The organism is Neisseria sp. HMSC078H04, from assembly GCF_001838135.1.
In the GTDB taxonomy this organism is placed as follows: Bacteria; Pseudomonadota; Gammaproteobacteria; order Burkholderiales; family Neisseriaceae; genus Neisseria.
This window is the reverse complement of the sequence record NZ_KV835825.1, coordinates 290,792-347,124: the sequence shown is the minus strand read 5'-3', so window position 1 is coordinate 347,124 and position 56,333 is coordinate 290,792. Positions and strand designations below refer to the sequence as shown.

At 49.4% G+C, this 56,333-nt stretch carries 56 protein-coding genes and 2 tRNA genes (1 of these 58 cut by a window edge); 16 read left to right on the top strand and 42 right to left on the bottom strand.

What is annotated here, in order from left to right:
• From murG to mraZ, 20 genes are all read right to left on the bottom strand, one after another.
• Positions 1-917, bottom strand: partial view of an undecaprenyldiphospho-muramoylpentapeptide beta-N-acetylglucosaminyltransferase gene (gene murG, locus HMPREF2560_RS03620; protein ID WP_070734875.1) — the 5' portion only. 151 nt of this gene lie to the left of the window's left edge; the window shows 917 of its 1,068 coding nt (coding positions 1-917); its start codon is at positions 915-917; its stop codon lies off the left edge, out of view.
• Between the two features lie 4 nt (positions 918-921).
• Positions 922-2,184, bottom strand: coding sequence for an FtsW/RodA/SpoVE family cell cycle protein (locus HMPREF2560_RS03615; protein ID WP_070585182.1), 1,263 nt, complete (start codon positions 2,182-2,184; stop codon positions 922-924).
• Between the two features lie 271 nt (positions 2,185-2,455).
• Positions 2,456-3,952 (bottom strand): amidase, encoded by a 1,497-nt coding sequence (locus HMPREF2560_RS03610; protein WP_070734878.1) that lies wholly within the window; start codon positions 3,950-3,952, stop codon positions 2,456-2,458.
• A 202-nt stretch (positions 3,953-4,154) separates the two neighbouring features.
• A complete protein-coding gene (locus HMPREF2560_RS03605; protein WP_070606066.1) occupies positions 4,155-4,715 on the bottom strand; it encodes a L,D-transpeptidase family protein in 561 nt (186 codons plus the stop codon).
• 13 nt (positions 4,716-4,728) lie between these two features.
• The gene (gene murD / locus HMPREF2560_RS03600) at positions 4,729-6,066 is read right to left on the bottom strand and encodes a UDP-N-acetylmuramoyl-L-alanine--D-glutamate ligase (RefSeq protein WP_070606068.1); all 1,338 of its coding nucleotides are present in this window, start codon (positions 6,064-6,066) and stop codon (positions 4,729-4,731) included.
• Positions 6,067-6,110: 44 nt separating this feature from the next.
• Positions 6,111-6,722 (bottom strand): tetratricopeptide repeat protein, encoded by a 612-nt coding sequence (locus HMPREF2560_RS03595; RefSeq protein WP_070829928.1) that lies wholly within the window; start codon positions 6,720-6,722, stop codon positions 6,111-6,113.
• 73 nt (positions 6,723-6,795) lie between these two features.
• Positions 6,796-7,716, bottom strand: a complete 921-nt coding sequence (locus tag HMPREF2560_RS03590) for an SEL1-like repeat protein (RefSeq protein ID WP_070606645.1) — start codon at positions 7,714-7,716, stop codon at positions 6,796-6,798.
• Between the two features lie 71 nt (positions 7,717-7,787).
• Positions 7,788-8,603, bottom strand: a complete 816-nt coding sequence (locus HMPREF2560_RS03585; RefSeq protein ID WP_070734883.1) for an SEL1-like repeat protein — start codon at positions 8,601-8,603, stop codon at positions 7,788-7,790.
• Positions 8,604-8,670: 67 nt separating this feature from the next.
• The gene (locus HMPREF2560_RS03580) at positions 8,671-9,159 is read right to left on the bottom strand and encodes a group II truncated hemoglobin (protein WP_070606070.1); all 489 of its coding nucleotides are present in this window, start codon (positions 9,157-9,159) and stop codon (positions 8,671-8,673) included.
• A gap of 115 nt (positions 9,160-9,274) precedes the next feature.
• A complete protein-coding gene (gene mraY / locus HMPREF2560_RS03575; protein ID WP_070606071.1) occupies positions 9,275-10,357 on the bottom strand; it encodes a phospho-N-acetylmuramoyl-pentapeptide-transferase in 1,083 nt (360 codons plus the stop codon).
• A gap of 101 nt (positions 10,358-10,458) precedes the next feature.
• Positions 10,459-10,608 (bottom strand): hypothetical protein, encoded by a 150-nt coding sequence (locus HMPREF2560_RS11230; protein WP_003748282.1) that lies wholly within the window; start codon positions 10,606-10,608, stop codon positions 10,459-10,461.
• A gap of 429 nt (positions 10,609-11,037) precedes the next feature.
• Complete coding sequence (murF, locus tag HMPREF2560_RS03565) at positions 11,038-12,405, bottom strand: UDP-N-acetylmuramoyl-tripeptide--D-alanyl-D-alanine ligase (RefSeq protein ID WP_070606074.1); 1,368 nt, start codon at positions 12,403-12,405, stop codon at positions 11,038-11,040.
• Positions 12,402-12,905 carry a hypothetical protein gene (locus HMPREF2560_RS03560; protein WP_070606076.1) on the bottom strand — a complete coding sequence of 168 codons (504 nt, stop codon included), beginning with the start codon at positions 12,903-12,905 and terminating at the stop codon, positions 12,402-12,404. The genes murF and HMPREF2560_RS03560 overlap by 4 nt, the downstream gene beginning before the upstream one ends.
• A gap of 21 nt (positions 12,906-12,926) precedes the next feature.
• Positions 12,927-13,781: a peptidase gene (locus HMPREF2560_RS03555; protein ID WP_070606078.1), complete on the bottom strand. Its 855-nt coding sequence runs from the start codon at positions 13,779-13,781 to the stop codon at positions 12,927-12,929.
• A gap of 24 nt (positions 13,782-13,805) precedes the next feature.
• Positions 13,806-14,327, bottom strand: a complete 522-nt coding sequence (locus HMPREF2560_RS03550) for a M23 family metallopeptidase (RefSeq protein ID WP_070606080.1) — start codon at positions 14,325-14,327, stop codon at positions 13,806-13,808.
• A 180-nt stretch (positions 14,328-14,507) separates the two neighbouring features.
• A complete protein-coding gene (locus tag HMPREF2560_RS03545; RefSeq protein ID WP_070606082.1) occupies positions 14,508-15,986 on the bottom strand; it encodes a UDP-N-acetylmuramoyl-L-alanyl-D-glutamate--2,6-diaminopimelate ligase in 1,479 nt (492 codons plus the stop codon).
• 26 nt (positions 15,987-16,012) lie between these two features.
• Positions 16,013-17,761: a peptidoglycan D,D-transpeptidase PBP2 gene (locus tag HMPREF2560_RS03540; RefSeq protein WP_070606084.1), complete on the bottom strand. Its 1,749-nt coding sequence runs from the start codon at positions 17,759-17,761 to the stop codon at positions 16,013-16,015.
• Between the two features lie 74 nt (positions 17,762-17,835).
• Entirely contained in the window at positions 17,836-18,099 is a 264-nt protein-coding gene (ftsL, locus tag HMPREF2560_RS03535; protein WP_003681879.1) for a cell division protein FtsL, read from the bottom strand.
• Between the two features lie 61 nt (positions 18,100-18,160).
• Positions 18,161-19,123, bottom strand: coding sequence for a 16S rRNA (cytosine(1402)-N(4))-methyltransferase RsmH (rsmH, locus tag HMPREF2560_RS03530; protein ID WP_070606087.1), 963 nt, complete (start codon positions 19,121-19,123; stop codon positions 18,161-18,163).
• The gene (gene mraZ, locus HMPREF2560_RS03525) at positions 19,120-19,575 is read right to left on the bottom strand and encodes a division/cell wall cluster transcriptional repressor MraZ (RefSeq protein ID WP_070606089.1); all 456 of its coding nucleotides are present in this window, start codon (positions 19,573-19,575) and stop codon (positions 19,120-19,122) included. Before mraZ ends, rsmH begins: the two co-directional genes overlap by 4 nt.
• 401 nt (positions 19,576-19,976) lie before the next feature.
• Here mraZ and HMPREF2560_RS03520 point away from each other — a divergent pair, with 401 nt between their 5' ends.
• The 3 genes from HMPREF2560_RS03520 to HMPREF2560_RS03510 all read left to right on the top strand — a co-directional run bounded on the left by HMPREF2560_RS03520 (position 19,977) and on the right by HMPREF2560_RS03510 (position 21,393).
• Positions 19,977-21,128: a class I SAM-dependent methyltransferase gene (locus tag HMPREF2560_RS03520; RefSeq protein WP_070606091.1), complete on the top strand. Its 1,152-nt coding sequence runs from the start codon at positions 19,977-19,979 to the stop codon at positions 21,126-21,128.
• 106 nt (positions 21,129-21,234) lie between these two features.
• Positions 21,235-21,311 (top strand) — tRNA-Met (locus HMPREF2560_RS03515).
• Positions 21,312-21,317: 6 nt separating this feature from the next.
• A tRNA-Ala gene (locus HMPREF2560_RS03510) sits at positions 21,318-21,393 on the top strand.
• Positions 21,394-21,533: 140 nt separating this feature from the next.
• Here HMPREF2560_RS03510 and HMPREF2560_RS03505 read toward each other — a convergent pair.
• The 6 genes from HMPREF2560_RS03505 to HMPREF2560_RS03480 form a co-directional block, all read right to left on the bottom strand.
• A complete protein-coding gene (locus HMPREF2560_RS03505; protein WP_070606094.1) occupies positions 21,534-21,938 on the bottom strand; it encodes a ClpXP protease specificity-enhancing factor in 405 nt (134 codons plus the stop codon).
• A gap of 11 nt (positions 21,939-21,949) precedes the next feature.
• A complete protein-coding gene (locus HMPREF2560_RS03500; RefSeq protein ID WP_070873717.1) occupies positions 21,950-22,555 on the bottom strand; it encodes a glutathione S-transferase N-terminal domain-containing protein in 606 nt (201 codons plus the stop codon).
• Positions 22,556-22,769: 214 nt separating this feature from the next.
• Positions 22,770-23,558, bottom strand: coding sequence for a cytochrome c1 (locus HMPREF2560_RS03495; protein WP_210398628.1), 789 nt, complete (start codon positions 23,556-23,558; stop codon positions 22,770-22,772).
• A gap of 14 nt (positions 23,559-23,572) precedes the next feature.
• Positions 23,573-24,922, bottom strand: a complete 1,350-nt coding sequence (locus HMPREF2560_RS03490; protein WP_070734888.1) for a cytochrome b — start codon at positions 24,920-24,922, stop codon at positions 23,573-23,575.
• An 18-nt stretch (positions 24,923-24,940) separates the two neighbouring features.
• On the bottom strand, positions 24,941-25,522 hold the full coding sequence (gene petA / locus HMPREF2560_RS03485) for a ubiquinol-cytochrome c reductase iron-sulfur subunit (RefSeq protein WP_003681863.1): 582 nt from the start codon (positions 25,520-25,522) through the stop codon (positions 24,941-24,943).
• Positions 25,523-25,645: 123 nt separating this feature from the next.
• Positions 25,646-26,395 carry a Nif3-like dinuclear metal center hexameric protein gene (locus HMPREF2560_RS03480; RefSeq protein WP_070734890.1) on the bottom strand — a complete coding sequence of 250 codons (750 nt, stop codon included), beginning with the start codon at positions 26,393-26,395 and terminating at the stop codon, positions 25,646-25,648.
• Positions 26,396-26,570: 175 nt separating this feature from the next.
• On the opposite strand from HMPREF2560_RS03480, the gene HMPREF2560_RS03475 reads away from it, so the two are divergent.
• On the top strand, positions 26,571-27,497 hold the full coding sequence (locus HMPREF2560_RS03475) for a LysR family transcriptional regulator (protein WP_070504237.1): 927 nt from the start codon (positions 26,571-26,573) through the stop codon (positions 27,495-27,497).
• A 74-nt stretch (positions 27,498-27,571) separates the two neighbouring features.
• On the opposite strand, the gene HMPREF2560_RS03470 is transcribed toward HMPREF2560_RS03475, so the two are convergent.
• From HMPREF2560_RS03470 to dnaJ, 3 genes are all read right to left on the bottom strand, one after another.
• Positions 27,572-28,222 carry a TIGR01621 family pseudouridine synthase gene (locus tag HMPREF2560_RS03470; protein WP_070734892.1) on the bottom strand — a complete coding sequence of 217 codons (651 nt, stop codon included), beginning with the start codon at positions 28,220-28,222 and terminating at the stop codon, positions 27,572-27,574.
• Position 28,223: 1 nt separating this feature from the next.
• The gene (locus HMPREF2560_RS03465; RefSeq protein WP_070734894.1) at positions 28,224-28,802 is read right to left on the bottom strand and encodes a TMEM165/GDT1 family protein; all 579 of its coding nucleotides are present in this window, start codon (positions 28,800-28,802) and stop codon (positions 28,224-28,226) included.
• A 297-nt stretch (positions 28,803-29,099) separates the two neighbouring features.
• The gene (gene dnaJ, locus HMPREF2560_RS03460) at positions 29,100-30,269 is read right to left on the bottom strand and encodes a molecular chaperone DnaJ (protein ID WP_070873716.1); all 1,170 of its coding nucleotides are present in this window, start codon (positions 30,267-30,269) and stop codon (positions 29,100-29,102) included.
• 210 nt (positions 30,270-30,479) lie between these two features.
• Here dnaJ and leuS point away from each other — a divergent pair, with 210 nt between their 5' ends.
• A complete protein-coding gene (gene leuS, locus HMPREF2560_RS03455) occupies positions 30,480-33,110 on the top strand; it encodes a leucine--tRNA ligase (RefSeq protein ID WP_070873715.1) in 2,631 nt (876 codons plus the stop codon).
• A 147-nt stretch (positions 33,111-33,257) separates the two neighbouring features.
• Here leuS and merA read toward each other — a convergent pair whose 3' ends face one another.
• The 5 genes from merA to HMPREF2560_RS03430 form a co-directional block, all read right to left on the bottom strand.
• Positions 33,258-34,898 (bottom strand): mercury(II) reductase, encoded by a 1,641-nt coding sequence (merA, locus tag HMPREF2560_RS03450; protein WP_001031935.1) that lies wholly within the window; start codon positions 34,896-34,898, stop codon positions 33,258-33,260.
• Positions 34,899-34,926: 28 nt separating this feature from the next.
• Positions 34,927-35,319 carry an Hg(II)-responsive transcriptional regulator gene (gene merR, locus HMPREF2560_RS03445; protein WP_001863748.1) on the bottom strand — a complete coding sequence of 131 codons (393 nt, stop codon included), beginning with the start codon at positions 35,317-35,319 and terminating at the stop codon, positions 34,927-34,929.
• Between the two features lie 197 nt (positions 35,320-35,516).
• Entirely contained in the window at positions 35,517-35,798 is a 282-nt protein-coding gene (locus HMPREF2560_RS03440; RefSeq protein WP_070459603.1) for a helix-turn-helix domain-containing protein, read from the bottom strand.
• Positions 35,799-35,923: 125 nt separating this feature from the next.
• Positions 35,924-38,539: a bifunctional acetaldehyde-CoA/alcohol dehydrogenase gene (adhE, locus tag HMPREF2560_RS03435; RefSeq protein ID WP_070734898.1), complete on the bottom strand. Its 2,616-nt coding sequence runs from the start codon at positions 38,537-38,539 to the stop codon at positions 35,924-35,926.
• A 316-nt stretch (positions 38,540-38,855) separates the two neighbouring features.
• The gene (locus HMPREF2560_RS03430) at positions 38,856-40,175 is read right to left on the bottom strand and encodes an MFS transporter (RefSeq protein ID WP_070734900.1); all 1,320 of its coding nucleotides are present in this window, start codon (positions 40,173-40,175) and stop codon (positions 38,856-38,858) included.
• Positions 40,176-40,523: 348 nt separating this feature from the next.
• Here HMPREF2560_RS03430 and HMPREF2560_RS03425 point away from each other — a divergent pair, with 348 nt between their 5' ends.
• Positions 40,524-41,897 (top strand): Na+/H+ antiporter family protein, encoded by a 1,374-nt coding sequence (locus HMPREF2560_RS03425; RefSeq protein ID WP_070873714.1) that lies wholly within the window; start codon positions 40,524-40,526, stop codon positions 41,895-41,897.
• A 1-nt stretch (position 41,898) separates the two neighbouring features.
• Complete coding sequence (locus tag HMPREF2560_RS03420) at positions 41,899-42,126, top strand: SlyX family protein (RefSeq protein WP_004518924.1); 228 nt, start codon at positions 41,899-41,901, stop codon at positions 42,124-42,126.
• A gap of 102 nt (positions 42,127-42,228) precedes the next feature.
• On the opposite strand, the gene lysA is transcribed toward HMPREF2560_RS03420, so the two are convergent.
• Both lysA and HMPREF2560_RS03410 read right to left on the bottom strand, forming a co-directional pair.
• Entirely contained in the window at positions 42,229-43,449 is a 1,221-nt protein-coding gene (gene lysA, locus HMPREF2560_RS03415; RefSeq protein ID WP_070873713.1) for a diaminopimelate decarboxylase, read from the bottom strand.
• A 17-nt stretch (positions 43,450-43,466) separates the two neighbouring features.
• A complete protein-coding gene (locus HMPREF2560_RS03410) occupies positions 43,467-43,637 on the bottom strand; it encodes an LPS translocon maturation chaperone LptM (protein ID WP_070585219.1) in 171 nt (56 codons plus the stop codon).
• A gap of 71 nt (positions 43,638-43,708) precedes the next feature.
• Between HMPREF2560_RS03410 and cyaY the strand changes: the two genes are divergently transcribed.
• The 3 genes from cyaY (at position 43,709) to HMPREF2560_RS11100 (ending at position 46,382) form a co-directional block, all read left to right on the top strand.
• Positions 43,709-44,032 carry an iron donor protein CyaY gene (gene cyaY, locus HMPREF2560_RS03405; RefSeq protein ID WP_070585221.1) on the top strand — a complete coding sequence of 108 codons (324 nt, stop codon included), beginning with the start codon at positions 43,709-43,711 and terminating at the stop codon, positions 44,030-44,032.
• Between the two features lie 54 nt (positions 44,033-44,086).
• Complete coding sequence (gene luxS / locus HMPREF2560_RS03400; protein ID WP_004518928.1) at positions 44,087-44,593, top strand: S-ribosylhomocysteine lyase; 507 nt, start codon at positions 44,087-44,089, stop codon at positions 44,591-44,593.
• Positions 44,594-44,747: 154 nt separating this feature from the next.
• Positions 44,748-46,382, top strand: a complete 1,635-nt coding sequence (locus HMPREF2560_RS11100; protein WP_283132699.1) for a hypothetical protein — start codon at positions 44,748-44,750, stop codon at positions 46,380-46,382.
• 110 nt (positions 46,383-46,492) lie between these two features.
• Here the strand turns inward: HMPREF2560_RS11100 and HMPREF2560_RS03390 are convergent, their stop codons facing one another.
• From HMPREF2560_RS03390 to HMPREF2560_RS03375, 4 genes are all read right to left on the bottom strand, one after another.
• On the bottom strand, positions 46,493-47,182 hold the full coding sequence (locus HMPREF2560_RS03390; protein WP_070606129.1) for a hypothetical protein: 690 nt from the start codon (positions 47,180-47,182) through the stop codon (positions 46,493-46,495).
• The gene (locus tag HMPREF2560_RS03385; RefSeq protein WP_070606130.1) at positions 47,164-48,222 is read right to left on the bottom strand and encodes a beta-ketoacyl synthase N-terminal-like domain-containing protein; all 1,059 of its coding nucleotides are present in this window, start codon (positions 48,220-48,222) and stop codon (positions 47,164-47,166) included. The genes HMPREF2560_RS03390 and HMPREF2560_RS03385 overlap by 19 nt, the downstream gene beginning before the upstream one ends.
• A complete protein-coding gene (locus HMPREF2560_RS03380; protein WP_070606132.1) occupies positions 48,219-48,509 on the bottom strand; it encodes an acyl carrier protein in 291 nt (96 codons plus the stop codon). Before HMPREF2560_RS03380 ends, HMPREF2560_RS03385 begins: the two co-directional genes overlap by 4 nt.
• A gap of 82 nt (positions 48,510-48,591) precedes the next feature.
• Complete coding sequence (locus HMPREF2560_RS03375) at positions 48,592-49,317, bottom strand: 16S rRNA (uracil(1498)-N(3))-methyltransferase (RefSeq protein ID WP_070606134.1); 726 nt, start codon at positions 49,315-49,317, stop codon at positions 48,592-48,594.
• Between the two features lie 164 nt (positions 49,318-49,481).
• On the opposite strand from HMPREF2560_RS03375, the gene HMPREF2560_RS03370 reads away from it, so the two are divergent.
• Entirely contained in the window at positions 49,482-50,270 is a 789-nt protein-coding gene (locus HMPREF2560_RS03370) for an inositol monophosphatase family protein (RefSeq protein WP_070606136.1), read from the top strand.
• Positions 50,271-50,534: 264 nt separating this feature from the next.
• Here the strand turns inward: HMPREF2560_RS03370 and HMPREF2560_RS03365 are convergent, their stop codons facing one another.
• Positions 50,535-51,002 carry a YchJ family protein gene (locus tag HMPREF2560_RS03365; RefSeq protein WP_070606138.1) on the bottom strand — a complete coding sequence of 156 codons (468 nt, stop codon included), beginning with the start codon at positions 51,000-51,002 and terminating at the stop codon, positions 50,535-50,537.
• Between the two features lie 6 nt (positions 51,003-51,008).
• Complete coding sequence (locus tag HMPREF2560_RS03360; protein WP_070606657.1) at positions 51,009-51,188, bottom strand: hypothetical protein; 180 nt, start codon at positions 51,186-51,188, stop codon at positions 51,009-51,011.
• A gap of 1 nt (position 51,189) precedes the next feature.
• On the opposite strand from HMPREF2560_RS03360, the gene HMPREF2560_RS03355 reads away from it, so the two are divergent.
• From HMPREF2560_RS03355 to HMPREF2560_RS03335, 5 genes are all read left to right on the top strand, one after another.
• Positions 51,190-52,038, top strand: a complete 849-nt coding sequence (locus HMPREF2560_RS03355) for an RnfABCDGE type electron transport complex subunit B (protein WP_070606654.1) — start codon at positions 51,190-51,192, stop codon at positions 52,036-52,038.
• Positions 52,039-52,108: 70 nt separating this feature from the next.
• Complete coding sequence (locus tag HMPREF2560_RS03350; protein WP_070606141.1) at positions 52,109-53,107, top strand: BtrH-related acyltransferase DarH; 999 nt, start codon at positions 52,109-52,111, stop codon at positions 53,105-53,107.
• Positions 53,108-53,188: 81 nt separating this feature from the next.
• Positions 53,189-53,932, top strand: coding sequence for an SH3 domain-containing protein (locus HMPREF2560_RS03345; RefSeq protein WP_070606142.1), 744 nt, complete (start codon positions 53,189-53,191; stop codon positions 53,930-53,932).
• 27 nt (positions 53,933-53,959) lie between these two features.
• Positions 53,960-54,874, top strand: coding sequence for an ABC transporter ATP-binding protein (locus HMPREF2560_RS03340; RefSeq protein ID WP_070873712.1), 915 nt, complete (start codon positions 53,960-53,962; stop codon positions 54,872-54,874).
• Entirely contained in the window at positions 54,871-56,124 is a 1,254-nt protein-coding gene (locus HMPREF2560_RS03335; protein ID WP_070873711.1) for an ABC transporter permease, read from the top strand. The genes HMPREF2560_RS03340 and HMPREF2560_RS03335 overlap by 4 nt, the downstream gene beginning before the upstream one ends.
• Positions 56,125-56,333 lie beyond the last annotated feature (209 nt).

Below are 56,333 nucleotides of genomic sequence, written 5' to 3'. Positions count from 1 at the left end.
GGCAGCAGCAAACCAGCTTCGGCCTGCACCATAAAGCGCGCATTGGCTGTTTGATGATCGTCCACTGCGTGCGGATATGGCACCAGCAATGCACCCAAACCTGCAGCCGTCAACTCGGCAATCGTCAGCGCGCCGGCACGGCAAATCACCAAATCGGCATCGCGGTAGGCGGACACCATGTCGGTAATAAATTCGACGCACTCGGCTTGTACACCCAAAGCATCGTAATCTGCCTGCAGGTTGCCCAATTTATTGCGGCCGGACTGATGATACATTTGCGGACGAGCCTCCTCAGGCAATAATGCCAAAGCTTGCGGAACGGTTTTGTTCAATACATCCGCACCCAAACTGCCACCCACCACCAAAACTTTCAGACGGCCTTGACGGTTTTCAAAGCGTTCTTCGGGAACAGGCAATGCCGCAATATCAGCACGGACAGGGTTACCCACCAATCCGCCTTCATGTTGAAATGCTTTGGGGAAAGCGTACAGGACACGTTTTGCCCAACGCGACAGTTGGCGGTTGGACAAACCGGCTACGGCGTTTTGCTCGTGAATCACAATCGGCACACCGGAAATTTTTGCCGCCAAGCCACCAGGGAAAGTAACAAAACCGCCAAAACCGATAACGCACTCGACACGGTGTTTCTTAATAATCTGCTGCGCCGCACGGACAGTTTTATACAGCGTAAACGGCAACATCAGCTTGCGCTTAATACCGTTGCCGCGTATGCCTTTAATGGCCAGCGTTTCCAAACGTATGCCGTATTGCGGCACGATACGCTCTTCCATCGAATCCTGACTGCCCAGCCAAATCACATGATGGCCGCGCTTTTGCAGCGACTCGGCAACCGCCAATGCAGGGAAAATATGACCGCCCGTACCGCCGGCCATCAGCATAAAAGTTTTACCGCTCATGGTTTTACTCCACCGAATAACCGCGCATTTTTTGGCGGTTTTCATAATCAATGCGCAATAACAAAGTAATGCACACCAGCATGATAAAGACAGCCGAACCGCCGTAAGACATAAACGGCAAAGTCAGGCCTTTAGTGGGCAGGATACCGATGTTTACACCGATATTGAAGAAACTTTGAATACCAATCCAAATGCCGATGCCGTTGGCGATGTACGCGCTGAACATCAAGCCCGAATCACGCGCCTGTTTGCCGATGGAAAACGCGCGCCACACCAGCCAGCCGTAGCAGAACACCAAAACCAGCATCCCTAAAAAGCCGAATTCTTCGCCGATGACGGCAAAAATAAAGTCCGTGTGCGCTTCAGGCAGATAGAAACGTTTTTCCAAACTAGCACCCAAGCCCTCGCCAAACCAGCCGCCGCGCGCAATCGCCATCAAGGAATGCGTCAGCTGATAGCCTTTACCCAAAGGATCACTCCAAGGGTCCAAAAACGCCGCCACACGCGCCATACGGTAAGGTGCGGCCAAAATCAACAAGCCCATACCGCTCACAACGGTCGCCACCAATACGGCAAAATACTTCCACGGAAAACCTGCCAAAAACAGCATACCCATGGTAATCACGACAATCACGACAAACGAGCCAAAGTCCGGCTGACCCATAATCAAAACTAAACCGACCGCCACCAACATTATCGGCAGAATCAAGGTCTTAAACTTGCGGAAGCGTTCCTTTACCCTTACCCAAGCTTCACTTTTAAAAGGGCTGCACACCAAATCGCCAATACCGGTAAACAAAGACGACCAACCCAAAGAATCCAAATCGCGCAACATTTCTTCACGGCGCGTAAACAGGCTGGACAAGTACAAGACCGTCGCCAATTTGAAAAATTCAGTCGGTTGCAAGTTGAGCGGCCCGATATGAATCCAGCGCGTCGCGCCGTTAATCTCACGGCCGACAAACAATACCAACAACAACAGCAAACCCGAAACAGCAAAATAAAACGGAATAATCCGCCGCCAGAAGCTCATTTTCAGCAGGAAAAGCGGCAAGCATATGGCCACCGTAAACAGGATAAACATTGCCTGCTTAGACACAAAAGAAAACTGGCTGCCCCCTTCCGATGCCGCATACGCAATAGAAGCCGAATAAATCATAATCAGGCTGAAGACCGTCATTAAGACGACCATCCACAAGAGAGAAACATCAAACTTCCGACCATCGCGCGCAATCGGCCGGTCAAGCATTTTGGAAAGACTAATCATGAAAACATCCGTAACGGCTTGAATAAAATATTCAGACGGCCTGCAAATGGGCAAGAGGCCGTCTGAAAAAATGAATTAACGTTATTTTAAAGGTTTATTTCCAAACCAACAATTCAGAATCTTTAAAGATGTCGGATTCCGACGTTCTTTGCGCCCTCCCCTACCCTTTGATACCGGCAAAAGGCCGTCTGAAAACGCTTTTATATTTTCAGACGGCCTTGTATAAATCTTTTCTTCAGGAAAATAGGCTACTTTTTATCTAATGCAAACCCTAAGCCAACTGCGGTATTTCCGCCCACGGCTGTATCTGTTCCAACTGCGCGGCGAGGCGGAGCAGCGTGTCTTCGCGCCCGTGTGCGGCGGCGAACTGGGTACCGACGGGCAGCCCGTTATGCCGGTAAAGCGGCACACTCATGGCGGGGTTGCCGCTCATGTTCAGCGGCGACGTATAACCGACGTGTTGCAGCGCGGCAGCGGCTTCTTTTTCTAAAAACGGGTTGTTTTTCAACAGAAAACCCAAGCGCAGCGTGCCAAACAGCAGGCGCATGGCTTTTTGTGCGGCGGGCGGTGGCATCATCTCACCGATTTTCGGCGTGGTGCGCGGGCAGACGGGCGTCATCAACACGTCGTAGCGCGTGAAAAATGCTTTGGCGGCACGTTCCTGCGCCAGCATCACGTCGCGCGCCCATGCCATTTCGCCCGCACTGATTTGCCGACCCTGCACAATCATTGCCCACGTTGTCGGCTCAAGCAGGCGGTGCGGCAGTTTTTGTCCGGTTTCGTATTGATATTGGTAGAACAGTTTTGCCGTTTCGCCCATGACGATGATGCGGGCGGCTCGGTTGAGCTGTTCAGGCGGCGCAAAATCGGGCGTGGCTTCTTCCAATTCGTGTCCCGCGTCTTGCATCAGTTTCAAACTATGGGCGAACGCGGCTTCCGTGCCTTCGTCGTTGCCGCCGCCGAACCATGCCTGTTTCCAAAAAGCGATTTTCAGACGACCTGTTTCTTGTTTCAGGCTGCCTGCAAAACCGTTTTCGGACGGCGGCGGGCAGGCATACAGGGCGCGGGCTTGGGTTTGGGCGGCGATGTCCAGCAAAACCGCGCTGTCGCGTACACTGCGGGTCAACACATGGTCGCATACCAAGCCTTGCCACGCTTCCGATGCGTTCGGCGCGTAACTGCTGCGGCCGCGCGTAGGTTTCAGCCCGAACACGCCGCAGTTGTGCGCGGGTAAGCGGATGGAGCCGCCGCCGTCGCTGCCGTGCGCTGCGGGTACGACGCCCGAAGCCACTGCCGCCGCAGCACCTCCGCTGCTGCCGCCTGCGGTGTAATCCAAATGCCACGGATTGCGCGTGATGCCGTAAATTTCGGTTTCGGTAACGGCATATGCGCCCCATTCGGGCGTGGTGGTTTTGCCGAACACGCGCAGCCCCGCATCGAGATAGGCCTGGGTCAAATCGCTGTTTTGCTTGGCAATGTAATGCTGCATCATGCGCGAACCCGACCATGTCGGCGCGCCTTCCCAATCCGCCAGCAGATCTTTGAGCAAAAACGGCACGCCCGCCAGCGGCGTATCGGCATTTTCAGACGACCCCTGCCACGCCTCCGCGCGTTCGCGCAAATCGTGCGCCAACAGATTGAGCTTGGGATTGACTTCGTCCAAGCGGCTTAAAGCAGCCTGCAACACTTCATCGGCACACACTTCTTTTTTGCGGATCAGCTCTGCCAAACCGACGGCATCGTAACAGATGTAGTCTTGAAAATTCATGGGTTTTCCTTTCGGATTGATGAACACACGTTTTTTCGGTCAGGCATGGCTGCCCGCCTTTTCGCCGTTTGTCCGCATAGGCAATTTTTAAGAAACAGTAACACCGGATAAGGCAAAGAACAAGTTTGCCGCTGCTGCAAAAAGGTCGTCTGAAACCGCCTTGACGTTTTCAGACGACCTTTGAAGCAATGTCGCACATGGTTTACGGCAGAATCTCAATTTCCGCATTGTGTTTTACGCTGCGGTAGAGTTCGTCAACTTCTTCGTCCGTGACTGCGATGCAGCCATTGGTCCAGTCTTTTTGCAGGTGTTTTTTGCCGATAAAACCCCAGCCGTTTTTCATGCCGTGGATTTTAATCAGCCCGCCCGGGCTTTTGCCGTGTTGTTCGGCATAAGCTTTGTCAGTTTCGTTAGGATAGGAAACGCCGAGGTTTTTATGGTAGCCGCTATTGGGATTACGCTCATTGATGCGGTATTTTCCTTCGGGCGTTTTGTCGTCGCCTTCAAACTGTTTATGCCCGACCGGTTGCTTGCCCAACGAAATGGGATAGATTTTCAGTAATTTTCCTTGCGAGTACGCCGACATGGTGCGTTTGCTTTTATGCACAACCAATCTGTCGATAACTGCATCTTCAGGCAACGGCGTTTCACTCGGCGTGGCAATAGTGGTCGTAGTACGAATCGGCGCAGCAAACCAGAACACCGAAGCGGCGACAGCCAAAAGTACGACTGCCGCCAAACCGATTTTCAACCCGACTCTCATCCTTCAGACGGCCTTACAAAGCTTTGAATGCTTCGATAAACACTTCCGAACGGTGCGCATAGCCTTTAAACATATCAAAGCTTGCACAAGCCGGGCTGAGCAACACGATATCGCCCGCTTCGGCTTGGGCATATGCCGTCTGAACCGCTTCTTCCAAAGTGGCGCAGTCGGTCATATTCAAACCGCAGCCGTCCAAATCGCGGCGGATTTGCGGCGCATCGACGCCGATCAGGAACACGCCTTTTGCCTTGCCGGCAAGCGCGTCGCGCAGGGGCGTGAAGTCCTGCCCTTTGCCCATTCCACCTAAAATGACGAAGAGCGGATTTTGCAAACCGGCAATCGCAGCGGCGGTTGCACCAACATTCGTGCCTTTGCTGTCGTCGATAAACACCACGCCGTTTTTCTCACCGATTTTTTCCACGCGGTGCGGCAGGCCTTGGAAGGTTTTGACGTGTTCGAGCAACTCGTCTCGTGGCAAGCCAATGGCCTCACACAAAGCAACGACAGCCATGACGTTGGCAGCGTTGTGCAAGCCTTGCAGCGGAATGTCTTGCGTAGCAATCAAATCTTCATTACCTTGTTTCAGGCGGCCTGTCTCGCGCTCCAACCAAAAATCGGCTTTATGTTCCAACGAAAACCATTTCACATCGCGCCCGGCACGCTTCATCGCGCGGCAGAACGCATCGTCCGCATTCAAAACCTGCACGCCATCGCCACGGAAAATCTTGGCTTTGGTATGCGCGTAGTCGAGCAAGTCATCGTAGCGGTCGAGATGGTCTTCGGAAATGTTCAGCACCGTCGCCGCAGTCGGGCGCAGGCTTTCGGTGTTTTCCAGTTGGAAGCTGGAAAGCTCCAACACCCACACGTCCGCCTTTTTGCCTTCGCGCTGCAATTCCGCCTCCAAAACCGGCGTGCCGATATTGCCCGCGATAACGGTATCCAGCCCGCACTTGATGCAGAGATAGCCGACCAGGCTCGTTACCGTGGTTTTGCCGTTGCTGCCGGTAATCGCAATCACCTTGTCACCGCGACGGTTCACAATGTCTGCCAGTAATTCGATGTCGCCCAACACACGTCCGCCGTTTTGCTTGAAGGCCTCGATATCCGGCTGACGCTCGCTGATGCCGGGACTGAGCGCCAGAATATCGAAACCATTATCCAGCGCATCTTTCAGACGGCCTGTATAAAACACCAGTCCATCAAACATCTTACCGATTTGCGACACGCGCTCGGCTTTCAGCTCCGCATCATAAGCGGCAACCTCCGCACCGTTTTTGCGCAGATAAGCAATCATGGAAATACCGGTGCCGCCGAGTCCGGCGACGAGGATTTTTTTATTTTGAAAAGTCATTTTGGTTTTGTCCTAAGTTTTTCAGACGGCCTTTGAATAAGGATTCAATATCCTGCCTGATTCAATTTTCGATAAGCATCACAACCTTGTTGTAGTCCGTTATCACAGGCCTTATCAAACCACTCTTTGGCAGTTTTATAGTTCTGACGAACACCTTCTCCGTTGGCATACATCACACCAAAATTATATTGGGCTAGAGCATTTCCTTGTTCTTCTGCCTTACGAAACCATTTGATTGCTTCTGCATAATTTTGGCGGACTCCTTGTCCTTCCTTATACATCACACCCAAATTAGATTGGGCTAGACCATACCCTTGTTCTGCCGCCTTCCGATACCATTTGACCGCTTCAACATAGTCTTTGCGGACACCTTGTCCTTCACGATACATCTGACCAAGATTGTATTGGGCAACAGCATACCCTTGTTCTGCCGCCTTCCGATACCACTGCACTGCTTGTGCATAATCTTGACGGACTCCCTGTCCTTTGGCATACATCACACCTAAAAGATATTGGGCTAGAGCATTTCCTTGCTCCGCTTCTTGCTTCGCAACTTGAAACGTTTCCTTAAAATCCGGCACATTATCAGCCCAAACTGCCTGCACCAAGCCCAAAGATAACAGGGCTACCATCATTTTTTTTAATAATTTATTCATTTTAAAATCCATTACATTCAGATTATTGTTTCTGTTTTATCCTAGTTTTTTCAGACGGCATTTCATAAACCGCTCAATACCCCGATTCTAAACGACGGTAACCGTCACATCCTAGCTGATTACCGTTATTACATGCCATACCGAGCCACGCTTTGGCAACTCTTAGATTTTGGCGGACACCTTGTCCATTAGCATACATCGCACCCACATTGTATTGGGCTTTGACATGACCTTGCATTGCTGCCTTTTCAATCCACTTCACTGCCTGCACATAGTTTTGACGGACTCCTTGTCCATTGGCATACATCACACCTAAATTATATTGGGCTTTGACATCACCCTGCTTTGTAGCTTTACGATACCATTTAACCGCTTCGACATAGTCTTGGCGTACACCTTGTCCGTCGGTATACATCACACCTAAATTATATTGGGCTTGAGCATCACCCTGTTCTGCCGCTTTTCTATACCATTTTGCCGCTTCGACATAGTCTTGGATCATACCTTGCCCATTAGCATACATCACACCTAAATTAAGTTGGGCTTCAGCACTTCCTTGTTCCGCTGCCTTATGGAACCATTTCGCCGCTTCAGCATAGTCTTGATGTACGCCTTGTCCGTTGACATACATTACACCCAAATTGGATTGGGCAGCTGCATCCCCTTGTTCTGCTGCCTTGCGAAACCACCGCACTGCCTCTACATAATCCTGGCGCACACCTTTTCCGTTGACATACATCAACCCCAAATTAGATTGTGCTCGGGTATCTCCCTGTTTCGCTGCTTTACGATACCACTTGACCGCTTCAGCATAGTCTTGGCGCACGCCTTGTCCATCAGCATACATTACACCCAAAATATATTGAGCAGGAACATAACCTTGTTCCGCCACCCACAAAATTTTCTGAACTTCAGGAACCTCTTCCGCATACACTGTTTGTCCTATACCGAAAACCAGCAAGGCTACCATCATTTTTTTTAATAATTTATTCATTTTAAAATCCATTACATTCAAATTATTATTTCTGTTTTATCCTAGTTTTTCAGACTGCCTTTAGTAAAGATTCAATATCCTTCCTGATCCAATTGACGATAAACATCACAACTTTGCTTGTCTCCATTAGCACAAGCCTTCTTAAACCATTCTTTAGCAACTATTTTACTTTGACGTACACCTTGCCCTTTTAGATACATTACACCTAAATTGTATTGTGCAATGATATTTCCCTGAGCTGCCGCTTTGCGATACCATTTAAATGCCTGTGCATAATCTTGGTGAATACCTTGCCCATTAGCATACTTCGTACCTAAATTATTTTGAGCTTCGGCACCCCCCTGTTCCGCCGCCTTACGAAACCATTTGACCGCTTCAACATGGTCTTCCCGAACACCTTGCCCTTTTTCATACATCGAACCTAAATTGTTTTGTGATGAAGCATTTCCCTGTTCTGCCGCCTTACGAAACCATTTGACTGCTTCTGCATAGTTTTGGCGGACTCCTTGTCCTTCCTTATACTTCACACCCAAAATGTTTTGGGCTTCTACATAACCCTGTTCTGCTGCTTTGCGATACCATTTAACAGCCTCAACATAGTCTTGACGGACACCCAGTCCATAGGAATACATTCCGCCCAAATTGTGTTGTGCAGCGCCATACTTCTGTTCTGCTGCCTTGCGATACCATTTAACCGCTTCAGCATAGTCTTTACGGACACCTTGTCCGTTACGATACATCTGACCAAGATTGTATTGGGCAGCAACAACTCCTTGTTCTGCCGCCCGCAAGGTTTCCTGAAAATTAGGGACATTATCCGCCCACACTAGTTGGCTGAAACTCAAGGCAATCATGCCCAACATTATTCTTTTAAAGCACTTATTCATTTTAAAACCTATTACTTTTTACTTTTAAATTATTGTTCCTGTTTTATCCAAGAAGTTTCAGACGGACTTAACTAGTGAATTCCTTAAAAAAGCTATTCACACCATAGCTACTCAAAATCTGCTGCAATTCCGGTGCGCGCACCCAAGGATCGACCGCCATCGGCGGCATAGGTGGTTCGATACCGTCTTCGTTTTGGTTACGGCACCAATCTGCCATGGCAAAAACTTGGATTAAAACCGGCTCGGCAAGTGCTTTGTCGATGTCCAGTTCGCTCATGGCTTGGGCAAAGCAGGCTATCCATTCGTTGCGGACTTGTACGTTGACGGCAAAAGGCATATGGCGGGCGCGCAGTTGGGGATGGCCGTATTTTTCGACAAAGAGTTGCGGGCCACCGAGCCAGCCGCTGAAAAATTCGTAGAGCTTTTCGCGTATCAGGGTCATGTCTTCGCCGTGCATTTGGCGCAAGGCTTGGTATTTCGGCTCAAGTTCCATCAAGTCGTAGAAACGGTCGGTCAGGGTGCGGATGCCGGTTGCGCCGCCAAAAGATTGGTACATGTTTGGGGACTTTCTGTGTGGATTATTGCGGGATTTATTTTGAGACGTAGGATTCAGGCAAGCATGCTTACCTTACATAATGGCCGTCTGAAAGTTTCAGACGGCCTTTGGAGATTTAGCGAATTTTGAGGGTACTCAAACCAATCAGCACCAAGACGATGGTGATAATCCAGAAACGGACGACGACTTGGGTTTCTTTCCAGCCTTTTTGTTCGTAATGGTGATGAATCGGCGCCATCAGGAAGATGCGTTTTTTGGTGCGTTTGTACCACCCGACCTGCAACATAACGGAAATAGCTTCAACAACAAACAGGCCGCCCATGATGACGAGGACAAATTCTTGGCGGATGATGACGGCAACGGTACCGAGTGCCGCACCGAGCGCGAGCGCACCGACGTCGCCCATAAAGACTTGTGCCGGATAAGCGTTAAACCACAAAAAGCCGAGACATGCGCCACACATGGCGGTACAGAAAATCACCACTTCGTTTGCGCCGGTAACGTAAGGCAATTGCAGGTATTGGGCAAATTGGGAGTGGCCGCTGGCATAAGCAAAGATGGCAAGACCGGCTGCAACAAGTACAACTGGGAATGCAGCCAAGCCGTCCAAACCGTCGGTCAGGTTAACGGCATTGGATGTGCCGACGATGGTCAGGTAGGACAATACCAAGAAGCCGACTACGCCAAGCGGTAAGGCAACTTGTTTGAAGAAGGGAACAATCAGGATATTGTTAGCGGAATTTGTCGCTAGGTAGAACAACGCCAAACCGGCGATGATGGCAACGCTGGACTGCCACACCATTTTAAATTTGGCAGACACGCCGTTAGGGTCTTTATAAACCACTTTGCGCCAGTCGTCGTAAAAACCGAGTGCGCCGGTAGCAAGCAAGACGCCTAAGAGAATCCAGATATAAGGATTTGCCCAGTTGCCCCACAAGATTGTGGACACGGTAATGGCGGTCAAAATTAGCGAGCCGCCCATGGTTGGCGTACCGTTTTTGATCAGGTGGGTTTGAGGGCCGTCGGTACGGACGGCTTGGCCGACTTTAAGCGCAGTCAGCTTGCGGATGGTCCACGGACCAAGCAATAGGGAAAACGCCAAAGCAGTCAAAGCTGCCATGACGGCGCGGAATGTGGTGTATTGAAAAATATTCAGACCGGTTAACCAGTTGCTGAAATGTGCGAGCCATAAAAACATGGGGCTTCCTTTTTTGTTTTTGTTGTTACAGCGGGCTTATTGCCCAATTAAAAATAAATCGGTATGCCGTCTGAAATTACAGACGGCCTTGTTGAGTAAGATTATTTCTCTACCACGCAAATCGGATAGTTTCCAGGATTCTTTCCGCCGCCCAAATCCAAGCAGGTATCTTCATAGATAAATGCCTGTACTTTCATTCCGGCATAAAATGCGGCAATCAGCAATCCAGCCAATAGTAAAATCTTTTTCATATTTCAGACGGCCTTCTTAAGTTTTATTTTCTTGAGTCTGAAAATAATCCTTGGGATGTAAACAAAACAGGCTATAACAAATTGCAGCGCGAATAATGACATCCGGCCAACTCGCAGTTGAATAATTGACTGTAGTGTAAACGATATACAGAATGCAACTAATTAGCCACAACCTACGCGCCCAATCCTTACCTCTCCATAGACCAACAGCAGTAACCAGCATTAATATGACTTGCACAAGCAAATAAAAATTTCCTAACCAAAACCAAAGTAAACGCCCACTTGTGATTTCGTATGCTCCGCTTATTGTCTCAAATCCTACATTTTCGATGTAAAGCCACACTGTCGCAGGCCATAAAACTGCTGCTACTATTAGTATTAAAACGATAAACTGCAACAGTATAGGTCGTTTTCTTTTCTGCCCCATTTTCAGACAACCTCTTTATCCGTCAGTGCCTCAACCACTTCTTCCATCTTCATAAAGCGTGAGCCTTTGACCAATACAGTAGCGCGTTCAGGCAAGTCGTGGCTCAACACTTGAATCAGCGGATCTTTATCTGCAAACCACAAACCTTCCGCTCCAAACGTTTCCGCTGCTTCAACGCTGTTGTCGCCGACAAAATACGCGGCCTCGATGCCTTTATCCCGTGCATACGCGCCAACTTCGGCGTGCATGGCGGCGGCTTCATCCTCACCCAATTCACCCATATCACCCATTACAAAAATACGCGGCGCAGGCATAGCGGCGAGCACATCAATGGCGGCTTTCATACTGTCGGGGTTGGCATTATAAGTATCGTCAATCAAAGTTGCATCTTTAATGCCTTGCTTGATATTCAGACGGCCTTTGATATTGCTGAAATTTTTCAGGCCGTCTGAAACTTCGGCAAGGCTCAAACCTGCCGCAAAAGCCAGAGCCGCTGCCGCTACGGCATTATGCACATTGTGGCGGCCGGGGACTGGCAACACCACGGCAACACGTTCATTGCCACGCACCAAATCAAATTCGCAGGACAACGGTTTCAACTCAATATTTTCTGCATGGACATCGCCACTGGCAACGCCGAAAGTCTGAGCGTTCAATTGCGCAGTAGCCGCTTCAAATGTAGCGATATTGGCATCTTCACACGGAATCAGCGCAATGCCGTCTGAAAGCAAACCTTCGTAGATTTCACTTTTTGCTTTGGCAATGTCGCCAACACCATCGAAACCGCAACCGACATGCGCGCGCAAGACATTATTGACCAGAGCAACGTTCGGACTGGCAATTCGGGTCAGCAAAGACAACTCGCCAAAATGGTTCATGCCCATTTCAATGACGGCATAGCGGTGTTTTTCGTTCAGTTTCAACAAAGTCAGCGGCAGGCCGATATGATTGTTGAAATTGCCGGCAGTCGCCAAAACAGCTTCATCACCGAATCGATGACGCAATACGCCGGCCAACATCTCTTTAACCGTAGTTTTACCGGAAGAGCCGGTAATGCCAAAGACAAACGGATTCACATTTTCACGCCACGCCTTCGCCAGTTTTTGCAAAGCCGCAAGCGTATCGTCAACCTTCAACGCGCCTTTCAAAGCCGCACAATCTTCGCGCGAAACCACAACTGCCGTTGCTCCTGCTGCCAACACATCTTCAACAAAGTCATGCGCATCAAAGCGCTCACCGGCAAGCGCGAAAAATACGTCGCCTTCCTGAATATCACGGCTGTCGGTTACGATGCGCGAAACGGGTTGATTTTCAGACGGCATCAGAAGGCCGAGAGTTTGGCAGATGAAATTTAGGTCTAGTGGTTTCATGATTGTGTTTCTTGTCCTTGTTCTAACGGCTCCACATTTTTATCCGTATTTTGGGAAACCATTTTTAAATGACGATAATTGCGTCTTGCCAGCACAATAAAAAGAATAGCGGCAAAATTTACACCGACAGTAAGCTTATGTACCGTAAGGCTAAATGATAATTGCAGTACACTTTCTATATAATACGTAAAAGAAAATGCCTCTCCTACAAAGACTATTTGCAACAGGCATGGCGTGTACACATATATCATTCTCTTAAAACCTACTGCACGGAATTTAAACGCATTCCATGCTGCAGACAACGCCAATACACCCAAAATGAAAAGTAAAATCCCAAAAAACACAGCCCATGCCATGTTGTTAATCAGTCCCTGCACACTCTGAATTAATGCCAGAATCAACCAAACCACGCCCTGTACAAAAGTCAGCCATGCCATAAATTTACCGCTTTTGGGCAATTTTTTATAATCAGGAAATGTATTGGAAAACCAACTTTTCATACTATAAATCACTTTCTCTTATCAACTGCCGATTTTCCCGTACTGCTGGTAATCGGAAAAACACAATACAATGGTTTTACCGTTTTGGCGGTAGGGGTGACAAAGGCTGTAATTGCCGTCTTTTGCCTCATAACGTATTTCATTTGTTTGTCCGGCAAATACCCTCTGCAAGTATTCACGCTCGCTCAAATGCGGAGCATAAAGATATTGCGTTTTGCTGATCGTTTCTTTACTGCCATTCCGAGTAACGACAAAACCATTATCATCGCCTACCCCCTGAGCATTAGGTGCCTGCTCATCAATCCCACTTAACTGGGAATCAGCTGAGAAAGCCAAATAAACCTGTTTATTACCGATCGTATCCGGCACAATCACTGTAGCTGCTTTAAAGGCAGAATCTTCCTTCGACATCAGCTCAAGGATTAACGCTGCTTTTTTGATGTACGCCAAGTCAAAACGATAATCTGCCAACGCGTTGATTTGCGATGGATTATCCTTGACGATACGCTCTAGAGATTGAGTCAAAATCTGACGTTTTTTCTGAACAGTCAGATAATTTCCGCCAAATAACAGGGCTGCTAAAACGGGAAATACTGCCAACAACAAATATAAGGTTTTCCGGCCACCTTTGCTTTCTTCCTCTTGTCCTCGCTCGGCAATACGGGTCAAATTCAGCATGATGTTCAGTATCAAGGCACCCGCCATCACAGCAAAAATCCCCAAAATACTCATCAGGAAAATTTCCGTAATGTATTCGCGGAATACCTTAAGCCCGAAAACATTGGATAGAATCAGAACAAATACCCAATACACCAGCAGCACGACTGCCACCATACCGACGATATTCGTTGCCTTAACCAATTTCTTTGCGTTCATACTCTCAAATCTTGTTCAGACGGCCTATCTGTTCTGATTAATCAGCGGATACGGATTCACTGCGCCGCTGGGTAGATACACGCCATAATGCAGGTGGGCCGGTGTGGTTCTGGCGTTGCCGGTTTTACCGACATAGCCGATGACCTGCCCTTCTTTTACTCGTTCATACAGGCGGATACGGGCAAATTTATTCAGGTGGGCATAGTAATGCCACGCACCCGGCCCTTGGATACCGATAACTTTACCGCCCAATCGGTTGCGCCCGATTTTGGTCACGATACCGGGCGTGGTACTACGTATCGGCGTGTTTTTCTTAGCAAAAATATCCACACCTTCATGCTTGCGCCCCTGACTACGCGCCGCGCCCCAAGTATCGTCAAACCGTTTGCCTTTAACGGGATTGGGCAGGTTTTGCTCGGCCGGAGGCTGTTGCGCTCTCAACTGCTCGATTTCGGCAGTAGGACGCGGAAGTTGTTTGGTTGTACAGCCTGCGAATAAAACTACGGCTGCACTGATTAATAAGGTTTTTGTCGGCATTTTCAGCATCAAATCGGTCTCCTTGTTGTTCAGACGGCCTTGTTAAAAAGTCCTCCGAAACAAACAACTGTGATGGGTTTAATGGCTGACGTGCCGTAATGCGTGTGTCGTTTTGCTTTTATTGTATATGTTTAAATCTTTTTCAGACGGCCTTAAGGTTTCGGGCCGTCTGAACATTTGCGATATGGTCTATCCGCGCTCTGCCAATGCTTTTTCTGCGATTTCAAAATCGGAGAAATGGTGCTTCACGCCTTGTACATCCTGATAGTTTTCATGCCCTTTACCGGCAATCAGAATGATGTCGTTTGCGGCAGCCTGCTCAACCGCATAACGGATGGCAACGGCACGATCAACTTCGACGCGTTCAGGATGAGGCACGGCAGGCAAAATATCGTTGATGATGTCTTGCGGATTTTCCAAGCGTGGATTGTCGCTGGTTACGACGACTTTATCCGCACCCTGTACGGCTGCTGCGCCCATCAAGGGGCGTTTGCCGCGGTCTCGGTTGCCACCGCAGCCGAATACACACCATAAGGTCGCGCCCTGCGGTTTGATTTCCTGCAAGGTGGAGAGTGCTTTTTCCAGTGCATCAGGCGTGTGGGCATAATCGACAACGACCAAAGGTTTGCCGCTGTTCATAATGCAATCCATACGGCCTGAAGCGGGACGGATTTTTGCCAGTACTTCCAAAACGTTATTGAGTGGATAACCGTTGGCACACAGCAAGGCAACGCAGGCGGCGAGGTTTTGCGCGTTGAATCGTCCGAGCAGACGGGTACGGCATTTTCCTTCGCCCCACGGGGTTTGGAATACGGCTTCCATGCCGTCTGAAGAAGCGGTGAAATCGGTAATACAAATATCGGCTTGCTCGCTGAAGCCGTAGCCGTAAACGGCTAAATCGGGACAGTCTTTTTTCAGACGGCCTACCAGTTCTGCACCGTATTCATCATCGACATTGATGATGGCGTGTTGCAGACCATGCCAGTAGAACAGGCGCGATTTGATAGCACCATAGGCTTCCATGGTGCCGTGATAGTCGAGGTGGTCGCGGGTGAGATTGGTGAAGATTGCGCTGCGAAATGGCACGCCGTTAACACGCGATTGGTCAAGGCCGTGACTGGAGACTTCCATCGCGGCGGCTGTTGCGCCTTGCTGGCGGAAGCGGTAGAGCAGGGTTTGGACATCGACGGGGGCGGGGGTGGTGTGCGTGGTTTCTTCCAATGCGCCCCAAAAGCCGTTGCCGACTGTGCCGATAATGGTGGTTTTTTCGCCCAGAAAATCAGCAGCTTGCGCCAGCCATTGTGTGATAGAGGTTTTGCCGTTGGTGCCGGTTACACCCCAAACTTTAAGGCCGTCTGAAACATTGCCGTAAACCTGTGCCGCCAACATACCGGCGCGATGTTTCAGATCTTTAATGCCTTGATTGGGAACATTCCATTCGGGATTCCATGTGAATTTGCCGTCATCATCCCAAAAAACAAAGGTTGCACCGTTGGCAATGGCGGCAGGGATATAGCTGCGGCCGTCTGTATATTCGCCCTGACAGGCAACGAAAATGTCACCCTGTTTAATTTGTCGGCTGTCTGAATGCAACAAACGCCCTGCTGCGTTTTCACACAGCAGAGGCGGAAAGTTGGTTTCAGCCAAGGGGGTTAACTTGCTGAACATAAACAATATCTCTTTGATTGTTTGGATTATGACGGTACTTTGACAGTAGCGGTATTACTTAAAGGCTTAGTCGGGGAAACGCCCAAGATGTTCAAGCTTCCGCTCATGACTTCTTTGAATACGGGACCGGCAACCACGCCGCCGTAATAGCCGTTGGCAGTCGGTTCGTCAATGGTAACGGCCACAATCACGCGTGGATTTTTAGCCGGAGCAAAACCGATAAATGTACCGACGTGCTTGTTGTCTACATAGCGGCCATTGACCAGTTTACGCGCCGTACCGGTTTTCGCACCTACGTCAAAACCATCCACAGCACCGGCAGTACCGGTACCGCCGGCTTCAGTAACGGAAACCATCAACTCGCGCACTTTTTTCGCAGTAGAGGCTTTGATGACGCGCTTGCCTTTAGGTGCAACCGCTTGTTTTTCAAAGCTGACCGGCAACAATTCACCATCATGGGTTAAGACAGTATAGGCACGCGCCAATTGCAATAAGCTTAATTGCAGGCCATAACCGAAAGACATGGTTGCCTGTTCGATTTTTTGCCATCTGCGCCAGCTTCTCAACAAACCTGCAGTCTCACCAGGAAATCCTGAATGCATACGCACACCCACACCTAAATCGTGATAGAAATCGTACATTTCTTTAGGCGTAAACATGGCAGAAAGTTTACTGGTACCGACGTTGGAAGATTTTTGCATAATGCCGCGCACATCCAAAGTAGGATAAACGTGGGTATCTTGTACGGTAGCAGGACCGATTTTGTAAGGCAGGGTGTTGAACGTATCGGTTGCATCCACTTTGTCTGAATCCAATGCTTTGGCAATGGTAAACGGCTTCATGGCAGAACCAGGTTCGATCATATCGGTTACGGCGCGGTTACGGCGCTGTTCGCTATTGGCTTGACCCGGTTGATTCGGATCGTAAGCAGGGCTGTTGACCAAAGCCAAAATTTCGCCGGTTTGCGCATCCAATACCACAACCGTACCCGCTTTGGCTTTGTGATAAGCCACAGCCTTGTTCAACTCGTCATAAGCCAGCGTTTGAATACGCTGATCCAAAGACAAAATCATGTCTTGGCCATTTTTAGGCACGCTGTTGCGTGGAGAGTCGAGGCTGTCAACGATATTACCTTTGTTGTCACGCAATACGACTTTCGCACCATCTTCACCGCGCAGACTGTCTTCACGGGAAAGCTCCAAGCCCTCTTGACCTTTGCCGTCGATATTGGTAAAACCGATAACATGCGCAAACAGATTGCCCATCGGGTAATGGCGTTTCAATTCTTTTTGGAATGCGATACCTTTAATGCCCAATGCTTTGATTTCTTCTGCTTTCTCGTAGCTGAGTTGACGTTTCAGATAGATAAAGCCTTTGTCTTTTTTAGACAATTTATTTTTCAAAACTTCAACAGGCACATCGGCAATGGCCGACAGTTTTTCTAACTGCTCGTCAGTCGGCATTTCCTCCATGCCGGAAGGCATGGCATACAATGATTCGGTAGGCGCACTCAACGCCAATGTAGCACCATTGCGGTCGGTAATCATACCGCGTGATGCAGGCAGCGGAAGTGTGCGCACAAAACGTTGGTCGCCCTGATTTTTCAAAAACTCATGCTGACTGGTTTGCAGATAAACCCCGCGCACCAACAGACCGGTAAATGCCAGCGCAACGGCACCCAGCACCAAACCAATACGTCCGTTACTTGTCAGCGGTTTTTTTGTTTTTGTGGTTCCAGACAGCATTTGAGGTTTATATTCGTTCTTAATTAACATGTTGGACTTCTCATGACTTAGCTGCTCAGTGAGCTATTAATTCCCGTAAACACCTTGAAAACAAGGCTATATTCTTATTTTTTGCGTTCCAGCATAGCCGTATTATGCGCACCCGGCGGAAGCAGATGTTGCTTTTCGGCCGCCACTTTAATCAGTTTGTGGTTTGCCAATCTTGCTTGCTCCAGTTTCAAGCGCGCGTAATCCTGTTCCAACTGAATTTCCCGTTTTTGTGCCTTATCCAACTCGATAAAGTGCAAGCGCGACTGGTTTTGCTTAAACACTACGGCAAAGGCCGAAACCGTCACCAAAACCAGTAATAAAATATTCAACTTACCCATTTCAAACTTTCAGACGGCCTGTCAACAGAAACATCCCTTGCGACAATGCCGAAACGCTTCCCTAGTCAACAACCGAAAATTCGTCGCTGCTGCGCTCCGCCACACGCAAAACTGCACTGCGTGCACGCGGATTAGCTTCAGTCTCTGTCGAACCCGGTTTGATTGCTTTGCCCACAGCCTTCAAAGGCGGCTGAGGCAAATCCGCCTCTTTGACCACTGCCCAACGGGGTAATGGCGCATGTTGCGAATATTTTTTAATAAACTGCTTCACAATTCTGTCTTCCAGCGAATGGAACGCAATGACAGCCAAGCGTCCACCCTCTTTCAGACGGCCTGCAACCTGCGGCAAAACTGCCTCTACCTCTTCGAGCTCGCGGTTAATAAAGATGCGAATTGCTTGGAAGGTGCGCGTTGCAGGGTCTTGTCCGCGCTCACGAGTACGGACGTTTTGCGCCACAAGCTGCGCCAGCTTGCGGGTTGTATCGATGGGACTCTCCTCGCGTTGCGCAACAATGGCGCGCGCAATCTGGCGACTAAACCGCTCTTCACCATAATTCTTAATGACCTCGTGTAAATCCTGTTCGGATGCGGTTGCAATCCATTCTGCCGCAGACATCCCGCGAGTCGGATCCATCCGCATATCCAACGGCGCATCAAAGCGGAAACTGAATCCGCGGCTGCCATCGTCAATTTGCGGCGACGAAATCCCCAAATCAAAAAGCGCACCGTCAATCTTATCGATGCCTAATTCATCCAAGGCCGTCTGAAATGTTTCAAAACTATTGTGTACGACACTGACACGTTTATCTTGGGCCGCCAGCTCATTAGCTACCGCAATCGCCTCCGGGTCTTTATCAAAAACAACCAAACGACCCTGCTCACCCAAACGTGACAAAATCAGCCGGGAATGCCCTCCCCTACCGAACGTACCGTCCACATAAATCCCGTCTTCACGGATTGCTAACGCATCCACCGCCTCATGCAACAAGACAGTAACATGCTGATAATTTTCAACTTTACTCACAATTGCAAATCCGTTTGACTTAATTGGAAAGCCAATTCATCAGGATCGATATCCAAAGCCTGATTCATTTCCTCTTCCCAATGTTCGCGACCCCACAACTCCATACGGTTTGCACGGCCAACCAAAGTAACTTCTTTTTCAAAATCCACACGTTTGCGCAGATTGGCCGGAATCAAAACACGTCCGGCGCTGTCCCACTCCAAAATCTCCGCATTGTGCAGCAGCAGATTTTGATACCGTTGCAAAGCTTCATTGCCGGCAACTTTCAACTTCAAAATCTGCTCGGCTTTTTCTTCCCAAACGGGCTCGGGGTACATCAATAATTTTTTTCGGGAATCCAGGGTAACCACAATTGCAGGCGTATAACGGCGCAGCAAAACATCGCGGAATTTGGCAGGAATCGCCAACCGCCCTTTACTGTCCATACTCAATTCATGAGCACCACCAAACACATCACACCCCAAATTCGATTAAAATAAAACTAGAGTGGGATTAAAAATCCCACCTTCCTAAAATATTTCGTTTTCACTTCTACGGAACACTTTTTGGGAAAAGTAACCACTTTCACCCACTATGCCCCACTAACCGACACTATAAGAAATTTTGGCAATCAGGTCAAATCAACCCTTTATCTGAAATGAAACACTAAACACTTAAAATTCAATAGCTTATATATACAAAAATGCATGACAAATTAATATGCCAGCCATTTTATATGGCATAAAACACCATATCTAGTATTGTTTATATTTTTAAAATACTACATATAGTATTTTTACACCCGATTATCACCCCTCTCACAAGGGGCTATAATATACAAACAAATTCAAATTTTTTACATTATCTAACAGTCATGAAGCCACAACTCCCCCTCCCTTCCACTGATGCACAAGCCTCTTCAGCACACCTGACGAAGCTCATAAAAAACGAAATTGAACAACATCAAAACTGGATACCTTTCTCCCGTTTTATGGAACTTGCCCTTTACACACCTCAATACGGCTATTACAGCGGAGGCAGCCATAAAATCGGCACAGACGGCGACTTCATTACTGCCCCCACCCTCTCCCCCCTATTCGGACAAACCCTTGCCAAACAACTTGCCGAATTACTGCCGCAAACAGCAGGCAATATCTATGAATTTGGTGCAGGCACAGGCCATCTCGCCACCACACTCTTGCAAAATCTTTCAGACGGCCTGAATCATTACTACATTATCGAGCTATCGGCAGAGCTTGCAGAGAGACAACGTCAACACATTCTTGAGCACACATCTCCCGAAGCAGCCGCAAAAGTCATCCACCTCACCACATTACCCGAACACTTTGACGGCATCATCATCGGCAACGAAGTATTGGATGCCATGCCGGTTGAACGCTTAATTTATCAAGATGAAGGATTTCAACAAATCGGCGTCAGCCTAGAGAATGACGAGCTAATCGAAGCCATCAGACCATTGGCCCAAGCCGAACTGATACAAACAGCCGCCTTGTATTTCCCTCCCCTCCCTTCATACACAAGTGAGCTGCATCCAGCACAATATGCCTTTATCCAAACCCTGGCCGCCAAATTGCAGCGCGGCGGCATGATATTTATCGATTACGGCTTCGACGCCGCTCAGTATTACCATCCGCAACGTAAGGAAGGCACATTTATCGGCCACTATCGCCACCACACTATCCATGATCCGTTTTTCAATATCGGCCTGACCGATTTGACTGCGCACGTCAATTTCACCGATATCGCACGCGCAGGGACAGAATCAGGTTTGGATTTAATCGGCTACCTGCCCCAATCTTATTTCCTGCTCAATCTCGGCATCACCGATTTGCTGGCACAAATCGGCAGCCCGGATTCGATTGAATATATCCAAGCCGCCGCCGCAGTACAGAAACTGATACATCAGCACGAAATGGGCGAACTTTTTAAAGTAACCGCTTTTGGCAAAGACATCGATATCGATTGGACAGGCTTCAGCCACGGCGATATTTGCCATAAGCTATAGCCTGACAACCTACTTTTTATTTTTTAAAAACAATAAGAAATAAAAAAAATCAAAATTAGCGCTTGCCAAATATTCAAAAAAAACTATAATAGCGACTTCACGAAACGGCGAATTAGCTCAGTCGGTTAGAGCAGAGGAATCATAATCCTTGTGTCCGGGGTTCGAGTCCCTGATTCGCCACCAAATTTCGGGGGTATAGCTCAGTTGGTAGAGCGCTTGCATGGCATGCAAGAGGTCAGCGGTTCGATCCCGCTTACCTCCACCACTAAACAAAAAAGCTCTTGTTAAATGCAAGAGCTTTTTTGTTTGGCTTGATTAATAACTAATTGCTCATTAAATTTGCCATTTTAATACCCAATTAAAGAAGGCCGTCTGAAACATTTCAGACGGCCTTTTGTCTTTTAATTACTTCACAAGCTTCAATACTTTTTTCGGTTTTTCTTCCGCAGATTCAGCTTTTTTATCCTCAGCTACCGCAGCTTCAACAGAAGCAGGCTGATATGGTTCTACCTCAAACCCCATACCCTCTCCACTTTCGCGGCCAAATATACTGACAATATGACCGACCGGAATCCAAATCTCGTGCGCTACGCCGGAAAAACGCGCAGAAAAATTGACCCATTCGTTGTCGATATTCAAGTTATGACTGGCGGTAGGACCGATATTTAAAACAATTTCATTGTCGCGTACATATTGCATCGGCACACGGGTATGTTCATTTACCCAAGCCACTATGTGCGGTGTTTGGTTATTATCCAAACACCATTCATACAAAGCACGCAATAAATACGGTTTGGTTGAAGTTGCCATAGATCCGTCCCTTAACGACGCATGGCTTTTTCAGCCGGCGTTAATGCTTCAATAAAGGCTTCGCGTTGGAAAATACGCTCGGCGTACTTCAGCAAAGGCGCAGCAGATTTACCCAGTTTGATGTCGTAATAGTCCAAACGCCACAACAATGGAGACAAGGCAACATCAATCATGGAGAAGTCATCGCCCAAGATGTATTTGTTTTTAGTAAAAGACGGTGCCAACAGTATCAAACCATTGCCAATGGCTTCACGCGCTTTAGCTTGTTCTTTATTGGTAGATTCAGGGTTTTCCAACACTTGCACCAAGCTGAACAATTCTTTTTCCATACGGTACAGCACCAAACGGCCGCGACCGCGCATAACAGGATCACCCGGCATCAACTGAGGATGAGGGAAACGCTCATCAATGTATTCGTTGATGATGTTTGATTCGTGCAAAATCAAATCGCGCTCAACTAGAACCGGTACTTGGTTATACGGATTCATCAAAGCCAAGTCTTCAGGTTTATTGAACACGTCCACATCTTTGATTTCAAAATCCATGCCTTTTTCGTACAGCACAAAACGGCAGCGTTGGCTGAATGGACAAGTAATACCTGAATACAATGTCATCATAATCTTTTACTCCTGATCAATCTTTTCAGACGGCCTTAAGCCTTATAAAAATTCAGACAGAATTATACATAATTTCAAACACTTAATCCAGAAATTTCATATATCACATTGTTTATATTAAGTAATTTTAAAATTTACATTATTTCCGCATAAACCAATTTCACAAACAAAAAAGGCAAACCTGAAACAGGTTTGCCTTTTTGATTCAAAAGAATTAATGAACGTCTTTCCAGAATTCTTTTTTCAGGAAGTACGCCAACGGCAACATTACGGCAAACAGGAATGTCAAAACCATGTAACCGATACGGTGGCGTTGCAATTGAGCAGGCTCACCCATGTATACCAGGTAGTTTACCAAATCGCGCACATACGCATCGTACTCTTTTTGGATTACTTTACTGTTAGGCAGACGACGGCTGTGCAGACCGGTAGATTCCCAATACAGTTTAGGAGTCAGGTTGCCGTGCTCGTCTTTAATCATAACAGGCTGACCTTTGGCATCCAACTCAACGGCTTGAACACCTTGTTGCTCCCACAATGGGTGAGGCATACTCGCGCCGGCCAAAACGGTATTGTTCCAACCGTTCGGACGAGTTGGGTCTTTATAGAAACCGCGCATATAAGCGTACAGGTAGTCTGCACCTTTAGAACGCGCAATCAGGGTCAAATCCGGTGGAGGGGCACCCAACCATTTGGAGGCATCTTTCGGATCCATTGCTGCTACCATAACATCACCAACGTTGTCTGTTGTGAACATCAGGTTTTTCTTGATTTCATCTTCAGTCAAACCGATGTCTTTCAGACGGTTGAAGCGCATACCGCTTGCAGAGTGGCAAGACAAACAGTAGTTTGTAAAGATTTGCGCACCGTGCTGCAGACTAACTTGATCACGCAGGTCGATATCGACTTTTTCGTAGTTTGCATGGCCGCCGCTGGCGACGGCTGCACTCATAGGCACTGCCAGCAATAAGGCAGCAAACCAGTTTTTCAGAGTTTGTTTCATTTTCGCTGCCCTCATCAGATATTGGTTGCAAACAAGTAAGCACCGACAACGGTAATACCGACGTAAACAAAGAACATAATTTTTTGTTTAGTAGTGCTCATGGTTACGCGTTCAGGAACTGGTTTGTTGGTATCCAGTTTGGTATAGAACGGCATACCCAGGAAGAATGAAAAGTAGACGAAAGACAGGATACGTGCCACCAAAGTACGAGTATCAGTTGCTACCATTGCACCCAAAATACCCAAACCGATGAAGGCAATGATGAACAGAACCAACGCAGTTTTGAAGATTGGGCCGCGATAGCGGACAGATTTAACCTCGCCTTTATCCAACCAAGGCAACAAGGCGATCAGGACAACTGCTGCACCCATACCGATTACACCCCATACCTGAGTACCGGCAAAGGAAGGAATCGCACGCAAAATTGCGTAGAACGGAGTGAAGTACCATACCGGCGCAATGTGAGGAGGTGTTTTCAGCGCATTTGCTGCATCGAAGTTTGGCGCTTCCAAGAAGTAGCCGCCGCCTTCAGGTGCAAAGAACAACACAGAACAGAAAACAATCAGGAATACAACGACACCCAAGATGTCTTTAACGGTGTAGTAAGGATGGAATGGGATACCATCGCGTGGAATACCGTTTTCGTCTTTGTTTTTCTTGATTTCAACGCCATCAGGGTTGTTAGAACCCACTTCGTGCAGGGCGATGATGTGAGCCACAACCAAGCCGAGCAATACTAGAGGTACTGCGATAACGTGCAGGGCGAAGAAGCGGTTCAAAGTAACGTCGGAAACGTTGAAGTCACCGCGGATCCAAGTGGACAAATCAGGACCGATAACAGGGATGGCGGAGAACAGGTTAATAATTACCTGCGCACCCCAGAAGGACATTTGACCCCAAGGCAACAGGTAACCCATAAAGGCTTCTGCCATCAATGCCAAGAAAATCAGGGAACCGAAAATCCACACCAATTCACGAGGTTTTTTGTACGAACCGTAAATCAGACCGCGGAACATGTGCAGATAAACGACGATGAAGAAGAAAGATGCGCCGGTGGAGTGCATGTAGCGGATAATCCAGCCGCCGGACACATCGCGCATGATGTACTCTACTGCGGTAAAGGCAGCAGGCAGATGGTAGGCGTTAAGGTTGCCGTCCGGTTTGTAGTTCATGGTCAGGAAAATACCGCTGACGATTTGAATTACAAGGACGAGCAGAGCCAAAGAGCCGAAGTAATACCAGAAGTTGAAGTTCTTCGGCGCATAGTATTGAGCCAAATGCTCATTCCACATTTTAGACAGAGGGAAGCGAGCGTCCATCCAGCCTAACAATGCTTTTGCTTTGCTATTGGTTTGGTTTGCCATAATTATCGTTCCTTATTTTTAGTCTTCGCCCACCAAAACAGTTGTATCGCTCAGATATTTGTAAGGCGGTACAACCAAGTTGGTCGGTGCAGGAACACCTTTGTATACGCGGCCTGCCATGTCGAATTTCGAACCGTGGCACGGGCAGAAGAAGCCGCCTTTCCAGTCTGCGCCCAAATCCGCAGGGGCAACGTCGGGACGGTAAGTCGGAGAGCAACCCAGGTGGGTACAGATACCGATAGCGACGAGGAGGTTCGGCTTGATCGAACGGGTCTCGTTTTTACAGTTTTCGGGCTGATGATCCACTTCGGAATTAGGATCTGTAACTGCGCCATCCAAACTTTTCAAGTCTTTGAGCTGTTGATCTGTGCGGTTGACCAGCCAAATCGGTTTACCCTGCCATTCGGCAGTCAGCATTTGGCCTGCTTCGATTTTGCTGACATCTACTTCGACAGCAGCACCGGCAGCCTTAGCTTTCTCCGATGGGAAGAAGCTGGCCACGAAAGGCGTAGCTACGCCCAGAGCCGCCACACCGCCTGCACCGCAAGTAGCCAGTGTCAGAAAACGGCGGCGACCGTTGTTGATTTCTTGATTATCCATTATTCAGTCGTCCTAAAATTTTGGGAATACCGAGCCATTAAACAGCGTAATTCTACCTAGTTTGTTGTAATACTCAAAGCATTATTTAAAATAAGGTAAAGTTTTTATGATATTGCTCAATACTCAGGCAGGGTTGTTTTCATCAAAGTGAACCACTTCGATACCGAATTTTTCTGCCACGGCATCGCCTAAGGCACGGACGCCGTAACGTTCTGTCGCATGATGGCCGGCACTGATAAATGCCACACCCGTTTCATTGGCAAGATGATATTGCGCTTCCGAAATCTCACCGGTCAGATACGCATCGACACCTTCGTCTACGGCTGTCTGAAAAAATCCCTGCGCACCGCCGCTGCACCAGGCAATGCGTTTGATTTCGCGTTCAAGATCGCCAATAACGGTCGGCTTGCGGCCGAATACCGCCTCAATGCGTTCAGACAACTGCGCCAGCGTTTCCGTGGTTTTCAGACGGCCTGTATTCAACAGATTTTGCTCGCCGAATTGTTTTTCGAGCACCCAATCGAGTTTCTCGGCCAACTGCGCGTTATTGCCTAATTGCGGGTGCGCGTCCAGCGGCAGGTGGTAGCCCGCCATATTGATTTGGTGTTGCAGCAAGGTTTCAAGGCGTGTTTTTTTCCAACCGGTAATCGTGACAGGCTCGCTTTTCCAAAACATGCCGTGGTGAACCAAAAGCATATCCGCCCCCTGCCCTACGGCAAAATCGATTGCAGCTTTGCTGGCGGTAACCGAAGTGGCGATTTTGGCAATTTCTTCTTTGCCTTCAACCTGCAAACCATTGGGCGCATAGTCCTTAAACAGACCGACCTGCAATGTCTCATCGCACCAAGCCAGAATTTCGCGGCGTAAAGCCATATTCCGCTCCTTATATCTATCTTCAAAAACAGCTTCGCATTCTAACCGCAAAATCTGTTTATGCCTCAAATTCTTACATTCCGATTTCAGCAATCATTCCCAACATTAATCATTTGCACATCATCATGAATTATTTTAATATACCCCACCTTACCCACAGGCCGTCTGAAAACACATGGACTCTATTATCGAATTGCGTCATCTCAAAACCTTGCTGGCTTTAGAAGAAACCGGCAGCGTTTCCCTTGCCGCCAAACGGGTTTTCCTGACCCAATCCGCCCTGTCGCACCAAATCCGCGCCTTGGAAAATTATTACGAAACGCCGTTGTTTGAACGCAAATCCACACCTTTGCGCTTCACTCCGGCCGGTATGCGCCTACTGCAACTGGCGCGCGAGCTGTTGCCGCAGGTTGCCGCCGCCGAACGTGACCTGGTGCGGATTATCGAAGGTGAAGCGGGCGAACTCAGACTTGCTGTCGAATGCCACACCTGCTTCGACTGGCTGATGCCTGCCATGGGCGAGTTCCGCCCCTTATGGCCGCAAGTTGAATTGGACATCGTTTCCGGTTTCCAAGCCGATCCAGTCGGGCTATTGCTGCAACACCGCGCCGACCTTGCCATCGTTTCCGAAGCCGAGCCGCTCAACGGCATCAGCTACCGCCCTCTGTTTGCCTATGAAATGGTCGGCATCTGCGCAGAAGACCACCCGCTTGCCGACAAAGACATTTGGGAAGCGGAAGACTTTATCGACGAAACATTGATTACTTATCCCGTCCCAGACGAAATGCTGGATTTGCCCAAAAAAGTGCTGCTGCCCAAAGGCATTAATCCGCCGCGCCGCCACAGCGAGTTGACCATCGCCATTATTCAGCTGGTTGCCAGCAAACGCGGCATCGCCGCCCTGCCCTATTGGACGGTCATGCCGTATTTGGAAAAAGGCTACGTCGTCCACCGCAAAATCACTTCAGACGGCCTGCAAAGCAAGCTTTATGCCGCCATTCGTACGGAAGATGCCAACAAAGGCTATCTGGACAACTTCTGCCAAATCACGCATGACCGCTGTTTTGCCGACTTGCCGGGTTTGAGTGAATTGGAAATGTAAACTTGAAACAATCAAAAGGCCGTCTGAACAATTTCAGACGGCCTTTTTTAATATACACAAAAACTCCACTGCTTCTATTCGGACTTATCCGAGTTCAAACACGCCGACAAATCGATTTCAGACGGCCATGTTTTATCAGGCGCAACCCGAATATCGAAATGCTCGCCGCGATAGTCGAAAACCAAACGCCAAGCGTGCAGAAACAGATGTCCCGCCTCATCGCCGCCATACAACGTATCGCCCAAAATCGGACTGCCTATGCTTTTCATGGCCACGCGCAGTTGATGGGTTTTGCCGGTAAACGGTTGCAACACAAACAGGCGCAAACCGGGCTTCAGGCTTTGGCTGCTGAAACGGGTAACGGCAAAATTATCCTCGTCTCGCGTCAGCTTCCATGTACCGCGCCGCGAACGCGCCATACCGCCTTTCACCCAACCCTGCTTTTTCGCCGGCTTGTGCGTACCGAGTGCCAAATAAGTTTTACGCATGGTTTTTTCGGCAAACTGTGCCGACAAAGCCGCCGCGCTGTCGCGGTTGAGCGCAAACAGCAACAGGCCGCTGGTGGCCTTGTCCAATCGGTGAACCAGCCACACGCGTTCAACACCGAGCTGCTGCGCCAGCGATGCGGTCAGACAAACATCCCCTTCCGATTCGCTGTGCACCGATACGCCACAAGGCTTATTAATGACCACAAAGTCTTTGTGTTCAAAAACAATGTCCCACATTTCAGACGGCCTTCAACATAATACCGTCGCCAAGCAGAGTCAAAATACCCAGCAGGCAGAACAAGATACACGCAACAATGCGCACTGCTTTGGCCGGAATCTTGCGCATCAGCATTTCACCCAAATACACGGCAGGCACAGAAGCAATCATCAAACCGGCAATACTGCCGACCACGACCAGCAGGATAGATTGGTATTTTGCCGCCAAAAGAACCGTCGCAATTTGCGTTTTATCGCCGATTTCCGCCAAGAAAAATAGGACGACCGTCGCCGTAAATGCGCCGTATTTCAGCCACTTGCCATCAGGGTCTTCGTCTTTGTCCGGCAACAGCAGCCATAATCCAACCGCAATAAAACTGCCGCCGACCACCCATTTCATGACTTCGGGCGAAATAGCAGATGCCAGCCAGACACCGAGTGCCGCTGAAACAAGATGGTTCAACAGGGTTGCAATAAAGATACCGGCAACAATCGCGTTTTTGTGGGCAAAACGTGCTGCCAAAAAGAGCGCCAGTAATTGCGTCTTATCGCCGATTTCGGCAATGGCAACGCCCAGCGTCGAGGAGAAAAAAGCTTCCATGATTTAAGATACTCAACCGAAAAGCGGGCAAACAAAAAGCGCTGTGCATACCGCCCGCAAGGGTATGGACAACGCTTACGTCTTGCCTGTCTTCCGATAAAGCAGAGAAGATACCGCTGCCACGGCCGTACAAGCCGATTATGTTGACAACGGTTTCGGCATTGCGCCGAATGGCTACTCCCGTAAGAGTGAAGCGCGCATTGTAAGGCAAACCATTGTTTAAAGCAACAAAAAGAAAAACAAAAGGCCGTCTGAAACCTCATTCAAGCAGGTTTCAGACGGCCTTTTTCACAGCGATTAATTATCGGAGAACAAATCGCCTACTTTTTCGCCTACTTTTTCCCAAAACGATTTTTTACGCGGGTTTTGGCTGAGGTCGAGGCCGGAGGAGATTTTTTCAAATTCTTCCAGCAACTCTTTCTGACGGTCGGTCAGGTTGACCGGTGTTTCAACCAAAATGTGGCAGTACAAATCACCAGTCGAGCTGGAACGCAGAGACTTGATGCCTTTGCCTTTCACGCGCATACGGCGGCCGGTCTGCGTTTCTTTCGGAATGTGCAGTTTGACTTTGCCGTCCAAAGTCGGCACTTCGACTTCGCCGCCCAATGCGGCAATGGCAAAGCTGATCGGCAGTTCGCAATGCAAGTCCAAGCCGTTGCGCTCGAAGATTTTGTGCTGTCTTACGCGGACATTGACGTACAAATCGCCTGCCGGTGCGCCGTGTTGACCCGGTTCGCCCTCGCCGCTCAGGCGGATGCGTTGACCGTCGTCAATGCCTGCCGGAATGTTGACTTCAACTGTTTTGCTGGTTTTGGTGCGGCCTTCGCCACGGCATTTGACGCAAGGATCTTTGATTTCTTTGCCTGTACCGTGACAAGTCGGACAAGTCTGCTGCATTTGGAACATGGCTATGCGATCCTGTACCGTACCTGAGCCGTGACAGGTCGAACAAGTCGATGCGGATGTGCCCGGTTTGGCACCTGAGCCGTGACAAACATCACATTCTTCGTAAGTCGGAATGTTGATGCGTTTTTTCACGCCTTTGGCGGCTTCTTCAAGCGAAATCTCTATGCCGACCTTCAAATCTGCGCCGCTGTAATCCGGCTGACGGCCGCCTGCGCTGCCGCCACCGCCGAACATTTGGCTGAAAATATCGGAAAAATCGAAGCCTTGCGCGCCACCGAATCCGCCTTGGCCGCCGAAACCGCCAAAGCCACCGAATCCGCCCGCACCTGCGCCCTGTTCAAACGCGGCATGGCCGTATTGGTCGTACATGGTACGTTTTTCCTTGTCAGACAAGGTGTCGTAAGCTTTTTGGACTTCTTTAAATTTTTCTTCCGCTTCTTTGTTGTCAGGATTGCGGTCGGGATGGTATTTCATTGCCAGCTTGCGGTAGGCTTTTTTGATTTCATCGTCGCTAGCGCTGCGGGCAACACCAAGGGTTTCGTAAAAATCTTTATTGCTCATAATTTTGATAGTGTTAAGAATGAATTCAAACTGGGGGGGATATGTGGGCGAGTATCAAAAACTCAAGTCAGTATTTTCAAGGCCGTCTGAAATTGTGCTTTTCCGACATCCAAACATTCAGACGGCCTTTGTCAAACCGACAGGCCCGACAACCTGCTATAATCCCATCTTTATTTTTTCCAACGTTTTCAAGCGAAAAACAGAATGACCATGCAAGAACATTACCAACCCGCCGCCATTGAGCCTGCGGCGCAGCAAAAATGGGATGACGCCCGTATTTTCAACGTCTCCGAAGACGCTTCCAAACCCAAATACTACTGCCTCTCCATGTTCCCATACCCCAGCGGCAAGCTGCACATGGGGCATGTACGCAACTACACCATCGGCGACGTATTGAGCCGCTTCAAACTCTTAAACGGCTTCAACGTCATGCAACCTATGGGTTGGGACGCGTTCGGCATGCCTGCTGAAAACGCGGCGATGAAAAACAACGTCGCCCCCGCCGCTTGGACCTACGACAACATCGAATACATGAAAACCCAGCTCAAAAGCCTGGGTTTTGCGATTGACTGGGAGCGCGAAGTCGCCACCTGCAAACCCGAATACTACCGCTGGGAACAATGGCTGTTTACCAAGCTGTTTGAAAAAGGCATCGTCTACCGCAAAAACGGCACGGTAAACTGGGACCCGGTCGACCAAACCGTCCTTGCCAACGAACAAGTCATCGACGGACGCGGCTGGCGTTCGGGCGCGTTGATCGAAAAACGCGAAATCCCGATGTATTACTTCAAAATCACCGATTACGCCGAAGAGCTGCTCAACGACTTGGACAAGCTGGAACACTGGCCAGAACAAGTCAAAACCATGCAACGCAACTGGATCGGCAAATCTCGCGGTATGACCGTGCGCTTCGCCGTTTCAGACGACAGCAAACAAGGCTTGGAAGGCGATTACGCGAAATTCCTGCAAGTTTATACCACCCGTCCTGACACGCTGATGGGCGCGACTTATGTTGCCGTTGCCGCCGAGCATCCGCTGGCAACCGCCGCAGCCGCCGACAAACCCGAATTGCAGGCATTTATCGCCGAGTGCAAAGCCGGCTCGGTTGCCGAAGCCGACATGGCGACGATGGAGAAAAAAGGCGTTCCGACCGGCCGCTACGTCGTTAATCCGCTCAACGGCGACAAACTGGAAGTGTGGATTGCCAACTATGTATTGTGGGGCTACGGCGACGGCGCGGTGATGGCGGTTCCGGCGCACGACGAACGCGATTTCGAGTTCGCCACCAAATACAGCCTGCCGAAAAAACAAGTCATTGCCGTCGGCGACAACGCATTTGACGAAAACCAATGGCAGGAGTGGTACGGCGACAAAGAAAACGGCGTATTGGTCAACAGCGGCGACTTGGACGGCATGAATTTTCAGACGGCATTCGACGCCATTGCCGCCAAGCTGCAAAGCCAAGACGCAGGCGAACCGAAAACCCAATACCGCCTGCGCGACTGGGGTATTTCCCGTCAACGCTACTGGGGCTGCCCAATTCCTATCATCCATTGCGAAAAATGCGGCGACGTTCCCGTCCCTGCCGACCAACTGCCGGTCGTTTTGCCTGAAAACGTCGTACCCGACGGCATGGGTTCGCCGCTGGCAAAAATGCCAGAGTTTTACGAAACCACCTGCCCATGCTGCGGCGGCGCGGCGAAACGCGAAACCGACACCATGGACACCTTCATGGAATCGAGCTGGTATTTCTTCCGCTATATGTCGCCCAAGTTCGCAGAAGGCATGGTATCAGCAGAAGCCGCAAAATACTGGGGCGCGGTCGACCAATACATCGGCGGTATCGAACACGCGATTCTGCACCTCTTGTACGCGCGCTTCTTCACCAAACTGATGCGCGACGAAGGCTTGGTCAATGTTGACGAACCGTTTGAACGCCTGCTGACGCAAGGCATGGTCGTCTGCGAAACCTACTACCGCGAAAACGCCAACGGCGGCAAAGACTGGATCAACCCCGCCGATGTCGAGCTGACTTTCGACGACAAAGGCCGCCCCGTTTCCGCCGTTCTCAAAGCCGACGGACTGCCCGTCGTCATCAGCGGCACGGAAAAAATGTCCAAGTCCAAAAACAACGGCGTCGATCCGCAAGAGCTGATTAACGCCTACGGCGCGGACACCGCCCGCCTGTTTATGATGTTTGCCGCACCGCCCGAACAGTCCCTCGAATGGAGCGACAGCGGCGTCGAAGGCGCACACCGCTTCCTGCGCCGCCTGTGGCGCACCGTTTACGAATACTTGAAGCAAGGCGAAGCAGTCAAAGCGTTTGCAGGCAGCCAAGACGGTTTGTCTAAAGAACTCAAAGACCTGCGTCACAAACTGCACGCCACCACCGCCAAAGTTAGCGACGACTACGGCCGCCGCCAGCAGTTCAACACCGCCATCGCCGCCGTGATGGAATTGCTCAACCAATACGACAAAACCGACACCGGCAACGAACAAGGCCGCGCCGTCGCCCAAGAAGTATTGGAAACCGCCGTACGCCTGCTGTGGCCGATTGTTCCACACATCTGCGAAACCCTGTGGAGCGAATTAAACGGCGCGAAACTGTGGGAAGCAGGCTGGCCGACAATCGACGAAGCCGCTTTGGTCAAATCCGAAATCGAAGTGATGGTTCAAGTCAACGGCAAACTGCGCGGCAAAATCACCGTCGCCGCCGACGCATCCAAAGCCGACCTCGAAGCCGCCGCCCTTGCCAACGAAGGTGCAGTAAAATTCATGGAAGGCAAGCCTGCGAAGAAAATCATCGTGGTGCCTGGCAGACTGGTGAACATCGTGGTGTAAAGTCTGATTCGGCATTGATTGCTGTAATAAGAAAGGTCGTCTGAAAACTTGGGAACAGGGTTTTCAGACGACTTTTTTAAGGTAGATAGAGTTGTCTACATTACAGACCTCAAATAACTTAAATCTCAAAATCCTAAAAAAGTTCCCTTAGCCTGCACAACAAGATAATTTCGAAATATCTTTATCGAACGTAAGTGCAACTAATTTTAGCCCTTCAGCCATTGTTAAATATGGTGCTAGGGTTTCTGTTAAATCTTCTATCGTTAAGCCAAATTTAACAGCTAATGATGCTGCATAGATGACATCTCCTGCATTTTCAGATACAATATGAACCCCTAATACTTTTAGTGTTTCTGCATCTGCTACTAGTTTAAATACACCGGTTGTTTCACGGTTTACAATTGCTCTTGGAACAGCATCTAAAGGTAATACAGATGTCTTCACATCATACCCTTTCTCTTTTGCTTGTTCTTCTGTTAAACCAACCGTTGCAACCGTCGGATTCGTAAACGTAACAGCAGGAACTACCGATAAATCTATTTTTTTGTTTAATCCACCAATAGCATTATCAGTAATAATTCCACCTTCATAGGCTGCTACATATACAAATTGTGGTCCTAAAGTCACATCTCCTGCTGCATAAATCTTTTCATTACTTGTTTGACCAAAATCATTGATCAGGATTTCATTATTTTTTCCAGTTTCAACACCTGCTGCACTTAAATTTAAAGAATCCGTATTTGGTTTTCTTCCAGTGGCAACAAGTAACTGATCTGATTCAATGACTTCTCTACTGCCATTTACTGTTACGTAAACCCTTTTTATCTCTCCACTTTGTTCAACACGCTCAAAAGTTGCCCCTTTGACAAGGTTTATACCCTGTTCAATTAACGCTTTTTCAACTGACTCTGAAATCTCAGGATCATACTCCTTTAAAAGTCGCTCACTTCTTTGCATAAGCGTTATTTCTGAACCTAAATGATGAAATAGTTGTCCAAGCTCCATTCCAATGTATCCTGAACCAATTACAGTTAATCGTTTTGGTATTTTCTTTAACTCAAGAAGTGTTGTACTAGTTAAATAGTCCATTTTTTCAAGTCCTGAAATTTGGGGCAACGAAGGCGATGCACCTGTTGCAATTAAAAAGCGTTTTGCAGATAACTTTGCCCCATTGACCTCAACCGTACTAGCATCAACGAATTTTGCTTCACCTTTAATTAAATCAAAATTATATTCATCAATTAAATCCATATATTTTTGATTCCGAAGTTCGCTCACCAATTTATCCTTTTGCGTGATTAAACTAGCTAAATCCACTTCTCCAGCGGATGTTTGTAAACCTATAAACGGATTGTCTTTTGATAAATGATTGATTTCCCCTGCCCTAAGAAGAGTTTTTGACGGAACACAGCCAATATTCACACAGGTTCCCCCAACCGTTCCACGCTCAATCATTCCAACTTTTGCACCGTATTCTATAGCTTTAATTGCCGAAGAAAAGGCAGCAGCACCAGAACCAATAATAAGAAGGTCATAATTGTCTTCATTAATTAACGCCACGTTTTCTAGTGATGATACTTCTTCAATTTCTCCGGCTTGGTAATTTGCTTCATCAATCGCCTTTATTGCACTTTCAACCTCAATATCATCGGGCAGTTCAAATACTGCTTCACCACGACGATAACTAGACTCAATATTTTTAGCACCTATCTTTTCAAGTGCTGATTCTACGTGTTTTTCACAACCCGTACATGTCATTCCTGAAATGTTTACCTTAAATTTATTCATAAAAAAGCTCCTTTCGTTAATTAATCTCTCATGTTAATGTTTCTATTATTGGACACGAATGTAATTGCTTTTCATCTGGACATCGTTGTTTTAAGTCGTCTAACATAGTTTCAATTCGTTTTAAATCCTCTATTTGTTTTTGCACTTCCTTTTGTTTTTTAGAAACAAATTCGAACATATCTTGACAACGAACTTCATCTTTATCTACAACACCAAGTAATTTATAAATCTCGCTTAAAGAGAAACCAAGTTCCTGTATTCGTTTAATAAACCCAACACGCTTAACGTCATCATATGAATATATCCGATAACCAGCTTCCGTTCGGTGAGGTTCTTGTAATAAATTTTTTCGCTCGTAATATCTGATCGTTTCTTTATTAACTCCACATTTATCTGCAAACTCACTAATGCGATAAATCATCTTATTTCACCCCCTGAATATTATAAACCATGTACCATAGTACACGGTCAAGTAAATTGGACTATTTTATTTTTTTCCCAAAGTATCACTCGTATGTGATTGATACTTTTATATAATACTATTGATTATCCTAACATCCCACCAGAAAATCCGATTTAAACACCAGTTGTTTTTAAACTATTAAGAAAGTAATTCCACTATATATTCCGAAGACCCAAAAAACCATACGAATCAGTTAGATTCATTATCACAGTTCCCGTCATTAACATAGCCCTTAAAAGTTCAGGCAAAGAAATATCTAATGCGCTAGCCAAACGAATAAGATTTAATAGGGCGGGGTTACGCTCTCCACGTTCTATCATTCCGATATAAGTCCGGTACATATTCACTTTTTCAGCCAATGCTTCCTGACTTAAATCCTGGAGTTGTCTTAAATAACGAACATGTTTGCCAAATTGTTTTAAAATTTCTGATTTCATGATGACTATTCTTAATGTTTGCAAATTAAATTCCACATACAATAAGTATCAACTTTAGTTCTAATACAAAAGGCCGTCTGAAACCCTATATTCAGGTTTCAGACGGCCTTTTTAACTGCCCGATTTTATTCGCCGTAGTAGGCTTTGGTCAGGATTTCTTCCATATCAGCCACCATGGCGAGGCGTGGGTTGGCCGGGGTGCATTGGTCTTCAAAAGACATCATGGCCAGCTCTTTTCTGCCGTCGAGGAAGGTTTTCTCATCGATGCCCTGCTCTTTCAACGACATTTTGATGCCGACGTTGACCGCCAGCTCATGGCAGGCGCGGGCGAAGGATTCGACGCCTTCTGCCGGTGTGCTGCATGGCAAGCCTAAAGTACGGGCGATTTCCTGATATTTCAGGTCGGCTTTGTAGTAGTTGTACTTCGGCCAAGTGGCGGTTTTCTGCGGACGCGTGCCGTTGTAGCGGATGACGTGCGGCAGCAGGATGGCGTTGGCGCGACCATGCGGAACGTGATATTTGCCGCCGATTTTATGTGCCATCGAGTGGTTGATGCCCAAGAACGCATTGGCAAACGCCATGCCTGCGATGGTGGAGGCATTGTGCATATGCTCGCGCGCTTCGGGATCGGCCGCACCGTGTTTGTAGGAGCGTTCGAGGTATTGGAACACGAGCTTGATGGCTTGCAGGGCGAGGCCGTCTGTAAAGTCGTTTGCCAGTACAGAAACGTATGCTTCTACGGCGTGGGTCAGTACGTCCAAACCGGTATCGGCGGTTACGCCTGCCGGTACGGTCATGGTAAACGCAGGATCGACAATCGAAATGGTTGGTGTCAGCGAGTAGTCGGCAATCGGATATTTTTTGTCGCCGTCGCTGATGACAGTAAACGGCGTCACTTCGGATCCTGTGCCCGATGTGGTAGGGATACCGATAAATTTGGCTTTGCGTCCCAATTCAGGGAAGCGGAACGCGCGTTTGCGGATGTCCATGAATTTTTGCACCAAGTCTTCAAAATCGACTTGCGGCTGCTCGTAGAAGAGCCACATGGCTTTGGCTGCGTCCATTGGCGAACCGCCGCCCAGAGCGATGATGGTGTCAGGCTGGAAGCTGCGCATCAAATCGGTGCCTTTATAGACGGTTTGGACGCTCGGATCGGCTTCGACATCGGTAAACAGCTGGATGGTCACTTTGTTTTTGCGTTGATGCAGTTGATGGGTGATTTTATCGACAAAGCCCAGGTCAACCATCGAACGGTCAGTCACAATCATGACTTTTTCGCAGTCTTTCATGTCTTGCAGATATTGGATGGAATCGCGTTCAAAATAGATTTTGGCGGGCACTTTGAACCATTGCATGTTGTTTCTCCGACGGCCTACTTTTTTGATATTTAACAGATTGACTGCGCTGACGTTGCCGCCGACGGCGTTTTTACCGTAAGAGCCGCAACCGAGGGTCAGAGAAGGCAGGAAGGCGTTGTACACGTCGCCGATGCCGCCGAAGGTGGAAGGCGAATTCCAAATCACGCGCAGCGCTTTGACGCGGGAACCGAACGTTTTGACCAATTCTTCATCGGCGGTATGGATGGCGGCGGAGTGTCCCAAGCCGTCAAAGGCAACCATTTCTTCGGCGAACTTCAAACCTTGTTCGGTCGAATCCGCCTTAATCATGGCCAAAACAGGCGAAAGTTTTTCGCGGGTCAGCGGCTCGTTTGGACCGACTTCGCGGCATTCGGCGATGATGATGTTGGTTTTTTCAGGTACTTTAAACCCGGCCTGTTCGGCAATCCATGTTGCCGGTTTGCCTACTACCGCAGAATTGAGTTTCGCCCCGCCGCAGCTGGCGCAATTCGCCGTTACACCGAAGATAAACTCTTCGAGCATGGCTTTTTCTTTTTTGTTGGCAAAGTACACGCCGTAGGATTTGAATTCTTCGGCCAACTCTTTGTAAATCTCTTTATCGGCAATCACCGCTTGCTCGCTGGCGCACACCATGCCGTTGTCGAAAGATTTCGACATCACAATATCGTGTGCCACCTGTTTGATGTCTGCCGTTTTTTCAACATAAGCAGGTACGTTGCCCGCCCCGACGCCGAGCGCAGGTTTGCCGCAAGAGTACGCGGCTTCCACCATCGCATTGCCGCCGGTCGCCAAAATCGTTGCCACGCCCGGATGCTTCATCAGCGCGGAAGTGCCTTCCATAGACGGCTTTTCAATCCACTGGATACAGTTTTCCGGCGCACCGGCCGCAATCGCCGCATCGCGCACGATACGCGCTGCATGGGCGGAACACTGCTGGGCGGACGGGTGGAATGAGAAAATAATCGGATTGCGGGTTTTCAGCGCAATCAGGGATTTGAAAATGGTGGTGGAAGTCGGATTGGTCGTCGGCACAATACCGCAAACCACGCCGACCGGATCGGCAATTTCAGTAATACCGGTTACATCGTTTTCGCTGATGACACCCACGGTTTTCAAATCACGCAGGCGGCGCACAACGTTTTCGCAGGCAAACAGGTTTTTCGTCGCCTTATCCTCAAACACGCCGCGTCCCGTTTCTTCTACCGCGTGCATGGCGAGTACACCATGTTTGTCCAGCGCGGCAATGGAGGCTTTGGCAACAATAAAGTCAATCTGCTCCTGATCGAGCTTAAGAAACTCGTCCAATGCCCGTAAACCCTTGTCAACCAGGCTGTTTACCTCGGCTACGGCTGGGCTGACGACGTTGTCGGCTGATGCGTTCATGGTGTATCTCCTTAATAAAAGGTGGCAATAAGGTCAATAAATTTTCACTACGATAACTATAGGTAATTTAGTTACATTCTGCTTTGACCTACATCACAAACCATGATTGAACTTTTCAGACGGCCATTTTATCGTTTATTCATTTTAATTCTTTGACGTATAATATTTTTATCTACACAAAAACAAAAACGGTTATTCTTCGTCGCTTTCCTCGGTAATTAAGATAAAAACAGAAAATCGATGTATTAAAATTACGAGCGTAAATGAAAAAGGCCGTCTGAAAATCTTTTTCAGACGGCCTTTTTTGCTTTGCCGTTTATTGGCTAATATCTTCCAGCGTACGGCCTTTGGTTTCTTCACCCAATACCAAGATTACCGCCACAATCAGCAGCATAACCAGCGCAAACATCATAAAGATATTGCCGAAGCCGCCACTATTGCCCACCATCGCCGCCACTACCATGGGGGCGAGTATACCGCCGACGCGCCCGATGGCGCCTGCCCAGCCGGATGCGAAGGCACGGAAGCGCAAGGGGTAGAGTTCAGGGGTGTAGGTGTACAAAACGCCCCATGCGCCTAAGTTGAAGAAGGACATCAGGCTGCCCCAGATCATGACTTCGGCCGCAGTTGTGCTTTGCCCGAAAAACCATGCGCACGCGGCGCACGCGGCCAGAAAGCCTGCCAGCGTTGCTTTGCGGCCGATTCTTTCCACCAAAGACGCGGCGGCTATATAGCCGGGCAGTTGCGCAACAATCATCACCAGTACATATTCAAAGGTTTTGACCACGGTATTGCCCTGCTCGACCAGCAGTTTGGGCAACCAAGTGAAAATGCCGTAATACGAAAACACGATGCCGAACCAAACCAGCCACAGCATCAGCGTGCGCCGTGCAAACGGATGTTGCCAAAGTTGGACGAAGCGGATGCGTTCGCGCGGGGCGGCCGGTGCGGCAACGGCTTCTGTCGGCGGTGTGATGCCCGATTGAATTTCCAGCGCGGATACCAAACGGTGCGCTTCGTCGGTTTTGCCGCGGGAAAGCAGGTAAGGCACGGATTCGGGAACGAATTTCAACACCAACGGCACATAAAACAGGGGCAAGGCGCCGAATAAAAACGCGCTGTGCCAGCCGGTTTGCGGAATAAAGAAATAAGACACCAGCGCGGCTGAGAGCCAGCCCAAGCCCCAGAAGCTTTCCAGCAACACAATAAAACGGCCGCGTACTTTCGGCGGCGCATATTCGCTGACCAGCGACACGGCGACGGGCAGTTGGCCGCCCAAACCGACACCGACAAAAAAGCGGCACACCAGCAAAACCGTCAAGTCAGGCGCAAGCGCGCACAAACCTGTGGCAATACTGTACACCACCATCGTGCCGGCAAAAACGGTTTTCCGTCCGAACCTGTCCGCCAGCCAGCCGCTGAATACTGCGCCCAGAGCCATGCCGACAAAGGCAATGCTGACAATCCAACCCAACTGCGCCGGAGCCAGCGCCCAATCTTTGCCCAAAGCCGGCAATACAAACGACACCAAGCCTGTATCCATGGCATCAAACAGCCAGCCTATGCCGACCAACACTAGAAGTTTGTAATGAAAGCGGGAGGGCGGCAGATTGTGCAGCCGCGTCAGAATATCCATCACTTCTTTCCTTTGTTTGTGTATGATTGAATTGGGTTTTAGCAATAAATGCTTTAATTTCAGTGACAAACCTGAAACCGAGACATTGTGTCGATTTTAACATTGGTACCATATGCAAAGAATAGGAAGCGCGTGTTTTTTAGATATTTTTATCGCCAGAACCGCACGCCCTATTAAAACTCTGAATAAGGGTTCACGGCAGGCCGTCTGAAACCGATGGTCTGGTTTTCAGACGGCCTGCCGTTTTTTGCAAAGGCTTCATGCTTGGGTTATGATGTTTATTTGTAATATGTAAACAGATGATTGCCTGTTTTTACATAACAGGCCGTCTGAACAACGGAGAACGATATGAATGCGGTTGTAATTGCGGTCATCATCATGCTTGTGCTGTCTTTATCGCGCGTGCATGTGGTGCTCAGCTTGGCTGTCGGCGCGTTTGTCGGCGGCTTGGTGGCCGGTATGCCTTTGGAGAATGTAACCAACGCGGCTGGCAATGTGGTGCAGCAAGGGATTATTCCTGTTTTTAACGAAGGCCTGAAAGGCGGGGCGCAAATCGCGCTGTCTTATGCCATGCTCGGCGCGTTTGCCATGGCCATCACGCATTCCGGCCTGCCGCAACAGCTCGCCGGCGTGATTATCCGCAAGCTCAACGGCGACGAAGGCAATGCGAAAGGCGAAGGCGCGGTCAAATGGCTGCTGCTGGCGATTATTTTGTGCATGGGCGTGATGAGCCAAAACGTTGTGCCGATTCATATCGCGTTTATCCCGATGATTATTCCGCCGCTGCTGTTGGTGTTCAACCGTTTGAAACTCGACCGCCGCTTGGTGGCCTGCGTGATTACGTTTGGCTTGGTAACGACTTATATGTTCCTGCCTTACGGTTTCGGCGCCATCTTCTTGAACGACATCATGTTGGGCAATATCCGCTCGGCAGGCATGGACACCAGCGGCATCAATGTGATGCACGCAATGGCGATTCCGGCTTTGGGCATGGTTTCCGGCTTGCTGCTGGCCTTTTTGCACTACCGCAAGCCGCGCATTTATCAAAACAATACCACTGACACGGAAGACAACCGTGCGGCAGTTCAACAACAAGAGCCTTCAACCTATCGCAGCTTGGTGGCGGCTGTGGCGATTGCCGTGTGTTTTGCTATCCAGCTTATGTATGATGGCTCGCTGGTATTGGGCGCGATGTTGGGCTTTGCCGTGTTTATGATGTTGGGCGTGATGAACCGCTCCGCCGCCAGCGATGTGTTCGGCGAAGGCATCAAAATGATGGCGATGGTCGGCTTTATTATGATTGCAGCACAAGGTTTCGCCGCTGTAATGAACGCAACCGGCGAGATCCAGCCTTTGGTAGAACACAGCATGGCTTTGTTCGGCGGCAATAAAGGCATGGCCGCATTGACCATGTTATTCGTCGGCTTGCTGGTAACCATGGGCATCGGCTCGTCTTTCTCCACTTTGCCGATTATTACCGCGATTTATGTGCCTTTGTGCATTAGCTTGGGCTTCTCACCTATGGCGACCGTCGCCATCGTCGGCACAGCCGGTGCGCTGGGTGATGCAGGCTCCCCTGCTTCCGACTCGACACTCGGCCCAACTATGGGTCTGAACGCCGACGGTCAACACGACCACATCCGTGATTCGGTTATCCCGACTTTTATCCACTACAATATCCCGCTGATGGCTGCCGGCTGGATTGCCGCGATGGTGCTGTAATATGAGCGATATTCAGGAATTGGAACACCGCGTCACGGAGCTGGAAATTCAGACGGCCTTGCAGGAAGATTTAATCGGCAGCCTGAACGACACCATCGCCAAGATGCAGCAAGCTTTAGATTTGCAGCAAGGCCAGTTGCGGCTTCTGTATCAACGGATGCAGGACAAAGGCGCAAACGGCGAACGCGAACCGTACAGCCTGCGCGATGAAATTCCGCCGCATTATTGATCAACTGAAAAAGGGCATGTTTGATACATGCCCTTTTCTTTCATAACAAAGGCCGTCTGAAAGTCAATTAAGCTTTCAGACGGCCTTTTAAACAATCAAACCTTACAAACAAGCCAATTCGTTGGCCATTTGCTGCTCGACGGTTTCACGTTGGCGGATAAGTTTACATTCGCTGCCGTCAACCAATACTTCCGCCGCACGATTGCGCGTGTTGTAGTTGCTCGCCATGCTTGAGCCATACGCACCGGCACTGCGAATAAGCAGCAAATCCCCTTCTTCGCAGGCGATGGTGCGGTCTTTGCCGAGGAAGTCGCCGGTTTCGCAAATCGGGCCGACGATATTGGCCGTCAGAGGGTCAATGTCTTTGGTTTCGACCGCTTCAATGTGATGATAGGCATCATAAAGCGCCGGACGCATCAAATCGTTCATCGCCGCATCGACCATCACAAAGTTTTTCTCTTCGCCGTATTTGACGAATTCGACTCGCGTCAACAACGCACCTGCATTGCCGACCAAACTACGGCCTGGCTCGAGGACCAGTTTCAGACGGCGTGTACCCATCAGTTTTTGAACTTCTTTGGCATACGCGCCCAAATCAGGCACATTTTCGTCTTGATAAACAATGCCGACACCGCCGCCCAAGTCCAAGTGTTCCAACACAATGCCTTCGTCTGCCAGTTGGTCAACCAAGGCCAAAATACGTTCGCAGGCTTCGACAAGCGGGCTGAGGTCGGTCAGTTGCGAGCCGATATGGCAGTCGATACCGACGATTTTCAAATGGCTTTGTCGGGAAGCATGACGATAGGCCTCAAGCGCATCGGCATAGGCAATACCAAATTTGTTTGCTTTCAGGCCGGTGGAGATATAAGGATGGGTTTTGGCATCGACATCAGGATTGACGCGCAGGGAAACCGGAGCGACTTTACCCAAGCGCGCGGCAACTTTCTGAATACGGTCGATTTCGGGAATGCTTTCCATATTGAAGCATTTCACGCCTGCATTCAGCGCAAATTCAATTTCTGCCTCACTCTTGCCCACACCAGAAAAAATCGTTTTCGCCGCATCGCCGCCGGCCGCCAAAACACGCGCCAACTCGCCGCCGGACACAATATCAAAACCGCTCCCCAAAGAAGCAAAGTGTTTGATGATGCTCAGGTTGCCATTCGCTTTAACCGCGTAGCAGACAAGCGGATTTAAAGCGGAAAACGCGGTTTGGTAGTTTTCAAATGCCTCGGTCAGCACAGATTTGCTGTACACATAAAGCGGCGTACCAAACTCTTCAGCAAGGTGTGTATAAGGTAGTTGTTCGCAGAATAAGGTCATGTTTGTGAAATCTTTTTTTAATCGTTGGTTTGAGTGGTCGGCTCTTTAGCCGTATCGAATTTCAAGCCGGTCTGAATCACGCCGAAGCGCGCCTTGTCGCCTTCTTTGGGCAGATAGAGGTCGCCTTTGTAGCCGCAGGCAGAAAGCAGCAGAACCGTTGCCGCTGCAAAAAATACGCCGTATTTCATCAGTAAAACTTTCTTCATCATTACGAATGTGGCAAGATTCGGTATCTTAAACAAAAACCACACAAAAAGCCATGATGACCGAAAGCGAATTCATCCGCATGAGCGAAGAATTGTTTGAACACATTGAAGACCAAATCGACGAAAACGGCTGGGATTTCGACTGCCAGTTTGCCGGAAACGTACTGACTATCGAAGCCGAAGACGGTACGCAAATCATCGTCAACCGCCACACGCCCAACCAAGAATTGTGGATTGCTGCCAAAAGCGGCGGCTACCATTTCGCCGAGCAAAACGGCAAATGGCTGGCAACGCGCGACAGCCGCGATTTCTACGACGTTTTAAACGAAGCACTGAGCGCGGCTTCGGGCGAAGCAGTTGAGATTGCGGAATTGTGATTCAGTCTTCAAATATCCCTAGCTAAAAATCTATTTACCTCAAAGGACACCCAAATGCCCCTACTAGACAGTTTCAAAGTCGACCACACCCGTATGCACGCCCCTGCCGTACGCGTGGCAAAAACCATGACCACGCCCAAAGGCGACACCATTACCGTGTTTGACCTGCGTTTCTGCATTCCCAACAAAGAAATCCTGCCTGAAAAAGGCATTCACACGCTGGAGCATCTGTTCGCAGGCTTTATGCGCGACCACTTAAACGGCAACGGTGTCGAAATCATCGACATTTCCCCGATGGGCTGTCGTACCGGTTTCTACATGAGCCTCATCGGTACGCCCGATGAGCAAAAAGTGGCCGATGCATGGCTCGCTTCAATGCAGGATGTTTTGACCGTTCAAGACCAAAGCAAAATCCCCGAACTGAACGAATACCAATGCGGTACTTACCTGATGCACTCGCTTGCCGAAGCACACGAAATCGCCCAAAACGTTTTGGCACGCAAAGTCGCCGTCAATAAAAACGAAGAGCTGACATTGGACGAAAGCCTGTTGAACGCTTAATACGCTATAACAGCAAAGGCCGTCTGAAACTCTATATAACAAGTTTCAGACGGCCTAAAACCTTTTATTCCAATTTTCAACCTTTCAGCCACAGTTTTACACCGCCTAAAAATAAGTTGGCGGATGCTGACAGTGTACATAGTATAATTACACTTTGAACAAACAACCTGATTCTATTGCCTTTATGAAACCGTTTTTCTGCAAAACCGCCATTGCCCTCAGCCTGACCCTCCCTGCCGCCGCCAACGCTGCCGAGTATGTCTGCAATGTTGAAGGCATCACCGTTTATGCTTCATACCAGATTAATGACGCCTGTCGCATAGTTGAAACAAACAATGTAACAGAAAACAGCGTCGTTGCGATTCCGGGCGACACTCCGGTTTTAAAAACGGTACAAACAACAGAATTTAAAGCATCTGCCGCAGACTACGTTCATGCTTCTCAAGCAACGCCCGCGGTACAAACCCCAGTCGTTGTTGCTCGAAATGAATACGGTATTCCGGCACCTATTTCCATTCTGATGGCACAAACTCGACAAGCTGTGCCTGCGAATAAAACCATTGCAGACAGCGTAATCGTTTCCAACAATACGCCTGTTTTGGAAACACCAGCCGTTGCAAAACCTGAAAACTATGTTGTCGATACTGCTGCCCACAACACAACTCCTGTCGTACAAACGCAGACGACTGCCGTTCAAGAGGACAACACTATTGTTCCTCCAATGCTCGCCGAGCAAACCCAACCTACCGTTGCGGTCGACAAAGCCATTGCAGACAGCGCAATCGTTCCCAACAATACGCCTACTTTGGAAGCGCCGCCCACAATAAAAGCCGAAGACTATGTTGCCGACACTACTGTCCGCAATACAACTCCTGTCGTACAAACTCAGTCTAGTGCAACCCAAACAGAAAACAGTATTGTTCCTGTCATGCTTGCCGCACAAGCCCAACCTACTGCTTCTACCGAGAGCACAGTTTCAGACGGCCTTGCTATTATTAATGAAACACCAGCTGTTCAACCTGTTGTGCCTGCAATCCAAATCCCACAAGAGATTATTCAGAACTCGACAGCTCAGCCGCAAACTTCAACTACCCTAAATAGCCAAGCGGTAACAGCTCAGGATGAAGCGCTCGATAAAACGCCTGCCAAAGCCGAGACTAAGCATAAAGGCAAAACTTATGCCAAAACCTCCTCTCGACGCAAAGCCAAAGTCAGCCGTACTAAAGCCGATAAAACAGCCGTTGTCCGCGCATCCGAAGAACAAGCAGCCAAACCTATTGCCACCGCTTCGGCCGAACCAAGCACGCCGGCAACTGCCTCTCCGGTAGAACATGGCAAAACCACTGTCCCAACACCTTTCCCTCAAGCATACAAACCGGCAGCCGATATTTTGCTGGATAAAGAAAATAATGACAGTGATATTAAAATCCTGCCAAATGTACCGATTACCAGCGTGACCAACACAGCCGAAGCTGCCAATCCGCGCATCAATATTACCCTGCGCAACCGTCAGAACAAATCACGCAGTTCTTCATACAGCAAATACAAAGCCCCTGTTATCCGTACTGCTCCTGTGGTTACTCCGGCACCTAAGCCAAGTCCTAAGGAAACCCGCAAACAAATATTGCAGACCGAAGTACGCAACGAACAGGCCGCCATTACCCGCCTTCAAACACAGCTGAATGCGGCCAAACAAAAAGGCGATCAAATTAAAATCCAACAACTGACCCGTACCATCAACGCCCGTAAAGCAAATATCCGCGCTATTCAAGGCGAGATGTCTCGTTGATTGGTTTTTGATACAAAAAGGCCGTCTGAAAACATTTTCAGACAGCCTTTTTAATGGTGCAAACCTTATTTATTCAACAGACAAATACTTTCTCTAAAATCATTTGTCGATTACTCCAAAGTACATTTCTTCACACTCCTACCCTCGTGCGCCATTACTGCTTCTATCCAATCGGCGATACCTTGCCAATAATATTGCGGCTTTTCAGACGGCCTATCAGCCTGCACCCTTTCATCATTCAACACAACAGGAACACCCTGCTCTGTACCGGCTTCAAGCAAAATCCAAATACTGCCTTCATGAGTATCGGCATGAGCTGCTTGATGTTCATATGCCCAGCCAACCGCAGCTTGTCCGCCATTTTGCAAAGACTGCATCGCCAGAGATAATGGATGAAAGCAGGTATCTACATTGTTGTCGGCAGTAACGACCAAAGTTGCACCATGCGTGCCTAACGCTTGCGCGGCATGAAAGACTGGGGAGTTGTGCAGGTTGGCAATAAAGTCAAACGGCATCGCGGCGTGATGGTTCAGCACATTGTCTGCCATTTTTTCAAATACGGATGGCGAAGAAAACGGTGTACCGAGAAAAACGGCGCAATCAGAACGGATTTCGCTTTGTTCCTTTAGCTGCCCTGCACCAAGCGCGGCAATCAAACTCAAGCGGCTGAGGCGGCGGGTATCTATACCGCTTTGCTGCTTTAAGGTTTGTTTGAGGATTTTACCGCCTGTACCGGCGTCAGTATCAAAACGCACGGCGGCGGTAATACGGATATTAGGATTTACGGTTGCCATTGCCATACCAAAGATGTGTTGCTGCCGCCAAAACCAAACTGATTGGCCAAACAGAAAAAGCCGCCTTTTTGTGAAGCTGCGCACTCGGAAAAACGAATTTCCCGCCCCTGATAATCGTTGCTTTCACCTTGTTTTAAAGCGGATAAAAGCAGGGCCGTTTCAAGGGCTGCCGTTGCGCCAAGCGTGTGTCCGATTTGCGGCTTGAACGCCATCAAAGGGGGCAGTGTACCGAATATATTTGCCAGTGCGGCCAATTCGGCGGCATCGCTGTCAGCCGTGCCGATGCCGTGTGTTTTAACGGCTGCAATGCTTTCAGGAGCGATGCCTGCAACATCCAAAGCTCGACGCATCACCTGTTCTTGCGCTTGGCCATCGCTTTGAATCAGGTCATTGCCTGTATTGGCGGCGTGTCCGATAAGTTTCAGACGGCCTGAAGAAGATTCGGGAGCAGCGGAAGATAAGGCAAGCGCGGCAACACCTTCGCCTAAAATCAAACCGTTTCCGCCAAAAGGCTGATAGTGTTCTGCCAGCAAACCCAAGCTGTGAAAATGCAACAAAGTCAGCCGATTGAGGTTTTCAATACCAAGCACAAAGGCGCGCTCCGCCCCGCCGCGCAAACAATTATCCGCCTGAATCAGCGCATGGGCGGATGAAGTGCAGGCAGTAGCGAAACTGAAAATCTGCCGATTGCCGCTGCGCCGGCGCAAATCTTCGGCGAGATAAAGCAGATTGTGTTCTTCTTCCGCCCTATTGCCCGCAAAATGGCGGTTTTCATATTCGGAGATGGAATAGGAACTAGACCCGATAAACACCGGCGCATCATGCCAACTTTTAGACAGCCAGCCTGCATTTTCGGCGGCTCGGCGCAAATGTCGTTCGGCAATATCCGCAAATTCCTTCCGTCCCAAACTGTCGCCGGCAAATGCACGAAAATAAGCAGCCTGCTGCGGCTGGTTTAAAAACGTATAAGACACCGCATCAGGCCGTCTGAAATCCGTTTGCGGATTCAAGGCAGAAGTGGCCGCCGTACCGCAGACCCAACTCACGCGCCATGCTCCGCACGGATAAACGCCGCCAAATCGCGTACGCACATCATATGTTTGCGCACCATCCGGTCGCCCTGCAGGCGCACTTGAAAATACTGTTGCAAGGCAACGCTGATTTGCAGCGCATCAAGCGAATCCAAACCGACCGGACTGTCATCGCCAAACAAAAGCGCATCGTCGGTGAAATCATCCATATCCACATCGTCGGCCTTATCGGCTTCTTGCACGATTAACTTTTTCAATTCCGTTTCCAGCTCGTGCTCGGCCAGCGTAAAGGTGTAAGACATTTTTAAACTCCCATTTTTATCTCATGAAGCAACAGCTCGTTTTAGCGAAACTCGCTATGCTCGTTTTCAGACGGCCTGAACTTTATGCAAAATCGCCCCAAAGCGTCTGCATGGCGGCAATGGCCGCAAGTGAGGCGGTTTCGGTACGCAACACCCGTTTGCCAAGCGTAACGGATTGAAAACCGGCATCAAATGCCTGTTGCTCTTCCTTCTCCGTCCAGCCGCCTTCCGGGCCGACCATAAACACGACCTTGCCGGACTGCGGCCGAACATCGCTCAGGTTTTGTGCGCGGTTCAAGCTCATTAACAGTTTGGTCGTTTCCTGCGGCAACTGCTGCAGAGCCTGTGCATAAGTCGTCAGTGGCAAAACCTTCGGCACAATATTGCGGCCGCTTTGTTCACACGCCGAAACGACGATTTCCTGCCAACGCGCCACCCGCTTTTCAGCGCGTTCGCCGCTCAAGCGGACGACACAGCGTTCGCTGATGACCGGGCGAATTTCTGCCACGCCCAATTCCACGCTTTTCTGCAAAGTGAAATCCATGCGCTCGGCAGCGGATACCGCCTGTACCAATGTAATGTTCAGCGGCGATTCGTTGTCCGTTGCCTCTTCACGCACAATCCGCACGCTGGCGCGGCGTTTTTCCAAAACTTCGGGCAAAGCCGGATATGCCTTGCCATTGCCGTTGAACAACACGATTTCTTCCGTGTTTTTCACGCGCAATACATTCAGATGGCGCACCACATTATCGGGCAATTCGACCACGCTGTCGGGGCTTAAGGCAAAATCAACATAAAATCGGGGCATGGTTTCCTGCTTTATTCATGTATATAATTTGAACTTTCGTGAACGAAGTTGAAACACGGAGACATACTCTTGTCTGCCTGATTTCGATTTCATCCACTATAATTTGAAAACTTTCCGAATTTTAATCCACTGTCACGCAAAACTGCAAAAAACAAGGATACGCCGTGCTATACCGTTTACAGAAAGTCGTCCGCCACATCGCCCAAACCGAAGTCATGCCACGTTTTCTGAACACGCCGTCACGACGCAAAGAAGACGGCTCGGTTTTGAGTGAAGCAGATTTGGCCGCACAAACCGCTTTTGCCGCCGCCCTGCCCTTATTGGAGGATTGTCCGATGTTGGGCGAGGAGATGAGCGCTCAGGAGCAAACCCGTTTGTGGAACGAACATTCAGACGGCCTGTGGATTGTCGACCCTATCGACGGCACAAACAACTTCGTCAACGGTTTGCCGCATTTTGCCGTATCCGTCGCACTGGTTAAAAACGGCCACGCCGAATTGGGCGTGATTTACAATCCAGTCAGCGGCGAATGTTTCTACGCCGAACGCGGCAAAGGCGCATTCCTCAACGGTACGCCGCTGCCGCTGCGTTCGGAAAACAAAAAACTCAACGAATCCATTGCCGGCGTGGAAATCAAATACCTGCGTTCGGGTAAACTCGCCAGCCGCATGAATACCCTTGCCCCATTCGGCACGATACGCAGCATGGGCAGCAGCACGCTCGACTGGTGCTACCTCGCCAGCGGCCGCTACGATATTTACATCCACGGCGGACAAAAGCTGTGGGACTACGCTGCCGGCGCATTGATTTTTGAAGAAGCCGGCGGCTGTCTGACCACTTTGGAGGGCGACGATTTTTGGAGCGGCGAACATGTATTCAAGCGTTCCGTCATCGCCGCATTGCAACCCGAGCTGTTTCAACAATGGGTGAAATGGATTCGAGAAAATCAGTAAAAATACCGTTTATCTTCAAAAAATCACGATTATCTTGCAACTTATTGAAATTATTTCACTTCTTAACAGCATTTAATACTAAAAACGGTAGAATATTAATCGCTGACACAACACCGCTCTTTCATCCCTTTTGGGCGGTGCAGCAAGTAAGACGTTTTCCCGCAATGTATTGGCCATTCATACTTCTCCCTTAGTATGAATGGTTTTTTTTATCTGCAAAAACAGCTCAGGCCGTCTGAACGTTCAGACGGCCTGTTTACACTACTATTTGAAAAACTGTCCGCAACACGCCTTAAACTTTTTGCCAGAACCGCACAAACAAGGCTGTTTCATAGTCGGCAAAGCAACGGTCGGATCAATAAAGTACCAACGCCCGTCTATTTTCACAAACGCCGACAATTCATGATGGCACTCAGTTTGCCCGTTCTCTTCAAAATACGCCTCAAACTCGACCAAAGCATGCAGCTTGCCAAACGGCACATGACGGATAACCTTCAATCCCGACCACTGTGTCTGCCTACTCCATGACGCCAAATCCTGCTTGTCCAACAAATTCTGCTGCGCAGGGACGGTCGTGTCCACGATATAGTCGATTTCCTGCAAAACATACGCACTGTAACGCGAACGCATCAACTCTTCCGCCGTCGAGGCCGCCGCCTCACACGCATGAAACGGTGCGCAACATTCCGTATAAACATGCCCCGACTGACAGGGGCAAAGTGTAGCCGTCATTCCTAATTACCCGAATAAATCCATTTCAAAATTATAACGCAAACCCGACTCAGGCCGTCTGAAAACGAGCGTAGCGAGTTTCGCTAAAATGAGCGTGGAGAGTTTCGCTAAAATAAGCAAAGCGGGTTTCGCCAAAATAAACGCAACAATCTGATATAATGCGCCTTTTCGAATTTGACTATCCATGATGACCATTCCCATCCAAAGCATCAGCCGCCTGTTGCCGCAAACCCAATGCCGTGAGTGCGGCTATGAAGGCTGCTTACCCTATGCGCGCGCCCTGTCGGCAGGAGAAGCGCCGGTCAACCTGTGCGCGCCGGGTGGGGAAACCGTCATGAAAGACATTGCCGACCTGTTGGGCAAGCCATACCTCACGCCTGCAAAAACACAAATCAAAGCCGTAGCCCTGATTGACGAAGCCGTCTGCATCGGCTGTACCGCCTGTATCCGCGCCTGCCCTGTCGATGCCATTATGGGCACGTCCAAACTGATGCACACCGTCATCAGCGACGAATGCACCGGCTGCGGCTTGTGCGTTACCCCCTGCCCCGTCGACTGCATCGACATGGTTCCCGTATCGCAGCCCTTCCTGCCGTCCGCACGCCGTTTCAGCACCTCTGCCGAACCGCGCTTTGCCGCCGCCGAACACGCACAAAGCCGTTTCGAACGCCATACCGCGCGCAAACAGCGCGACGATGCCGAACGCAAAGCCCTGCTGGCGCAACGCGAAGCCGCCGTCAAAGCCAAACAGGCCGCACAGGCACAAACCCAAACAGCCGCACCAAGCGCCGCATTCAACCCCATGGATTTGATTGCCAAAGCCATGGCAAAAGCGCAATCACAACAGGATAAACTCGTCTCCTCCGACAACCGCGAAGACTTCAAAGCGCGACAAATCGAAGAAGCTAAAGAACGCGCCGAACTGCGCCGCGCCCAACGTGATGCCAAATACGGCAACGAAGCCGAAAAAGCCGCCGCCATCGAATTTCTGCGCCGTCACAAAGCCGAGCAGGAAGCGGCCAAAGAAGCCCGCTGATTTCCAAAACAACAAACCATTCCGACCGCATCAGGCCATCTGAAAACATTGCACGAAAACCAATAACTTTATGACCACACAAGAATTTCCACACCAGCATACCGCCCATTGCGAAAGCGGTGTGATGTCCACCCTGCTCAAATACCATGGCCACAATTTAGATGAAGCCATGATTTTCGGCATTGCCCATGCGCTGACATTTGTCTGGATGCCGCTGATCAAATTAAACGGCATGCCGCTGGTTTCTTACCGTACCGCGCCGCGCAGCATCATCAAAAACACCTGCAAGGCATTGGGGCTGAAATTGTCTGTCCGCAAATTTTCCGACGCACAAAGAGGACAAGCCGCATTGGATGCCGCGCTATCCTCAGGCAAACTGGCCGGTTTGCAAACCTCCGTCTTTTGGCTGCCCTACTTCCCGCCGCAAATGCGCTTCCATTTCAACGCACACAATCTTTTAGTGTACGGCAAAGACGGCAACGACTACCTCATCAGTGACCCCGTATTTGAAACCGTGCAACGCTGCGCCGCCGAAGATTTGCAGCGTGCGCGCTTCGCCAAAGGCGTATTGGCGGCAAAAGGCATGATGTACACCTTGGAAGATAACAGGCCGTCTGAAAAAATCATGGCAGACTTACCCGCCATTATCCGCAAAGCCATACGCAAAAACGCCAAACATATGCTCGCGCCGGTCTTTTTCATCGGCGTAAAAGGCATCCGCACGCTGGCAAAAAAAATCGAATCCCTGCCTGCCAAACAAAACGACAAATACCAAAAACTGTTTCTTGGCCATTTGGTGCGGATGCAGGAAGAAATCGGTACCGGCGGCGCAGGTTTCCGCTATATCTACGCCTACTTCCTCGAACAAGCCGCTCATATCTGCAACGAACCTGCGTTTCAGACGGCCTCAGAACAAATGACCGCCATCGGCGACCAATGGCGCCAATTCGCAGCAATGTGTGTGAAACAGTGCAAAAAGCCGTCTGAAAATGGTTGCCGCAACATTGCCGAATTTCTGCGCAAAATTGCGGATGATGAAGAAGCGTTATGGCGGGGATTATTGAAATAATCAGGATTTATTCGATCCCGATTAATCTACCGTGAATTATTTTGACATTCAGGCCGTCTGAAAACTAAAAGAAATAAAAAAATGCGTTACTTAGCTTCCCTCTTATTATTGTGTTCCGCCTTAACCCATGCCGCGCCGCAAAACGGCTTTGCCTTGGTTCATGATGCCGACGGACACACCAACTTACGCGAACGCCCCGATTTGAAAGCCAAAGTCTTGGCAAAAATTCCCAACGGCACACCGTTGGAATGTATAGAAGAACTCAGTGAAAACAGGTCGGACTTCTGTTTTGTTCAGCTGCAACAGGCAAACGCCGACGATTCTGGCTTTATCCATTACAGCCGTTTAACATTTCCCGCCTCCGACAAAAACTTCGTCCGCCTGCGCGAACAATCTGGTCATGACGATACACTGACTTTGTCCGGCAACGGTCAAAAGGTACACATCGTAGCCCACCGCATTCACCCAAAACGCAGTGATTTCTCGGGTATCAGCAAAGACAAATACACCGCGCGATTCTATCAAGGCAAACCTTTCTATGGTACAGACTACGTCATCCCCAAAAGCGTGTTCGCGCTTGAGCGTATCACGCTAAACGGTCAAGCGGTTCCCGCTGCCGAACTGCAAGGACTGTTCTCGCCCGATTTTGCCGCCACCGCACGCGGCAGCAATGTATATCAAGGCTGGAAAGCCTATTACCGCCACAGCGATAAGACGCTTTACCTGTTCGGCAGACAAGGTTCGGACGGTGATCCTTTCGGCGTCTGCTTTATATTTAAGGACAGCAAATTCCAGCACCGTTATTTATGGGGTGCTGCGATTTAAATATCGCTCGAAAGGCCGTCTGAAACCATGATTCAAATCCAATCCCTCTCCCACCATTATCCCAAAGCCGAAACTGCCGCGCTGGACAATGTGTCGTTCGATATTGCCGACGGCGAATGTTTGGGGCTGCTCGGTCACAACGGTGCGGGGAAAACGACGCTGATGTCGCTTTTGGCCGGCTTGCAGGAAGTACGGCAGGGCGAAATTTTGTTCAACGGCAAGCCGTTGCGCCTGTTAAGCCGCAGCGAACGGCAGAAAATCGGTTTGGTACCGCAGGATTTCGCGTTTTATCCGCAGCTTTCTGTGTGGGACAACCTGCTGTTTTTCGCCTCGCTTTACAAAGTGCGCGACAAAGGCCGTCTGAACGCGCTGTTGGAACAGACCGACCTGACCGCCCACAAAAACAAAGCAGCGAAGCATCTTTCGGGCGGGCTTAAACGTCGTCTTAATTTTGCTATCGGCCTGATTAACACGCCGCAACTGGTGTTCCTTGACGAAATCACGGTAGGCATCGACCCGCAGTCGCGCCGCTTTATCCTCGACAGCGTGGCGGATTTGACACGGCAAGGGGTAACGGTGGTCTACACCTCGCACTATCTGTCGGAAATCGAGCAGCTTTGCGACAAAATCGCGCTGCTGCAACACGGCAAGCTGGTGTATCACGGCGGGTTGGACGAGCTTTTAAGCACGCAAACAGATATCGTGCGCTTTACCGTCGAACCGCCGCTGCCGCCTCAGACGCTGGCCGCTTTGGGTGCAAAGCAAGTAGACAGCCGCGGCATGATGGAAACGGCGCACGATGCCGCCGCCGTTTACGCCTCCCTGCAACAAAACGGCGCGCAAATCCGCTACTTCCAGCAGGGACACGGTTCGCTGGAAACGTTTTACCTTGATTTCCTGCGCAAAGACGAGCCAGCAACAGATAAGCAAAATCCACAATGACGATTTCCTCCCTCCTCAAAGAACTCAAACTGCTCTGCCGCGACCTGCACGGTTTGGCCGTGTTGTTTGTGATGCCCATCGCATTCATGCTGATTATGTCGTTGGCGCTGAGCCGCGACCAAGATCCGCACACTGACAGCCGTATCGCGCTGATTGGTGCAACAAACGACAGTATCAATACCGCGCTGGCCGCCGCTCTGGAAAAAGAGCAAATCCATGTCACACTGATGCCGTCTGAAAAACTGACCGACGCGCAAAACGGCCTACACGACAAGCGTTTCCAACTGGTGCTGCACAACCCGAACGCCGCTTCCGGCAAAATCGCCGACGACAAAGCCCTGCAAATCTATGTACCGCCCGATACCGAGCCTTCATGGCTGGCGGCTGTCAAAGGCGTTTTGCAGCAGCACTACACCGAAACGCGGCTAGACGCCTATTTCGACAACAACGACGGCATCAAAATCGACAATAAAAAACTGCCCCGCTCCATCCGCAAAGACATCCAGAAAAAAGTCGATGAAAAAAACGACGAACAATTCGCCGCCGTGCGCAGCTTTTTAGATAAAAAAATGCTGGAAGAACACTATCTGAGCGCAGGCAGCGGCACGGTGGAAAAACCCAACGCTGTACAACATAGCGTTCCCGCATGGCTGATTTTCGGTATGTTTTTCATAATGATACCGCTGTCGAACGTCATGGCGCTGGAACGCCAGACCAACACCATCACCCGCCTGCGCCTCGCCCGCGCCTCCGCGTCCGGCCTGATTGCCGCCAAACTCATCCCCTATTTCCTGATTAACCAGCTTCAGTTTGTCGGAATGCTGTTGCTCGGCCGCTACCTGCTGCCCGAAATCGGCGTGCCCGCCCTCATACTCAACGGCAGCCTTGTTCCCTACGCGCTGCTGTCCGCCGCCGTCAGCGCCGCCGCACTCGGCTACGCGCTTCTAATCAGCGTCTGCGCCAAATCCACCGAACACGCGGTCGTGCTCGGCGGCGGCGGCATCATCCTGATGGCGGCAATCGGCGGCATTATGGTCCCCTCCCACGTCATGCCCGAAACCATGCAGCAACTCACTTGGATTTCCCCGATGGCTTGGGGCTTGAAGGCTTTTCAGGAATTACTGCTCAACCGCAGCGGACTGGACGGAATCAGCCATTATCTGCTTCTACTGTCAGCATTCTCTTTTGCCACACTGACTGCTGCCGTATTGATTTATCGGAGGCAGTTGCAGACGCAGGTAAGGTTTTAAACCTAGGTAGAAAACTTATTTCTCAAAACCATTCCTATAAAGCTTCAGGCCGTCTGAAAGATATTTTCAGACGGCCTGAAGCTTGATGCGCTATGAATTGTTTCAATAACAAAATATGTTCAACAAAATCCTAAAATCCAAACGTAAAAAAACCTACTTTTTTCAAAGCAGGTTTTTATATTTGGTGGGTCGTGAGCGATTCGAACGCT

What these genes read in the sequence shown, in the direction of transcription:
- lysA (WP_070873713.1), bottom strand. Translation starts at nt 43,449, where the DNA reads ATGACCTTATTCTGCGAACAACTACCTTATACACACCTTGCTGAAGAG.
- HMPREF2560_RS03425 (WP_070873714.1), top strand. Translation starts at nt 40,524, where the DNA reads ATGAATGCGGTTGTAATTGCGGTCATCATCATGCTTGTGCTGTCTTTA.
- HMPREF2560_RS03470 (WP_070734892.1), bottom strand. Translation starts at nt 28,222, where the DNA reads ATGTGGGACATTGTTTTTGAACACAAAGACTTTGTGGTCATTAATAAG.
- petA (WP_003681863.1), bottom strand. Translation starts at nt 25,522, where the DNA reads ATGGATAATCAAGAAATCAACAACGGTCGCCGCCGTTTTCTGACACTG.
- HMPREF2560_RS03610 (WP_070734878.1), bottom strand. Translation starts at nt 3,952, where the DNA reads ATGAATTTTCAAGACTACATCTGTTACGATGCCGTCGGTTTGGCAGAG.
- HMPREF2560_RS03360 (WP_070606657.1), bottom strand. Translation starts at nt 51,188, where the DNA reads ATGGATAGTCAAATTCGAAAAGGCGCATTATATCAGATTGTTGCGTTT.
- HMPREF2560_RS03475 (WP_070504237.1), top strand. Translation starts at nt 26,571, where the DNA reads ATGGACTCTATTATCGAATTGCGTCATCTCAAAACCTTGCTGGCTTTA.
- murD (WP_070606068.1), bottom strand. Translation starts at nt 6,066, where the DNA reads ATGACTTTTCAAAATAAAAAAATCCTCGTCGCCGGACTCGGCGGCACC.
- HMPREF2560_RS03480 (WP_070734890.1), bottom strand. Translation starts at nt 26,395, where the DNA reads ATGGCTTTACGCCGCGAAATTCTGGCTTGGTGCGATGAGACATTGCAG.
- cyaY (WP_070585221.1), top strand. Translation starts at nt 43,709, where the DNA reads ATGATGACCGAAAGCGAATTCATCCGCATGAGCGAAGAATTGTTTGAA.
- HMPREF2560_RS03500 (WP_070873717.1), bottom strand. Translation starts at nt 22,555, where the DNA reads ATGATGACATTGTATTCAGGTATTACTTGTCCATTCAGCCAACGCTGC.
- HMPREF2560_RS03550 (WP_070606080.1), bottom strand. Translation starts at nt 14,327, where the DNA reads ATGCTGAAAATGCCGACAAAAACCTTATTAATCAGTGCAGCCGTAGTT.
- merA (WP_001031935.1), bottom strand. Translation starts at nt 34,898, where the DNA reads ATGAATAAATTTAAGGTAAACATTTCAGGAATGACATGTACGGGTTGT.
- HMPREF2560_RS03555 (WP_070606078.1), bottom strand. Translation starts at nt 13,781, where the DNA reads ATGAACGCAAAGAAATTGGTTAAGGCAACGAATATCGTCGGTATGGTG.
- HMPREF2560_RS03490 (WP_070734888.1), bottom strand. Translation starts at nt 24,922, where the DNA reads ATGGCAAACCAAACCAATAGCAAAGCAAAAGCATTGTTAGGCTGGATG.
- HMPREF2560_RS03580 (WP_070606070.1), bottom strand. Translation starts at nt 9,159, where the DNA reads ATGTACCAATCTTTTGGCGGCGCAACCGGCATCCGCACCCTGACCGAC.
- HMPREF2560_RS03545 (WP_070606082.1), bottom strand. Translation starts at nt 15,986, where the DNA reads ATGTTCAGCAAGTTAACCCCCTTGGCTGAAACCAACTTTCCGCCTCTG.
- HMPREF2560_RS03375 (WP_070606134.1), bottom strand. Translation starts at nt 49,317, where the DNA reads ATGCCCCGATTTTATGTTGATTTTGCCTTAAGCCCCGACAGCGTGGTC.
- murF (WP_070606074.1), bottom strand. Translation starts at nt 12,405, where the DNA reads ATGAAACCACTAGACCTAAATTTCATCTGCCAAACTCTCGGCCTTCTG.
- HMPREF2560_RS03615 (WP_070585182.1), bottom strand. Translation starts at nt 2,184, where the DNA reads ATGATTAGTCTTTCCAAAATGCTTGACCGGCCGATTGCGCGCGATGGT.
- HMPREF2560_RS03495 (WP_210398628.1), bottom strand. Translation starts at nt 23,558, where the DNA reads ATGAAACAAACTCTGAAAAACTGGTTTGCTGCCTTATTGCTGGCAGTG.
- mraY (WP_070606071.1), bottom strand. Translation starts at nt 10,357, where the DNA reads ATGTTTTTATGGCTCGCACATTTCAGCAACTGGTTAACCGGTCTGAAT.
- HMPREF2560_RS03520 (WP_070606091.1), top strand. Translation starts at nt 19,977, where the DNA reads ATGAAGCCACAACTCCCCCTCCCTTCCACTGATGCACAAGCCTCTTCA.
- leuS (WP_070873715.1), top strand. Translation starts at nt 30,480, where the DNA reads ATGCAAGAACATTACCAACCCGCCGCCATTGAGCCTGCGGCGCAGCAA.
- HMPREF2560_RS03595 (WP_070829928.1), bottom strand. Translation starts at nt 6,722, where the DNA reads ATGAATAAATTATTAAAAAAAATGATGGTAGCCCTGTTATCTTTGGGC.
- HMPREF2560_RS03410 (WP_070585219.1), bottom strand. Translation starts at nt 43,637, where the DNA reads ATGAAATACGGCGTATTTTTTGCAGCGGCAACGGTTCTGCTGCTTTCT.
- HMPREF2560_RS11230 (WP_003748282.1), bottom strand. Translation starts at nt 10,608, where the DNA reads ATGAAAAAGATTTTACTATTGGCTGGATTGCTGATTGCCGCATTTTAT.
- luxS (WP_004518928.1), top strand. Translation starts at nt 44,087, where the DNA reads ATGCCCCTACTAGACAGTTTCAAAGTCGACCACACCCGTATGCACGCC.
- HMPREF2560_RS03605 (WP_070606066.1), bottom strand. Translation starts at nt 4,715, where the DNA reads ATGAGAGTCGGGTTGAAAATCGGTTTGGCGGCAGTCGTACTTTTGGCT.
- HMPREF2560_RS03430 (WP_070734900.1), bottom strand. Translation starts at nt 40,175, where the DNA reads ATGGATATTCTGACGCGGCTGCACAATCTGCCGCCCTCCCGCTTTCAT.
- HMPREF2560_RS03590 (WP_070606645.1), bottom strand. Translation starts at nt 7,716, where the DNA reads ATGAATAAATTATTAAAAAAAATGATGGTAGCCTTGCTGGTTTTCGGT.
- HMPREF2560_RS03350 (WP_070606141.1), top strand. Translation starts at nt 52,109, where the DNA reads ATGACCACACAAGAATTTCCACACCAGCATACCGCCCATTGCGAAAGC.
- HMPREF2560_RS03340 (WP_070873712.1), top strand. Translation starts at nt 53,960, where the DNA reads ATGATTCAAATCCAATCCCTCTCCCACCATTATCCCAAAGCCGAAACT.
- HMPREF2560_RS03465 (WP_070734894.1), bottom strand. Translation starts at nt 28,802, where the DNA reads ATGGAAGCTTTTTTCTCCTCGACGCTGGGCGTTGCCATTGCCGAAATC.
- HMPREF2560_RS03335 (WP_070873711.1), top strand. Translation starts at nt 54,871, where the DNA reads ATGACGATTTCCTCCCTCCTCAAAGAACTCAAACTGCTCTGCCGCGAC.
- HMPREF2560_RS03355 (WP_070606654.1), top strand. Translation starts at nt 51,190, where the DNA reads ATGACCATTCCCATCCAAAGCATCAGCCGCCTGTTGCCGCAAACCCAA.
- dnaJ (WP_070873716.1), bottom strand. Translation starts at nt 30,269, where the DNA reads ATGAGCAATAAAGATTTTTACGAAACCCTTGGTGTTGCCCGCAGCGCT.
- HMPREF2560_RS03365 (WP_070606138.1), bottom strand. Translation starts at nt 51,002, where the DNA reads ATGACGGCTACACTTTGCCCCTGTCAGTCGGGGCATGTTTATACGGAA.
- merR (WP_001863748.1), bottom strand. Translation starts at nt 35,319, where the DNA reads ATGATTTATCGCATTAGTGAGTTTGCAGATAAATGTGGAGTTAATAAA.
- HMPREF2560_RS03345 (WP_070606142.1), top strand. Translation starts at nt 53,189, where the DNA reads ATGCGTTACTTAGCTTCCCTCTTATTATTGTGTTCCGCCTTAACCCAT.
- HMPREF2560_RS03505 (WP_070606094.1), bottom strand. Translation starts at nt 21,938, where the DNA reads ATGGCAACTTCAACCAAACCGTATTTATTGCGTGCTTTGTATGAATGG.
- HMPREF2560_RS03380 (WP_070606132.1), bottom strand. Translation starts at nt 48,509, where the DNA reads ATGTCTTACACCTTTACGCTGGCCGAGCACGAGCTGGAAACGGAATTG.
- HMPREF2560_RS03585 (WP_070734883.1), bottom strand. Translation starts at nt 8,603, where the DNA reads ATGAATAAGTGCTTTAAAAGAATAATGTTGGGCATGATTGCCTTGAGT.
- HMPREF2560_RS03390 (WP_070606129.1), bottom strand. Translation starts at nt 47,182, where the DNA reads ATGGCAATGGCAACCGTAAATCCTAATATCCGTATTACCGCCGCCGTG.
- HMPREF2560_RS03440 (WP_070459603.1), bottom strand. Translation starts at nt 35,798, where the DNA reads ATGAAATCAGAAATTTTAAAACAATTTGGCAAACATGTTCGTTATTTA.
- HMPREF2560_RS03560 (WP_070606076.1), bottom strand. Translation starts at nt 12,905, where the DNA reads ATGAAAAGTTGGTTTTCCAATACATTTCCTGATTATAAAAAATTGCCC.
- HMPREF2560_RS03540 (WP_070606084.1), bottom strand. Translation starts at nt 17,761, where the DNA reads ATGTTAATTAAGAACGAATATAAACCTCAAATGCTGTCTGGAACCACA.
- adhE (WP_070734898.1), bottom strand. Translation starts at nt 38,539, where the DNA reads ATGAACGCATCAGCCGACAACGTCGTCAGCCCAGCCGTAGCCGAGGTA.
- HMPREF2560_RS03420 (WP_004518924.1), top strand. Translation starts at nt 41,899, where the DNA reads ATGAGCGATATTCAGGAATTGGAACACCGCGTCACGGAGCTGGAAATT.
- ftsL (WP_003681879.1), bottom strand. Translation starts at nt 18,099, where the DNA reads ATGGGTAAGTTGAATATTTTATTACTGGTTTTGGTGACGGTTTCGGCC.